The organism is Streptomyces sp. NPDC014006 (genome assembly GCF_043088925.1).
Lineage (GTDB): Bacteria > Actinomycetota > Actinomycetes > Streptomycetales > Streptomycetaceae > Streptomyces.
This window is the reverse complement of record NZ_JBICAJ010000010.1, coordinates 258249-315771: the sequence shown is the minus strand read 5'-3', so window position 1 is coordinate 315771 and position 57523 is coordinate 258249. Positions and strand designations below refer to the sequence as shown.

General features: G+C 71.5%; 46 protein-coding genes and 4 pseudogenes. 20 read left to right on the top strand and 30 right to left on the bottom strand.

Translation table 11 applies throughout. From position 1 onward, the window contains the following. Window positions 1-53: 53 nt before the first annotated feature. From ACF1GV_RS31155 to hypA, 8 genes are all read left to right on the top strand, one after another. Window positions 54-1559: a hypothetical protein gene (locus ACF1GV_RS31155; protein WP_391687183.1), complete on the top strand. Its 1506-nt coding sequence runs from the start codon at window positions 54-56 to the stop codon at window positions 1557-1559. A gap of 122 nt (window positions 1560-1681) precedes the next feature. Beyond that, window positions 1682-2770, top strand: a complete 1089-nt coding sequence (locus tag ACF1GV_RS31150; RefSeq protein ID WP_391687180.1) for a hydrogenase expression protein HypE — start codon at window positions 1682-1684, stop codon at window positions 2768-2770. 76 nt (window positions 2771-2846) lie between these two features. Then, window positions 2847-4640, top strand: coding sequence for a nickel-dependent hydrogenase large subunit (locus ACF1GV_RS31145; RefSeq protein ID WP_391687177.1), 1794 nt, complete (start codon window positions 2847-2849; stop codon window positions 4638-4640). Then, complete coding sequence (locus ACF1GV_RS31140) at window positions 4633-5187, top strand: NifU family protein (RefSeq protein ID WP_391687174.1); 555 nt, start codon at window positions 4633-4635, stop codon at window positions 5185-5187. The genes ACF1GV_RS31145 and ACF1GV_RS31140 overlap by 8 nt, the downstream gene beginning before the upstream one ends. Next, entirely contained in the window at window positions 5184-5780 is a 597-nt protein-coding gene (locus ACF1GV_RS31135) for a DUF5947 family protein (RefSeq protein ID WP_391687171.1), read from the top strand. Before ACF1GV_RS31140 ends, ACF1GV_RS31135 begins: the two co-directional genes overlap by 4 nt. Window positions 5781-5800: 20 nt before the next feature. Beyond that, the gene (locus tag ACF1GV_RS31130; protein WP_103781080.1) at window positions 5801-6007 is read left to right on the top strand and encodes a hypothetical protein; all 207 of its coding nucleotides are present in this window, start codon (window positions 5801-5803) and stop codon (window positions 6005-6007) included. Between the two features lie 18 nt (window positions 6008-6025). Continuing rightward, window positions 6026-6253 carry a hypothetical protein gene (locus tag ACF1GV_RS31125; protein WP_391687168.1) on the top strand — a complete coding sequence of 76 codons (228 nt, stop codon included), beginning with the start codon at window positions 6026-6028 and terminating at the stop codon, window positions 6251-6253. A 7-nt stretch (window positions 6254-6260) separates the two neighbouring features. Then, window positions 6261-6602, top strand: a complete 342-nt coding sequence (gene hypA / locus ACF1GV_RS31120; protein WP_363263035.1) for a hydrogenase maturation nickel metallochaperone HypA — start codon at window positions 6261-6263, stop codon at window positions 6600-6602. A gap of 58 nt (window positions 6603-6660) precedes the next feature. Here the strand turns inward: hypA and hypE are convergent, their stop codons facing one another. From hypE to ACF1GV_RS31070, 10 genes are all read right to left on the bottom strand, one after another. Then, entirely contained in the window at window positions 6661-7752 is a 1092-nt protein-coding gene (gene hypE, locus ACF1GV_RS31115) for a hydrogenase expression/formation protein HypE (protein ID WP_391687164.1), read from the bottom strand. Next, window positions 7745-8890, bottom strand: a complete 1146-nt coding sequence (hypD, locus tag ACF1GV_RS31110; RefSeq protein ID WP_391687161.1) for a hydrogenase formation protein HypD — start codon at window positions 8888-8890, stop codon at window positions 7745-7747. The genes hypE and hypD overlap by 8 nt, the downstream gene beginning before the upstream one ends. Next, window positions 8887-9177: a HypC/HybG/HupF family hydrogenase formation chaperone gene (locus ACF1GV_RS31105; RefSeq protein ID WP_391687158.1), complete on the bottom strand. Its 291-nt coding sequence runs from the start codon at window positions 9175-9177 to the stop codon at window positions 8887-8889. The genes hypD and ACF1GV_RS31105 overlap by 4 nt, the downstream gene beginning before the upstream one ends. Window positions 9178-9180: 3 nt before the next feature. Beyond that, window positions 9181-11535, bottom strand: a complete 2355-nt coding sequence (hypF, locus tag ACF1GV_RS31100; protein WP_391687156.1) for a carbamoyltransferase HypF — start codon at window positions 11533-11535, stop codon at window positions 9181-9183. After that, complete coding sequence (hypB, locus tag ACF1GV_RS31095) at window positions 11532-12257, bottom strand: hydrogenase nickel incorporation protein HypB (RefSeq protein ID WP_391687153.1); 726 nt, start codon at window positions 12255-12257, stop codon at window positions 11532-11534. The genes hypF and hypB overlap by 4 nt, the downstream gene beginning before the upstream one ends. Before the next feature lie 59 nt (window positions 12258-12316). Continuing rightward, window positions 12317-12895 carry a hydrogenase maturation protease gene (locus ACF1GV_RS31090; RefSeq protein ID WP_391687151.1) on the bottom strand — a complete coding sequence of 193 codons (579 nt, stop codon included), beginning with the start codon at window positions 12893-12895 and terminating at the stop codon, window positions 12317-12319. Beyond that, window positions 12892-14601, bottom strand: coding sequence for an enoyl-CoA hydratase-related protein (locus ACF1GV_RS31085; protein WP_391687149.1), 1710 nt, complete (start codon window positions 14599-14601; stop codon window positions 12892-12894). Before ACF1GV_RS31085 ends, ACF1GV_RS31090 begins: the two co-directional genes overlap by 4 nt. A 66-nt stretch (window positions 14602-14667) precedes the next feature. Continuing rightward, entirely contained in the window at window positions 14668-15036 is a 369-nt protein-coding gene (locus tag ACF1GV_RS31080; protein WP_391687146.1) for a hypothetical protein, read from the bottom strand. Between the two features lie 412 nt (window positions 15037-15448). Further along, the gene (locus tag ACF1GV_RS31075; protein WP_391687332.1) at window positions 15449-16453 is read right to left on the bottom strand and encodes an NADP-dependent oxidoreductase; all 1005 of its coding nucleotides are present in this window, start codon (window positions 16451-16453) and stop codon (window positions 15449-15451) included. A 178-nt stretch (window positions 16454-16631) separates the two neighbouring features. Next, window positions 16632-17318: an SDR family oxidoreductase gene (locus tag ACF1GV_RS31070; protein ID WP_391687143.1), complete on the bottom strand. Its 687-nt coding sequence runs from the start codon at window positions 17316-17318 to the stop codon at window positions 16632-16634. Between the two features lie 121 nt (window positions 17319-17439). On the opposite strand from ACF1GV_RS31070, the gene ACF1GV_RS31065 reads away from it, so the two are divergent. Further along, a complete protein-coding gene (locus ACF1GV_RS31065) occupies window positions 17440-17997 on the top strand; it encodes a TetR/AcrR family transcriptional regulator (protein ID WP_391687140.1) in 558 nt (185 codons plus the stop codon). A 603-nt stretch (window positions 17998-18600) separates the two neighbouring features. Here the strand turns inward: ACF1GV_RS31065 and ACF1GV_RS31060 are convergent. Next, complete coding sequence (locus tag ACF1GV_RS31060) at window positions 18601-19782, bottom strand: helix-turn-helix domain-containing protein (protein WP_391687137.1); 1182 nt, start codon at window positions 19780-19782, stop codon at window positions 18601-18603. Window positions 19783-19906: 124 nt separating this feature from the next. Between ACF1GV_RS31060 and ACF1GV_RS31055 the strand changes: the two genes are divergently transcribed. From ACF1GV_RS31055 to ACF1GV_RS31040, 4 genes are all read left to right on the top strand, one after another. After that, window positions 19907-20509, top strand: a complete 603-nt coding sequence (locus ACF1GV_RS31055) for a toll/interleukin-1 receptor domain-containing protein (protein ID WP_391687134.1) — start codon at window positions 19907-19909, stop codon at window positions 20507-20509. 142 nt (window positions 20510-20651) lie between these two features. Continuing rightward, entirely contained in the window at window positions 20652-22745 is a 2094-nt protein-coding gene (locus ACF1GV_RS31050; protein ID WP_391687131.1) for a PQQ-binding-like beta-propeller repeat protein, read from the top strand. Window positions 22746-22754: 9 nt separating this feature from the next. Further along, window positions 22755-23186 carry a hypothetical protein gene (locus tag ACF1GV_RS31045; protein WP_391687128.1) on the top strand — a complete coding sequence of 144 codons (432 nt, stop codon included), beginning with the start codon at window positions 22755-22757 and terminating at the stop codon, window positions 23184-23186. Next, a complete protein-coding gene (locus tag ACF1GV_RS31040) occupies window positions 23183-27076 on the top strand; it encodes a hypothetical protein (protein ID WP_391687125.1) in 3894 nt (1297 codons plus the stop codon). Before ACF1GV_RS31045 ends, ACF1GV_RS31040 begins: the two co-directional genes overlap by 4 nt. Window positions 27077-27121: 45 nt before the next feature. Here ACF1GV_RS31040 and ACF1GV_RS31035 read toward each other — a convergent pair. The 8 genes and pseudogenes from ACF1GV_RS31035 to ACF1GV_RS31000 all read right to left on the bottom strand — a co-directional run. Beyond that, a pseudogene (locus tag ACF1GV_RS31035) lies at window positions 27122-27319 on the bottom strand (helix-turn-helix domain-containing protein); the annotation flags it as partial. A 103-nt stretch (window positions 27320-27422) separates the two neighbouring features. Continuing rightward, window positions 27423-29168, bottom strand: coding sequence for a GAF domain-containing protein (locus tag ACF1GV_RS31030; protein ID WP_391687122.1), 1746 nt, complete (start codon window positions 29166-29168; stop codon window positions 27423-27425). 295 nt (window positions 29169-29463) lie between these two features. After that, window positions 29464-30156 carry a response regulator gene (locus ACF1GV_RS31025; RefSeq protein WP_391687119.1) on the bottom strand — a complete coding sequence of 231 codons (693 nt, stop codon included), beginning with the start codon at window positions 30154-30156 and terminating at the stop codon, window positions 29464-29466. A gap of 335 nt (window positions 30157-30491) precedes the next feature. Further along, the gene (locus tag ACF1GV_RS31020) at window positions 30492-31706 is read right to left on the bottom strand and encodes a globin domain-containing protein (protein ID WP_391687116.1); all 1215 of its coding nucleotides are present in this window, start codon (window positions 31704-31706) and stop codon (window positions 30492-30494) included. Window positions 31707-32226: 520 nt separating this feature from the next. Further along, window positions 32227-32733: a flavodoxin domain-containing protein gene (locus ACF1GV_RS31015; RefSeq protein WP_391687113.1), complete on the bottom strand. Its 507-nt coding sequence runs from the start codon at window positions 32731-32733 to the stop codon at window positions 32227-32229. Window positions 32734-33053: 320 nt separating this feature from the next. Beyond that, window positions 33054-33923, bottom strand: a complete 870-nt coding sequence (locus tag ACF1GV_RS31010; RefSeq protein ID WP_391687111.1) for a universal stress protein — start codon at window positions 33921-33923, stop codon at window positions 33054-33056. A 5-nt stretch (window positions 33924-33928) separates the two neighbouring features. Further along, window positions 33929-34793: pseudogene (locus ACF1GV_RS31005) on the bottom strand (alcohol dehydrogenase catalytic domain-containing protein). Window positions 34794-34818: 25 nt separating this feature from the next. Beyond that, window positions 34819-35724 carry a universal stress protein gene (locus ACF1GV_RS31000; protein WP_391687108.1) on the bottom strand — a complete coding sequence of 302 codons (906 nt, stop codon included), beginning with the start codon at window positions 35722-35724 and terminating at the stop codon, window positions 34819-34821. A gap of 470 nt (window positions 35725-36194) precedes the next feature. Between ACF1GV_RS31000 and ACF1GV_RS30995 the strand changes: the two genes are divergently transcribed. From ACF1GV_RS30995 to ACF1GV_RS30985, 3 genes are all read left to right on the top strand, one after another. Beyond that, window positions 36195-36659: a cyclic nucleotide-binding domain-containing protein gene (locus tag ACF1GV_RS30995; protein WP_391687105.1), complete on the top strand. Its 465-nt coding sequence runs from the start codon at window positions 36195-36197 to the stop codon at window positions 36657-36659. Beyond that, entirely contained in the window at window positions 36656-37324 is a 669-nt protein-coding gene (locus tag ACF1GV_RS30990) for a CBS domain-containing protein (RefSeq protein ID WP_391687102.1), read from the top strand. Before ACF1GV_RS30995 ends, ACF1GV_RS30990 begins: the two co-directional genes overlap by 4 nt. Before the next feature lie 355 nt (window positions 37325-37679). Then, on the top strand, window positions 37680-38345 hold the full coding sequence (locus tag ACF1GV_RS30985) for an alpha/beta hydrolase (RefSeq protein ID WP_391687099.1): 666 nt from the start codon (window positions 37680-37682) through the stop codon (window positions 38343-38345). 245 nt (window positions 38346-38590) lie between these two features. On the opposite strand, the pseudogene ACF1GV_RS30980 reads toward ACF1GV_RS30985, so the two are convergent. The 3 genes and pseudogenes from ACF1GV_RS30980 to ACF1GV_RS30970 form a co-directional block, all read right to left on the bottom strand. Then, a pseudogene (locus ACF1GV_RS30980) lies at window positions 38591-39002 on the bottom strand (pyridoxamine 5'-phosphate oxidase family protein). Between the two features lie 54 nt (window positions 39003-39056). Next, on the bottom strand, window positions 39057-39734 hold the full coding sequence (locus ACF1GV_RS30975; RefSeq protein WP_391687096.1) for a helix-turn-helix domain-containing protein: 678 nt from the start codon (window positions 39732-39734) through the stop codon (window positions 39057-39059). 18 nt (window positions 39735-39752) lie between these two features. Then, window positions 39753-40724: a zinc-binding dehydrogenase gene (locus tag ACF1GV_RS30970; protein WP_391687093.1), complete on the bottom strand. Its 972-nt coding sequence runs from the start codon at window positions 40722-40724 to the stop codon at window positions 39753-39755. 202 nt (window positions 40725-40926) lie between these two features. On the opposite strand from ACF1GV_RS30970, the gene ACF1GV_RS30965 reads away from it, so the two are divergent. Beyond that, window positions 40927-41325, top strand: coding sequence for an STAS domain-containing protein (locus tag ACF1GV_RS30965; RefSeq protein WP_391687090.1), 399 nt, complete (start codon window positions 40927-40929; stop codon window positions 41323-41325). A 342-nt stretch (window positions 41326-41667) separates the two neighbouring features. Here ACF1GV_RS30965 and ACF1GV_RS30960 read toward each other — a convergent pair whose 3' ends face one another. From ACF1GV_RS30960 to ACF1GV_RS30930, 7 genes are all read right to left on the bottom strand, one after another. Then, window positions 41668-44838, bottom strand: coding sequence for a family 43 glycosylhydrolase (locus tag ACF1GV_RS30960; protein WP_391687086.1), 3171 nt, complete (start codon window positions 44836-44838; stop codon window positions 41668-41670). A gap of 100 nt (window positions 44839-44938) precedes the next feature. Further along, on the bottom strand, window positions 44939-45994 hold the full coding sequence (locus tag ACF1GV_RS30955; RefSeq protein ID WP_391687083.1) for a glycoside hydrolase family 5 protein: 1056 nt from the start codon (window positions 45992-45994) through the stop codon (window positions 44939-44941). 110 nt (window positions 45995-46104) lie between these two features. Then, entirely contained in the window at window positions 46105-48147 is a 2043-nt protein-coding gene (locus tag ACF1GV_RS30950) for a glycoside hydrolase (protein ID WP_391687080.1), read from the bottom strand. Window positions 48148-48272: 125 nt separating this feature from the next. Beyond that, window positions 48273-50315 carry a beta-galactosidase gene (locus ACF1GV_RS30945; protein WP_391687077.1) on the bottom strand — a complete coding sequence of 681 codons (2043 nt, stop codon included), beginning with the start codon at window positions 50313-50315 and terminating at the stop codon, window positions 48273-48275. A 60-nt stretch (window positions 50316-50375) separates the two neighbouring features. Beyond that, the gene (locus ACF1GV_RS30940) at window positions 50376-51722 is read right to left on the bottom strand and encodes an extracellular solute-binding protein (protein WP_391687074.1); all 1347 of its coding nucleotides are present in this window, start codon (window positions 51720-51722) and stop codon (window positions 50376-50378) included. A 163-nt stretch (window positions 51723-51885) separates the two neighbouring features. After that, window positions 51886-52836: a carbohydrate ABC transporter permease gene (locus ACF1GV_RS30935; RefSeq protein ID WP_391687071.1), complete on the bottom strand. Its 951-nt coding sequence runs from the start codon at window positions 52834-52836 to the stop codon at window positions 51886-51888. Between the two features lie 7 nt (window positions 52837-52843). Beyond that, complete coding sequence (locus tag ACF1GV_RS30930) at window positions 52844-53770, bottom strand: carbohydrate ABC transporter permease (RefSeq protein ID WP_391687068.1); 927 nt, start codon at window positions 53768-53770, stop codon at window positions 52844-52846. 627 nt (window positions 53771-54397) lie between these two features. On the opposite strand from ACF1GV_RS30930, the gene ACF1GV_RS30925 reads away from it, so the two are divergent. The 3 genes and pseudogenes from ACF1GV_RS30925 to ACF1GV_RS30915 all read left to right on the top strand — a co-directional run bounded on the left by ACF1GV_RS30925 (window position 54398) and on the right by ACF1GV_RS30915 (window position 56406). Continuing rightward, window positions 54398-55423, top strand: coding sequence for a LacI family DNA-binding transcriptional regulator (locus ACF1GV_RS30925; RefSeq protein ID WP_391687065.1), 1026 nt, complete (start codon window positions 54398-54400; stop codon window positions 55421-55423). A gap of 455 nt (window positions 55424-55878) precedes the next feature. After that, window positions 55879-56043 (top strand): annotated as a pseudogene (locus ACF1GV_RS30920) (IS5/IS1182 family transposase); the annotation flags it as partial. Between the two features lie 39 nt (window positions 56044-56082). Further along, entirely contained in the window at window positions 56083-56406 is a 324-nt protein-coding gene (locus ACF1GV_RS30915; RefSeq protein WP_391687329.1) for a hypothetical protein, read from the top strand. A 131-nt stretch (window positions 56407-56537) separates the two neighbouring features. Here the strand turns inward: ACF1GV_RS30915 and ACF1GV_RS30910 are convergent, their stop codons facing one another. After that, window positions 56538-56831, bottom strand: a complete 294-nt coding sequence (locus ACF1GV_RS30910) for a hypothetical protein (protein WP_391687062.1) — start codon at window positions 56829-56831, stop codon at window positions 56538-56540. Window positions 56832-57523 lie beyond the last annotated feature (692 nt).

The following is a 57523-nucleotide window of genomic DNA, read 5'->3' as shown; positions in this document are numbered from 1 at the left end:
TGGCGGGTGTGACCGTGGGGAGGGAAGGGGACCACGAGTGGCGAGGAGCGAGCATGGTGAACGGAGTCGGCGAGGGCTGTGCGCCGCTGAGTGCCGTGGCGGACGCCGTGCTGTACGAGGGGTACCTGCTCTACCCGTACCGCCGGTCCTCGGCGAAGAACCGGGTCCGCTGGCAATTCGGCGTCCTGCTGCCCCGGAACTGGGTGGAGCGGGACGGCCCGGTCACGCCTGGACTCTCCGGCTCCGCCGATTCCTGGTACCAGCAGACCGAGTGCCTGGTCCGGGCGCGGCGCGAGGACGCCGCCGTACGGGTGCGGGTGCGGTACCTGCAGCTCCAGCACAAGCAGGTGGAGGCGGCCGACGGGGACGGGGGGCACCGCCCGGTCGAGTCGTTGCGGACGGCGGACGGCGTCACACACCTGTCCTTCGAGGAAGCGGTGCCCCGCGAGACCGAGGTGGTGCTCACCCTGGAGGAGCTTCTGCACGGCGGCCGGACCGTCACAGTGGGGGCGCCGGCCGGTGCGGAGTACGAGCCGTTGCCCGCCGGAGCGGGGCGGACGGCGCGGCGGCGCCGGGAGGTACGGGCCCGGGCGACGGTCGTGGCCGAGCCCCTGGCCCCGGACCTGTACCGGTTGCGTGTACGCACCGAGAACACCGACCAGGCGCCGGATCCGGCGGCCCCGCGCGGTGCGGTGCTGCGGCAGGCACTGCTCGCCACACACACCCTTCTCGTCGGCGACGGCGTCGAGTTCGTGTCGCTGATCGATCCGCCGGCCGGCCTCGCGGAACAGGTGCGCGGCTGCCGCAACGCCTTCACGTTCCCAGTGCTCGGCGGGGCGCCGCAGCAGCCCGGCGGCGAGGACGGGGCCACCGGCGCGTCCCTGCTCTCCGCACCGATCATCCTGCCGGACCATCCGCAGGTGGCGCCGGAGAGTCCCGGCGATCTGCACGACGCGGCGGAGATCGACGAGATCCTCACCCTGCGCACGATGCTGCTGACCGACGAGGAGAAGGCCGAGGCGCGGGCCACCGATCCGCGCGCCGCCAGGATCGTCGACCGTGTGGAGACCATGCCTCAGGAGGTCTTCGCCCGGCTGCACGGCACCATCCGCTCCCTGGCCCCGGCTCAGGCTTCGGCTCAGGCATCCGCTTCGGCCCGGCCGGCCTGGTGGCAGGAGGGCGGTGACGACGGCCTCTTCCCCACGACGGACACCGTGCTGGTGGACGGGGTGCCCGTGGGCGGCGGCAGCCGGGTGCGGCTGCGCCCGCGCGTCCGAGGCGCCGACGCCCAGGACATGTTCCTGGCCGGGCGGTCCGCGCGGGTCTCCGCGCTCTTCCACGACGTGGACGGCAGTGTCCACCTGGCCGTCACCGTGGACGACGACCCCGCCGCCGAACTGCACGGCTGGTACGGCCGGTTCCACTACTTCCGCCCCGACGAGGTAGAACCGCTCGCCGTCACGGACGCACCGGACCAGGGCGGCCCGGCCCAGCGGTCCCCGCGGCCCGCGCGCCTGGCCGACCGCCCCGAGAGTGGACGGTCCGATGCCCACGCCTGAGGGGCCGGCCGACCGCCACCGGCCGGCCGCCGCCCCCGGCGAATCCCCCCGCACCGATCCTCGCGGCCCGTCGGCCGCGGCCTGAACGGTTTTCGAGACCCGGCTGCAACGGAGGCCCAGAGATGACCACACAGAGCGGTACCACCGAAGTCGGCGGCGAGCCCGCCAGGGCCGAGGCCCGGGAGGGGTTCGACGAGATCACCATCCTCTGGATCTCGGAGGGCATGAGCTGCGACGGCGACACGGTGTCGCTGACCGCCGCTGGCCAGCCGTCCATCGAGGACGTGGTGCTCGGCCTCATCCCGGGGCTGCCGAAGGTGAACCTCGTCAACAAGGTGCTCTCGCCGAGCCTGGGCGGCGAGGACTTCCTCGCCCCCTACCGGGCGGCGGCGCGCGGTGAGCTGGAGCCGTTCATCCTCGTCATCGAGGGCTCGATCCCGAACCAGAACATCATCGAGGGCGACGGCTACTGGACATCGTTCGGCAACAACCCGGAGACGGGCGAGCCGCAGACACTCAACGAGTGGATCGACCAGCTGGCGCCCAGGGCATGGGCGGTGGTCGCGGCCGGTACCTGTGCGACGTTCGGCGGCATCCACGCCATGGCGGGCAACCCGACGGGTTGCATGGGTCTCGCGGACTACCTGGGGTGGGAGTTCAAGGCTCGCTCGGGACTGCCGGTGGTCAACGTGCCCGGCTGTCCGATCCAGCCGGAGAACTTCATGGAGACCCTGGTCTGGGTGCTCCAGCACGCGGCCGGCGCCGCTCCCCCGCCGCCGCTGGACCACATGCTGCGTCCGCAGTGGCTGTTCGGCAAGACCGTGCACGAGGGCTGCGACCGGGGCGCCTACTACGAGCAGGGTGACTTCGCGAGGGACTACAACTCCCCCAAGTGCCAGGTGAAGGTCGGCTGCTGGGGTCCGGTCGTCAACTGCAACGTGCCCAAGCGCGGCTGGATGGCCGGCATCGGCGGCTGCCCGAACGTCGGCGGCATCTGCATCGGCTGCACGATGCCGGGCTTCCCCGACGCCTTCATGCCGTTCATGGACGAGCCCCCGGGCGGCACGCTGTCGACGATGGTGATCAGGCCGTACGGGGCGGTCATCCGCCGACTGCGCGGCCTGACCAACGACATGGTGAACCACGAGCCCAAGTGGCGCCACAACAAGCGCAAGCTGACCAGCGGTTACGACCCGCACTGGCGCGCGTGACACCCGCGGCGCCCGGGCCCGTCCCGCATCCCGCCACCCACCAGTCCAACCCGAACAGCGAGGGGCAGTACCGCAGATGACCACCACCGAGTCCCGATCCGCAGGACGCAAACCCGCCCAGCTCGTGGACATGTCCTGGGATCCGATCACCCGGATCATCGGCAACCTGGGGATCTACACGAAGATCGACTTCGCCAACCGGGAAGTCGTGGAGTGCCACAGCACCTCGTCACTCTTCCGCGGCTACTCGGTGTTCATGAAGGGCAAGGACCCGCGAGACGCCGGCTTCATCACCTCGCGGATCTGCGGCATCTGCGGCGACAACCACACCACCTGCTCCAACTACGCCCAGCAGATGGCCTACGGCGTCAAGCCGCCGAAGCTGGCCGAGCACATCACCAACCTGGGCGAGGCGGCGGAGTACATCTTCGACCACACCATCTTCCAGGACAACCTGGTCTTCGTGGACTTCTGCGAGGCGATGGTCAAGGCCACCAACCCCGGTGTCCTGGCCCGCGCCGAGCGCACCGACGCGCCCCGCGGCGACATCCACGGCTACCGGACCATCGCCGACGTCATGAAGGCCTTCAACCCCTTCGAGGGCGAGGTCTACAAGGAGGCGCTGAAGGTCAGCCGGATCACCCGGGAGATGTTCTGCCTGATGGAGGGGCGGCACGTGCACCCCTCCACGCTGTACCCGGGCGGGGTCGGCACGATGCCGCAGCCGAGCGTCTTCACCGACTACCTCAGCCGTCTGATGCGGGTCATCGACTTCATCAAGAAGGCGGTGGCGATGAACGACGACGTCTTCGACTTCTTCTACGAGGCCCTGCCGGGCTACGAGGAGGTCGGCAGGCGCCGCATCATGCTGGGCTGCTGGGGCGCCTTCCAGAACCCGGACGTCGTCGACTACCGGTACGCGACGATGAACGAGTGGGGCAAGGCGATGTACGTCACCCCGGGCATCATCGTGGACGGCAAGCTGGTCACCAACAACCTCATCGACATCAACCTCGGCCTGCGCATCATGCTGGGCAGCTCGTTCTACGAGGACTGGGTCAACGAGGATCCTTTCGTCACCCACGACCCGCTCGGCAACCCGGTCGACATGCGCCACCCGTGGAACCAGACCACCGTGCCGGTGCCGCAGAAGCGGGACTTCGAGGGCAACTACAGCTGGGTGATGAGCCCCCGCTGGTACCACCCGGAGACCGGTGACCACCTCGCCCTGGACACCGGTGGCGGCCCCCTCGCCCGGCTCTGGTCGACCGCCCTGAGCGGCCTGGTCGACACGCCGTACGTCAAGGCGACCGGCGGCGGTATCCGCATCACCCTGCCCAAGGGGGAGAAGCTGCCGGAGACCACCCTGGAGTGGCGCATCCCGAAGTGGAGCAACACCCTGGAGCGGGACCGCGCCCGGCCGTACTTCATCGCCTATGCCGCGGCCATGGCCCTGCAGTTCCTGGAGGAGGCCATGGGCATGCTCAGGAGCGGTGACACGAAGGTGTACGAGAACTTCGAGGTGCCGGACGAGTCGATCGGCTGCGGCTTCCACGAGGCCGTACGCGGCGTCCTGTCGCACCACCTGGTGATCCGGGACAAGAAGATCGCCAACTACCACCCGTATCCGCCCACCCCGTGGAACGCCAGCCCCCGCGACATCTACGGCACCCCTGGCCCGTACGAGGACGCCGTCCAGGGCCAGCCGATCTTCGAGGAGAACGGGCCCGACGACTTCAAGGGCGTCGACATCATGCGCACGGTCCGCAGCTTCGACCCCTGTCTGCCGTGCGGCGTCCACATGTACATGGGCAAGGGCAAGACCCTGACGACCGTGCACTCGCCGACGTACGGAGCCGACCATGGCTGACACCGCCGTACGGCTGGCGGACCCGGCGGTGGAGGCGCGGCTCGCCCGCCTCGACGAGGTGCTCGCCGGACTTGAGTCCGCTCCCGGACCGGCCATGGAGGCGGTGCGGCTGCTGACCGAGGTCTACGGCGAGGCCCTCGCCCGGGTGCTGGACCACGCAGCGCAGCCGCTGCGGGAGATCCTGGCGGATGACGAGCTGCTCGGTCACCTGCTGGTGCTGCACGACATCCACCCCGAGCCGCCGGAGCGCCGGGCCGAACGCGCGGTCCAGAAGCTGCGGCCGGCGGTGCGTGAACGCGGCGGCGACCTGGTGTGGGCCGGCGTCGAGGGGCAGGTGGCCCGGGTCCGGCTGGACAGCGGCGGCGGCTGCGGTTCGGGATGCGGCGGCGGATCGGCGGGCGTCATCGACGCCGTGCGGGCCGCCGTCCTCGCCGTGGCCCCGGAACTGGAATCGGTCGAGGCGCTCACCGAGGAGCGCAGGGCGGCTCCGGCGTTCGTACCGCTGAGCACGATCAGGCGCCGGGCCCTGCCCGAGGAGGCGCGGTGAGCGTGGACGGGGCGTTCGCCCGGGTGATCCGCTCCACCGCCGGCGGTGCGGAGCGGGCTGCGACCGAGCGCTGCGAGCTGTGCGCCGCCCACGTGAGCGAGGAGCACCCCCACCTGTACGACACCGGTGCCGCCGAGGTGCGGTGCGTGTGCCGGCCCTGCTCGGTGCTGTTCGCCGACGACGGGGCGGGCGAGGGCCGCTACCGGCTCGTGCCCCGGCGCCGGCTGCGCCTGCCCCCGGTCGACACCGGGGTGCTGGGTGTGCCGGTGGGGCTGGTGTTCTTCGTGCCGCGCGCCGACGGCACGGTCACCGCGCAGGGACCGAGTCCGGCCGGGGCCATGCGCTGGGAGGTGGACGCGGCGGCCTGGCGGCGGCTGGCCGCCGCGGTACCGCAGCTGGCCGCCATGGCACCGGATGTGGAGGCGCTGCTGGTGAACACCGTACGCGGACTCGACGAACACTGGATCGTGCCGGTCGACGACTGCTTCCGGATGACCGCCCTGGTCCGCCGCGAGTGGCAGGGCCTCTCAGGTGGCGGTCGGGTCTGGCCGGCCGTAGAACAGTTCTTCAGGGAGCTGACCGAGCGGTCGTGAGGACCGAAAGGAGATCGGACATGGGAAGCATCCGGGTGGGCCGGCCCCAGGCCAGGCCCGATACCCCCTCCCACGTGCGCGGACTGCACCAGGGCAACAGGGGTCCGTACAAGCACCAGACCGGACATCACCAGGACGGCACCTCCGACGCGCGCCGCTCCACCGGTATCCACTGGAAGCGGCATGACGCGCTGGTGAAGGACATGCCGAACATCTCACCGGGATGAGAGAGCGGAAGTGACGCCATGAAGACCATGAAGGCCATGAAGGCCTTGAACGCGATGAACACAGCCGGGCGAAGAAGAAGGACCGCGCGGCGGGGTCTGTCGGGACGGCAGCTGCTCGCGGCGCAGGGCGCGCTGGCGGGCAGCGTGGTCGCGGTCCTGATCGTCAAGGAACTCCCGGGAATCGTCCGTGAGTTGCGGATCTACCGGATGACCGGGGGGCTGCGCGCCCGCCACCGGTACCCCTGAGGCCGGCGTGCACGAGTTGTCGATCGCGACCGCGATCGTGGAGCAGGCCGGGGAGATCGCGCGCGCGGACGGCGCCGACGGTGTCGCGTCGGTGACCGTCCGCGTCGGAGAGCTTGCGGGTGTGGTGCCGGACGCGCTGCACTTCGCCTTCGAGGTGGCCCGCGACGGTACGGCCCTCGCGGCGGCCCGGCTCGTGGTGGAGCAGGTGCCCGCGCACGCCTGGTGCGGGGAGTGTGCCGAGGAGTTCGCGGTCGGCATGCCCCCGTTCTTCTGGTGCCCGCGCTGCGACCGGCCCTCCCGGGAGCTGCGCAGGGGACGCGAGCTGGAGATCACCGGCGTCGAGACCTGAGCCGCAGACGCCATCGGCCCCGCCTTCACGGCGGGGCCGATGTCCGTCCGGGGACGGGTCAGCAGATGCGCGGCAGCTGCTCGCCCAGCGGGAGGTCGAGCACCCGGGTGCCGCCGAGTCCGGTGGCGACGACCACCATGCCCGGGTGTTCGGCCACGCACTCGCCGATCAGGGCGGCTCCGGCGCCCTGTGGGTGGGCGTGCATCGCCGCCAGCACGGCGTCGGCGTGCCCGGCGGGTACGAAGGCGACGAGCCGGCCCTCGTTGGCGACGTACAGCGGGTCCAGGCCGAGGAAGCCGCAGGCGTTCGCGACCTCGTCGGGGACCGGGAGGGCCCGCTCACGCAGCCGGACACCGGTACCGGAGGCGCGGGCGATCTCGTTGAGGGACGCGCCGAGGCCGCCGCGGGTGGGGTCGCGCAGGACGTGGATGTCCTTGGTGACCGCCAGCATGGTGGCCACGAGGTCCGCCAGGGGTGCGGTGTCGGAGGCGATCTCCACCCCGAACTCCAGACCTTCGCGCACGCTCATGACCGCCACTCCGTGCAGGCCGATGGGCCCGCTGACGATGACGGCGTCGCCCGGCCGGGCCCGCTGCGGGCGGATGTCGACGCCGTCGGGCACGAGACCGACGCCTGCGGTCGTGATGTAGACGCCGTCGCCGTGCCCGGACTCCACGACCTTGGTGTCGCCGGTGGCGACGGTGACGCCCGCCGCCTCGGCCGCAGCGCCGACGGCCCACGCGACGCGTTCCACGACGGCCAGTTCCACGCCCTCTTCGAGGATGAAGGCGGTGGAGAGGTACGCGGGCCGGGCGCCGCTCATCGCCAGGTCGTTGACGGTGCCGTTGACGGCCAGGTCGCCGACGCTGCCGCCGGGGAAGAACAGCGGCCGTACGACGTAGGAGTCGGTGGAGAAGGCCAGCCGGGTGCCGCCCAGGCCGAGGACGGCGGAGTCGGTGAGAGCGGCGAGAGTGGGGTTGCCGTAGGCGGGCGCGAAGACCTGCTCGATCAGTTCGGCGGACAGGGCGCCGCCGCCGCCGTGGCCCATGACGACGACCGGCTGGTCGCGCAGGGGGGCGGGGCAGGTCCAGTTCGCGGGGTCGACGACCGGTCCGGTCGCCTCCACGGCTTCGGTGGCGAGATCAGCCAACGGTGTTCATCTCCTCGCGGGGGACACGGGATCCCTGCCGGGCCGGGCCGTCGGTCATGCGCCGGTAGAGGTAGTAGGCGGCGCAGGCACCCTCGTTGGACACCATGGTGGCGCCGAGCGGGGTGCGCGGGGTGCAGGCCGTGCCGAACGCCTCGCACTCGGTCGGCTTGATCAGCCCCTGCAGGACCTCGCCGGCCCGGCACACGGCGGGCTCCTCGGTGCGGATGTCGGTGACGTCGAAGCGGTGTTCGGCGTCGTAGGCGCGGAAGGCGTCGGTCAGCCGCCAGCCGCTGGCCGGAATGGGTCCGATGCCGCGCCAGTTGCGGTCGGCGACCTCGAACACCTCCTCCAGCATGCGCAGGGCCGCCGGGTTGCCCTGGTCTCGTACGGCCCTGGGGTAGGCGTTCTCCACCCGGTGCTCGCCGCGTTCCAGCTGGTGGACGGCGCGGCGGATGCCCTCCAGGATGTCGAGCGGCTCGAAACCCGTCACCACGATCGGCACGCGATGCTTCGCGGCCAGGTCCGGGTACTCGGCGGTGCCCATCACGCTGCACACGTGACCGGCGGCGAGGAAGCCCTGCACCCGGCAGCGGGGGGCCGTCATGATGGCCTCGATCGCCGGGGGGACGCGGACGTGGGACACCAGCAGGCTGAAGTTGTCCAGGCCGAGGCGGCGGGCCTGGTGCACGGCCATGGCGTTGGCGGGCGCGGTCGTCTCGAAGCCGATCGCGAAGAACACGACCTGGCGGCCGGGGTTCCTGCGGGCGAGGTCGAGCGCGTCAAGCGGTGAGTACACCACGCGGACGTCGCCGCCCTCGCCCTTGACCCGGAACAGGTCGCGGTCGGTGCCCGGCACGCGCAGCATGTCACCGAAGGAGCAGAAGATCACGTCGGGGCGGGCGGCGATCTCCAGGGCCTTGTCGATGACCTCCAGCGGCGTCACGCACACCGGGCATCCGGGGCCGTGGATCAACTCCACCTGCTCCGGCAGGAGCTGGTCGATGCCGTGGCGGATGATGGAGTGCGTCTGGCCGCCGCAGACCTCCATCAGCGCCCAGGGCCGGGTGACGGTGGCCCGGATCTCGTCCAGCAGCCGGCGGGCCAGCGCTGGGTCGTTGAACTCGTCGATGTACTTCATCGGACGTCACTTCCGTTCTCCTGCCGGGCGGCCTGTTCCCAGGCGTCGCCGAACTCCTCCTCGAGCAGCCCCAATTGCTCGAACAGCCCCAGGGACGCCCTGGCCGACTCCTCGTCGAGGCGCTGCAGCGCGAATCCGACGTGGACGATGACGTACTCCCCCACCTGGACGTCGGGCAGGTACTCCAGGCACGCCTGTTTCTGCACTCCGCCGAAGTCGATCAGCCCGGTGAGGGGGTCGGCGCGCTGGTCGATGGACACGACCTTTCCGGGCACTGCCAGACACATGGGTCACTCCGTCTCGTGGTGGTGGGCTGTTCCGGCGACCATCAGCTGGCCGAGTGCCAGTCCCCCGTCGTTCGGGGGGACTTCGCCGTGCCGCAGGACCGTGAAGCCCGCCCGGGTGAGCCGGACGGCGCACTCCTGCTCCAGCAGGGCGTTGGCGAAGACGCCTCCGGTGAGGGCGACGGTGGCCAGGCCGGTCGCGGTGCGGGCGCGGTGGCAGATCTCCGTGACGGCCCGCGCGACTCCGCGGTGGAAGCGGGACGCGAGTACCGGGACGGGGGTGCCGCGGGCCTGGTCGTGCAGGAGGGCCGTCAGCATCGGCGCGGGGTCGCAGCCGAGGCTGTCCCCGCCGCCGAGGCCGAAGGGGTACGCCACGGTGTCCGAGCCGCCGGCCTCCAGCGCGGCCGCCTCCAGTTCCGCCGCGGCCTGCGCCTCGTAGCCCGCCCGGTGGCACACGCCCACGAGTGAGGACACCGCGTCGAAGAGCCGGCCCATGCTGGAGGTGGGCACACAGGCCACCTGGCGTTCCAGCTGCCGGCGCAGGACCGCGCGTTCGGTGTCCGAGCAGGCGGTGACGCTCGGCAGCCGCGGCGTCCAGGGCAGCCCCGCCGCCCACAGCCGGGCCAGGGCCAGCCGGCACGGGTTGGCCACGCCGGCGTCCCCGCCCGGCAGCGGGGCAGGGACCAGGTGGGCGAAGCGCCGGTACCGGCTGTAGTCGGCGAGCAGGACCTCCCCGCCCCACACCGTGCCGTCGTCGCCGTGACCGGTGCCGTCGAAAGCGACACCGATCACGGGTGTGGTGCCGTCGAGGCCGTGCTCGGCCATCGCTGAGGCGATGTGGGCGTGGTGGTGCTGGACGAGCACCGGTGCGGGCAGCCCCAGTCCGGCGGCCCGGGCGCGGGCGCGCCGTACCGAGTGGTAGCCGGGGTGCCGGTCGGCCGCCACCCGGCGCGGGATGACGCCGATGAGGCCGGCCAGGTGCCGTTCGGCCCGCTCGGCGGCCTCCAGAGTGGCCAGCTCGCCCATGTCGCCGATGTGCGGGCCGAGCCAGGCGTGCTCGCCCTCGCCCAGGCAGGGCACGTTCTTGAGGTCTCCGCCGACGGCGAGCGTGGGGCGCACCGGTCGCGGCAGGCGCAGTGGGCGGGGGACGTATCCGCGGGAGCGGCGCAGCACCTGTTCGGTGCCGTCGGGGCGGACCCGGAGCAGGGAGTCGTCGCAGAAGGCGGCGATGGGCCGGTCGTGGCCGAGCCAGGCGTCGGCGAGTCCGGCCAGCCGGGTCAGTGCCTCGGCGTCGTCGGTGACGATGGGCTCGCCGGAGCGGTTGCCGCTGGTCATGACCAGCGTCCGGGGGCCGGGGGGATCACCGGGAAGTCCGAACAGCAGGGTGTGTAGCGGGGTGTAGGGCAGCAGCAGGCCGATGTGCGGGCTGCCCGGACAGACCTGGTCGGCGAGGCGGAGGCCGTCCGGGGGTGTGCGGCGGCGCAGCAGGACGATGGGGCGGCGGGCGGCGGTGAGGGCGGCGCGTTCCGCGTCGGAGAGGAGGGCGATCCGCTCGGCTGTGGCCAGGTCGGCGCACATCACCGCGAATGCCTTGCCGCCCCGCTCCTTGCGGTCGCGCAGGGCGCTGACCGCCCGGGCGTCGGTGGCGTCGCAGGCCAGGTGGTAGCCGCCGACGCCCTTGACGGCGACGATCCGCCCGGCGGCGAGCAGCGTCCGTGCCGTCGCGAGCGCCTCCGCGTCCCGGGCCGGGCGGATCCCGATGCCCTCGGCCGGGGTGAGTACGAGGCGCGGACCGCAGTCGGGGCAGGCGACGGGCTGGGCGTGGAAGCGCCGGTCGGCCGGGTCGCCGTACTCGTGGGCGCAGGCGGGGCACATCGGGAAGCCGGCCATGGTGGTGGCCGCCCGGTCGTAGGGCATGCCGGTGGCGATGGTGAAGCGGGGGCCGCAGTGGGTGCAGGTGGCGAAGGGGTGACGGTGGCGGCGGTCGCCGGGGTCGGCCAGTTCGCGCAGGCAGTCGGCGCAGGTCGCGGTGTCGGGCGGGAGCTGGGTGCGCCCGGGGGCCCGCTCGGTGGAGCGGATGGTGAACGGGCCGGTCTCGCCGGTGGCGGGCAGGTGGACGCCGTCGACCGCGGTGACGGTGGCAAGGGGCGGCGGCTGAGCGGCCAGCAGCGCGCAGAAGCGGTCCACCTCGTCCGCCGGGCCCTCGATCTCGATGAGCACGCCGTCGCCGGTGTTGCCGACGAATCCGCTCAGGCCGATCGCGGCGGCGAGGCGGTGCACGTGCGGGCGGAAGCCGACGCCCTGGACGGTGCCGCGCACGGTGAGCCGACGGCGGACCAGTCCGGTTGCGGGGGCGGTCATGCTACGGGTGCGGCCGGGGCGTGGTGGTGGCCGTGCGGGTGCGGGGCGAGGGGCGGCCGGTGCGCCGGGGCGCCGTCGCGGGCGGCGAGGGAACGCTCCAGCAGGGTGCCGACGCCGGCGCCGGTGCGGGCGCAGGTACGTACGATCTCCACGCCCGGGTTGACCCGGCGCACGTTTTCGTGGAAGAGGCTCTCGTCGAAGCCGGCCGGTCCGGCGAGGTCGGTCTTGGTGATGACGACCAGATGGGCGGAGCCGAACGCGGTGGGGTACTTCAGCGGCTTGTCCTCGCCCTCGGTGACGGCCATCAGCACGATCCGCAGGGTCTCCCCGAGGTCGTAGGAGGCCGGACAGACCAGGTTGCCGACGTTCTCCACGAAGAGGACGGAGGTCTCCGGCGGCAGCCAGTCGTCGAGCCTGGCCCGGACCTGGCGGGCCTCCAGGTGGCACAGGCCATCGGTGAGCAGTTGCTGGACGGGGGCGCCGGAGCGGGCCAGCCGGGTGGCGTCGTTCTCGGTGGCCAGGTCGGCGGTGAGGGCGGCCACCGGGACGCCCTGCTCCACCGCGCGGGCCAGCACCCGGCCGAGCAGTTCGGTCTTGCCACTGCCGGGACTGGACAGCAGGTTGACCACGGTCACGCCCTGCCGGGCGAGCTCGCCGCGCAGGGTCGCGGCCAGGTCGTCGTTCTTTGCCAGGACGGCCTGTCTGACGTCGGACCCGCACATGGGCGCTGCTCCTCGGATAGGTGACGGAGCCCGGGCCGCCTTCCCTGCGGCCCGGGGTCTCATCGATCTTCGGCGCCGCCGGGCGCGGTGCCGGGCAGCGCAGCCGTGCGCGGGGTCCCGGATTCCCTCGGGCGGCCCAACGGGGGCAGCGGTGCGGCGGGGTCGTCGAGCAGGGCGGGCAGGAGCGCGTGCAGGGCGTCCACGGCCCGGCCGACTGCTTCGCGCACCGTCGCACTGAGTCCCGGCAGGAGGTCGTCATCGCTCGGCAGGACGGCGGGTTCGCAGGCCAGGACGAGGACCCGGGGCAGTGGCTCGTCGCCCAGGTGGGTGGCCAGGGCCAGCACCTTCGCCGGGTCCATGCCGTGGGCCTCGGGAGGGACGGTGCCGTCGGGGGGTTCGGCCTCGATCAGGGAGAGGGTGCCGGGGCGGTGGCCGCGCGGGGCCGCGTCGACCAGGACGGCGGTCGCGTAGCCGGACAGCAGGTCGTAGGCGAGGTCCATGCCGCGGATGCCGTAGTCGCGGACCCGTACCCCCGGCGGCAGGGGGCGGTTTTCGAGGGCGCGGATCACCTCGGGGCCGAAGGCGTCGTCGGCGAGAAAGATGTTCCCGACGCCGGCCACCAGCAGCCGCGGCGTCACCGTAGGTCTCCGCCGGCCGGGGCGAGGGGCCGGGGCGAGCCGCCCGGCGTCTTGCGGACGAAGGCGGAGCGCAGGGCGTGGTAAGGGGCCTCGGGGTCGAAGAACAGGGCGTGCATGCGGGCCAGTTCGTCCTCCCGGTAGCGGGCGAGGGGCCGCTGCCGTTCGTCGGCCGTGCGGGCCGCAGCCTTCTCGGCGAGGAGGCGGTCCAGGCCGGCGGTGGCGGCGAGGTCGGTGGCCAGCCGACCGACCTCGGCCGCGAAGTCCTGGGGTGTGGCGGGCACCAGCCGGTCCACGAGCCCGATCCGCCGGGCGGTCGCCGAACTGACCGGCAGCGCCTCGGCCGTCAGCCGGCCGGCCCGCTCCGCGCCGACGCGGCGCGGCAGGGTGTAGGTCCAGAACTCAGAGCCGTACAGGCCCATCCGGCGGTAGTGCGGATTGAGGACGACGCCGGTGCGGCACCACACCTGGTCGGCGGCGAGGGCGAGCATGGCGCCGCCGGCCGCGGCGTTGCCGGCGAGCGCGGCCACCACCAGCCGGTCGGTGGTGCGCAGCACGGCCTCGACCAGGTCGTCCATTGCGTTGAGGTTGGTCCAGGACTCCTGGGCCGGGTCGGGGGCCGCCTCGATGACGTTGAGGTGGATGCCGTTGGAGAAGAAGTCCCGCGGCCCGCCGAGGACGAGGACGCGGGTGGGCCGGCTGAGCGCCTCCCTGTAGGCGGCGAGCAGTCGGCGGCACTGGTCGGTGCTCATCGCGCCGCCCGGGAAGGAGAAGGCGAGGAAGCCGACGTCACCCTGCTGCCGGTAGCGGATGTCGGTCCAGGTGCGCCGCTCGGGCGGCAGTTCCAGCGGGGCGGGGTCCTCGGGAAGCCCGGGACCGGTTTGCCAGGAGGCGAGTACGCAGGCGGCCGGCCGGCGGAAGGGTGCAGGGTCGCCGGAGTTCTTGCGGGGGCGCAGTTCCGGGATCCAGACGGCGCCGTCGCGGGTGGCGCGGCAGACGGCGCCCGCGCGCTGGGCCAGCAGGGCGCCGGGGCGGCCGCGCAACCGGTCTTCGGGGTGGCCGCCGTGCAGGAACACCTCGTGACCGAGGAGTTCGTCCAGGACTCCGGGCTGGGAGTCGGCGCCGCGCAGCTTGCGCAGGACCGTCTCGGTGTCGTCCCTTTCCCAGTCGATCCGCCGCCGTTCCTGCCGGATGACGTCGCGCCGGACGACGGTGACCGACTCGTCGGTCTGCGCCAGCGGCTTATGGCCGCCTTCGGCGTAGCGCCGTACGGCCGTCAGGACGGCGGTGACGGCGGCGTCGGACGCCTCGTTGCGGTACAGGTCGCTCTTGCCGACGGGCGGGACGGGGAACGGCTCGGCCGCCCAGATCGCGCCCGCGTCCATGACCGCCTCGGCCTGGAGCACGGTCACGCCCCACCGCTCCGCCCGGCCGGAGACGGCCCAGTCCAGCGAGGAGGGGCCGCGGTCGCCCGGCGGGCCGGGGTGGACGATCAGACAGGTGTGTTCCCGCCACACGTCCTCGGGCAGCGCGGTCTTGAGCATCGGCGCGACGATCAGGTCCGGGCGCAGCTCGCGCACGGCTGCCCGGACCGGATCGGGGCCGTGCGCGGCCAGGACGACGTCCACTTGGTGCCCGTGGTCCGACAGTTCGGCGTACAGGCGCTGGGAGAGACTGTTGAACGCGCTCGCGACGAGCAAGATGTCCATGACACGGCATGCTCGTTCCTCTTCGGGGTGCAGTGAAGAACCGCGTCGGCGTTTCGCCGGCCTCGGTCAGGTCTCTTCCTCCATCCGGATCGCATTGCGCAGGTCCTCGAACGCCTGGCCCCGCTCCTCCCGGTGCGCCTCCAGCAGGGCCGCGGCGATCGCGTCGAGCTTGCGCTGGACGGCGTGCTCGGCGCGCATCTCGGCGTTCTTCAGCAGGGCCAGCAGCAGGAGTGTGACCGCCGTCATGGCCTCGCCCGCGAGCAGCAGCAGTTCGAGTGGCAGGTGGGCGGCGTGGGCGGCGACGAAGAAGCCGATGAGCAGCAGGCAGAAGAGGAAGAACGCCGGGGAGCTGGTGAAGTTCGAGGCGTACTCGGCGAACTGTTCGAACCGGCCGCGGTGGGAGCCGCCGCGGTGCACGGGGTTCTTGAAGGTCATGAACGAGCCTTTCCCCACGGCGGGCCCCCGGCGCACGGTCTGAGGGTGGGGGCTCCGGGGCGCGGCCGGAGGGTTGGGGGCTCCGGCGTGCGGCCTGGAGGGTCGGGGGCTGCGGCGCACGGCCGGAGGGGGGAGGACCGGCCCCGGGCCCCGGCGCCGGGGGCCCAGGCCGCGAGGGGCCGGCCGGGGGTGAGGCGGTCGGGAGCCGGCGGCGGTGCAGCTCGGTCACGGGGAGGCCGGCAGGTCGGGGTGGCGGAGCAGGGCCGCTGCGCGGCGGCGGTCGCCGTCGCCGGGGGCGAGCAGCCGGCCGGAACTCGGCCGCCGTCTCCGTGCCGTGGTCCGTGTCGGCGAGCGCCCGGGCAAGGAGATCGACCGGGACTCACCGGTTGTGGTTTTGGTGGGGGTCTGGCCCTCACTCCATCGCGACGACGACCTTGCCGGCCTTGGCGCGGCCCTTCTCGGTGTACTCCATCGCCTCGCGTGTCTGGTTGAAGGGGAAGACGCGGTCGACGACGGGGCGGATCCCCCCGGCGTCGATGAGCCGGGTGAGTTCGCGCAACTGGTCGCCGTCGGCCTTCATGAACAGAAAGGAGTAGGTGACGCCCTGGCGCTTGGCGTGGCGCCGGGTCTTCCAGCTCAGCGCGTTCATCGCCTGCCGCAGGACCGGGTTCGCACCGAGTTCGCGGGCGAAGTCCGCGTCAGGGGGTCCGGCGATGCTGATGACCTTCCCGCCGGGCTTGAGGACCCCAAGGGACTTCTCCAGGGTCTCGCCGCCGAGGGTGTCCAGGACGACGTCGTAGCCGTCCAGCACCTCCTCGAAGTCCTGTGTCCGGTAGTCGACGACGACGTCGGCACCGAGCTCCCTGACCAGGTCGGCCTTGGCCGCGCTCACGGTGGTGGCCACATGTGCGCCCAACTGCCTGGCCAGCTGGAGCGCTACGGTCCCGACGCCGCCGGAGCCCCCGTGGATCAGGACCTTCTGGCCGGGCTGGACCTGTGCCCTCTCGACCAGCGCCTGCCACGACGTCAGGGCGACCAGGGGAAGGGAGGCGGCCTCCACCATGGTGAGGCCGGCGGGCTTGGGCGCCAGGTCGTTCTGGTGGACGGCGATGAGTTCGGCGAAGGTGCCGATGCGGGCCTTGTCGGGCCGGGCGTAGACCTCGTCGCCCACGGCGAACCGGGTGACGTCCGGTCCCACTTCGGCCACCACCCCGGCGAGGTCGTTGCCCAGGACGAGAGGGAGACGGTACGGCAGAACCGCCTTGAAGCCGCCGTCGCGGATCTTGAAGTCCAGCGGGTTGACGCTCGCCGCGCGGACCCGGACCAGCACGTCGTCGGCGCCCAGCTGCGGGGCCGGGGTCTCGGTGAGGCGGCCACCGTCCTTGTCGCCGTACCGCTCGATCATGAAAGCCTTCACTGTCGTCTCCATTTCCCGTCCGCAGGGGACGTGACTGATGCGCGTCGGCTGTTGCGCGTCGGCCTTCTCCATATACGTCACCCTTTGCGGGGTTCGTTTCGGGACCTACTGGAGCCCCTCGCCAACGCGATGGACGGTCGCCGCCGGGCATCAAGGCCGCCGGCGGGGCGGTGTGCGCTCATGCCGCGTTCGGCGGTGCGGCCAGGCTCTGCTTCACATACCGGGTGATCTCGTCGGCGAGGATCTCGGGCAGACCCGCCTCGATGCCGGCCAGGGCCTGCGCGGCGACCTCGGCGGGGTCGGCCTTCTGGTCGGCGGGGACGCTCGCGGCCATGTCGGTGTCCATGTATCCGACGTGCAGGGCCGAGACGCTGATACCGCGGGGCGCCAGTTCTTCCCGGGCCGCGCCGGTCAGCGCCCACGCCGCGGCCTTGGCCGCCGCATACGCTCCGAGGCCGGCCGGGTGCAGCCAGGACAGGACCGACAAGACGTTGAGTACACATCCGCCGCCGTTGGCCTCGATCACGGGAGCGAAGGCCCGTGTCGCGGCGAGCGGACCGAAGAAGTTCACCTCCATCTCCAGCCGCACCGCGTCCGGGCTGCCCGTGATCAGCGGGGTGCCGGTGGAGATGCCGGCGTTGTTCACCAGCAGCGTCGCGTCGGACGCGACGCGGGCCGCGGCCCGGATCGACTCCTCGTCCGTCACGTCGAGCCGCAGCGGGGTGACCCCCGGCATGTCCACCGTCTCGGGGCGCCGGGCCGCCGCGTACACGCTCGCCCCGCGCTCCACGAGCTGGGCGGCCAGATGCCGACCAAGCCCCCGGTTGGCTCCGGTGACCACCACGACCGCGTCCTTCAGTTCCATGCCCACTCCCAGCGTCACGGCCGGCGTCGAGTGACCGAGCCGGATCCAAATTAGATTACAGGCACAATCTAAACACTGACCTAAGATAGATGCCAGTCGACATCCAATCGGGAGGTGGCCCATGGGCCGCGTATCGCAGGCGCAGGCAGAGGAGAACCGCCGACGGGTCGTGGAAACCGCGTCTCGCCTGCTCCGGGAACGGGGGACTCACGTCAGCGTGGCCGACCTCATGAAGGCGGCCGGTCTGACCCACGGCGGCTTCTACAAGCAGTTCGCCTCCAAGGAGGCGCTCATCGACGAAGCCACCGCCCATGCGTTCGGCGAACTCACCCGGCGCCACAAGGACGGACTCGAGCAGCATGGTGGACGGCGCGCCGCCGCCCAGCAGGCACTGATCGACACCTACCTCTCCCCCGAGCACCGCGACAGCCCGGCGGACGGGTGTCCCGTTGCCGCGCTCGCCACTGACATGGCGCGCGGGGGCGAAGATCATGAGGCCCGCCGGATTTACACCGAGGGCGTGGGTGACTTCGCCGAATGGCTCACCACGGAGGACCAGGACGGCATCACCCGGCTGTGCATCATGTTCGGCGCACTCGTCCTGGCCCGGGCCACCAGCGGTTCCCCGCTCTCCGAGGAGATCCTCACCACCGCGCGTGCGGCATTGGCAGCGGGCTGATCAGCGCCACGCTGCCGGGCGGCCCGTCTGGGCATTCCTGCCCGGCCGCCGACGGCACAGCAGGCTCTCCTTGAGGCGGGCCAGCAGGTAGCGGGCTACGTTGTCGCGCCGCAGCGTGTGGTAGGCCTGCTCGATGAGCTGCAGTTTCTTCCTCGAGGGTGCGCGGGTGCCCGCGAGCCAGGCAGCATGGTGCGGTCGGTGACGGTCAGGCCGGCCTCGCGGGCCCGCCGGCGGGCGTCGTCAGTACGGGTGAGCACAGAGCTCCTCCGTACCCGGCAGCATTCCTCGAAGGCAGCCACGACCTGCCGAGGATCGACGTTGTGCGTTGTGCGCGTGACGGAGGACGCTGCCGCCATGAGGAGGTTGCTGTTCTCAGTCCGGTGACCGGCGTGCGCCTCCCCGGTCGCGTAGAGGTACCAGCGCATCACCCGGTCCCCGAAGAGACGGCGCCGGCCCGATCCGCTGCCAGGTCACCCGCGAACTGCAGTTCCTCCTCGCGGCCTGGACCGGCGCCTGCCCCATCTGCCACCGCGACATGCCAGAGCCGTATCGACCCGACCAGGTTCTACTGGATCTCTCCGTACTGCCAACCGATCGCGACTGTCAGCCGATCGCAAGGTCGGCCGATGCGTCGATGAGGGCGAGTTGGCCCGGGCTGGCTCTCCGGGTCCGGGCCTCTTCCACGAAACGGCCCAGTTCCGCACGGACGGTGGCCGAGTCGATGCGCTGGATCACGGGCAGCGTGGCCTCGACGATCTGACAGGCGTCGTCGAGGCGGCCGACACCGGCCAGGGCCGTCGCCTGCCGAACCGCGAAGCGCGCCTGGGAGTTGCTGTCTCCCGGGACCGCCGGCGGCCGGCGCCGGCGCTCGGCGGCGAAAAGGTCGGCGGCCAGCTCGAAGCGACGGAGGCTGAGCATGCAGGATGCCTCGATGAGGCGAGGGTTGCCGTTCTCGATGCGCGGCCCCCAGTGAGGGGTCCGGTCGCCGATGACCTCCGCGGCGTGGTTTCTGAACCGCTCGAGTGCCTCTCGGCAGGCCCCCGCATCGCCACGGCGCGCATGCCCCTGAGCCGCGCGTCGCGCGGCGTGCGCGCGGATCACCGGATTGGCCGCCGGGTGCCCGGCCGCCTGGTCGGCGAATTCGATCGCCGCATGGGTGTCACCGCGGTGCTGGGCGATGAACGCCTTGCGGACCAGGGCATACGCGGCCACCGTTTCGTCTCCGCCGTGTGCGCCCCAGCGGACGGCGAGATTCGTCCAGCGCAACGCCTCCGCGGGATTTCCCGCTTCTTGTGCCATCCACCCCGTGTATTCGGCGAACTTCGAGGCCAGCAGCCAGATCTCGGCACGTTGCTCACCAACGGCGTGCGGCCCGGCGTCCGTCAGGATCCGCGTGATCGACTTCATCGAAGCGGTGACGAACCTCGGTCCGGTGGATCTGCCGATGTCCTTCAGCTCCCACAGGACCCGCTCGTATCCGGCGACCACGGGGCCGGCCTCCACGACGCCCTCGGCCCGGGCGCCGCGGCGGCCGGCCCCGGCCAGCTCGACGAGTTCCCCGCCGGTGCCGAAGGCCGCGTCGCATGCCGCCGCGACAGCGGGCGTCGGGTTGCGCAACCCGCTCTCGAGATTGCAGATCTGCCCTTCGGACACATTCGCACGCCGGGCGAACTCGCGCACACTCCACCCCCGACGTGCCCGGAGTGTGGCCAGGACGACGCCGAAGTCGCCCGGCGGCAGACGCGTGCCGGTCGATCTCCCTGCCGCGCTGTCCACCGGGTCCATACCGGCCAGCGTACGGAGCCTCACGGCCGCTATTCAATCCCCGGCGAATAGCCGCCGAGCGAATGCTCCGCCCCTAGAGTGAGCACGAATCCTGACGTCAAGGCTTGCCGGAGAGGGGGCAATTGTGCCGCGCATCTTCCTCAGCTTTCGCAAACCGGACTCCCGGTGGATGCGAGACCGGGTCTACCGGGCGCTGTCCGACCGCTTAGGTGCCAACGAGATCTTCAAGTCGGGCCAGTCGATACCGCCCGGGGCCGATTTCGCCGAGATCCTGCGGCGGCAGGCCGCCGAGTGCGAGCTCATGTGCGTACTGATCGGGCCAGGGTGGCTCGACGCGCGGGGCGAGGACGGTGTGCGGCTTCTGGACCGGGCCCACGACTGGGTCCGCCTGGAGATCGCGACAGCTCTGCGGGCGGGAAACCGCGTCGTGCCGGTCCTTCTGGGAGACACGACGATGCTGCCCGACACCTCGGCGCTGCCTGCCGAGATCGCGGAGCTGGCACGCCTGCAGTTCATTCGCGTTCCGGAGACCCATCTTCCGGACGGGCTGGAGCACTTGAGCGACGCGGTGTCCGCTCTCCTGTCCGATACCGACCCCGCTGTCGAACCCGGGCACGGCACGGCGCCGGCCGCCGCTCCGGAGCCGTCCATGACCATGACGGCCCATGTGTCCGGGGGTGGCAGCGCCTACCAGGCGGCCCGTGATCAGACGATCAGGTTGGCGTGAGGGGCGGACGATGGATCATCCCGGAGCAGACGGTGCCCATCGGGTCGGGCCGTATGCGCTGCTCGCAAGGCAGAGCACGGTCGGCGGGGGCGAAGTCTTCGCGGCCCGCACGGACGAGGGGCTACTCGTCACGGTCACGGTCGTGAGGCCCGAACTCGCCGCGGCCCCGGGGTTCCGGGACCGGTTCCGAGCCGCCGTCGAGGCGGCACGGACGCTGTCCGGTGCCTTCCTCGTACCAGTGGTGGATGCCGACGCCGACGCGCCGGTTCCTTGGCTGGCGACCGAGTTCACCGCCGGACTGCCGCTCCGGCAGGCGGTCGACCGGCACGGCCCGCTGTCCGAACCGGCCCTGCGGGTGCTCGCCGACGGCCTCGCCCGGGCGCTGGCCGCCCTCCACGCGGCCGGGACCGTCCACGGCGAGGTGAGCCCGGACTCGGTGCTGCTGACCATGGACGGGCCCCGCATCACCACCCTCGGGATCACGGGAGCCACCGCCAGTCCGGCACCCTCACCGACAGACGACATGTTCGACCTCGGGTCGACCGTGCTGTTCGCAGCCTCCGGAGGCGAGCCGGACACGGGCGCGCTCCCCGTGTCGCTGCGCGAGGTGATCGGCGGCTGCCTGTACCCCGAACCGTCGGACCGTCCCACCGCGGAGCAACTCGTCGACTACCTGAGGCGTCAGGACCTGCCGGCCCTGGCAGGCAGTTGGCTGCCGCAGGCGGTGACCGCCGACATGGCCGCCGCGACCGCGGCGGTGGGATCGGTGTCCGCCGGCGGCAGCGGCCGGGGCCCGTTCCCTCCGCCGCCGGCGATCGCTGTCGGCACGGGTGTCAGCCGCCGGAAGCTGATCATCGGTCTGGCCGGAGGCGCGGCCGTACTCGGCGGAGCCGCGGCGGCACTCGCCTTCTCCGGCGACTCGCCGCCGGCACCCGACGGCCGGGCCGGCGGGCCCGGGGCCACTGCGCGGCGGGCCTCTCCTTCAGGCGTGCCATCCACGTCGGCCTCCTCCGCGTCGCCGTCCTCGACGGACGGACCGGAATCGGTCGTTCTGGCCGGACCCGCCCCCGTCAAGGCATGGTCAGGCGCGGGAAAGCACGCCCCCACCTGCGTGGAAGCGTCCGACAAGGTGGTCATGGTGGTCACGGACACCGCCACGTCCTTCCTGGACGCCGCGACCGGAAAATCCGTGTTCCCCCAGCTGAACACGACCAACGACTTCGGCACGAGCATGGACAAGTACCCGACGGCGTACGCGGACGGAGTGTTCTACCTGCTCTGCGACACACCGAGCCAGTCAGGCCTGCTGGCGGCATTCGACGCCGCCAGCGGGAAGGTGAAGTGGGCGACCAGGATGGCTGAGGTCGATCCGGGCGGCGGCCCGCATCCGGCGATGTACCTGAGCCACTATGTGGCCGTCGCAGGGAACACGGTGTACGTATGCGGGCAGTTGCTTCAGACGTCCGGGTCGTTCTCGGCCGAGTCACCGAGCACCGGCTACATCCGTGCGTTCAACGCCGCGACCGGCAAGGGACTGTGGCGGGTCAAGGGCACGGACATCAACAACGTGCTCGTGCCACCCTCCGGTTCACACCTGCTGGCCACGTCGGCCGTCCCGGGCAGGAAGCCAGGCCGCGTCCAGATGATCGACGCCGGCAGGAGAGGTGCCCGCGGCTGGAACGTGTCCGTCCCGCACGCCGCGTACTACTTCACCACCGGCTGGCCGCTGACGTGCTACGCCGCCGGCCTGTTCCTGTTCGCCGGCGGCAACGGCGACACACTGTTCGCCGTCGACGCGGCCACGGGCACAGAGAAGTGGCACCAGCGCTTCGATGCGAAGAGCGGGGACCAGGTCCAGATCGGTGCCCCGTTCGCCGCTCTGGACGGCGCGACCGTCTACCTACCGGTCGGCGCCGACCTGGTCGCCCTGGCCTCGGCCGACGGCACTCCCCAGTGGGTCGCGACGCTCGACGGGGCCAACGACATGGGCGGTTCCAACATGTTCAACGCCTCCCTCAGGGTTTCCGGCAAGAGCGCGCAGTGTTCGGCCGACACCGTCTTCGTCACCGACGCTGCCAAGACACTGTGGGCCATCGACGCGGCCACCGGCAGGGCCCGGTGGAGATACAGCGACCCCGGGCAGCCGGACGTGGGGTTCCTGTGGACGGTGGGCGGCGACCACGTGTTCATCGCCTCCCACCTGACAATGACCGCGATCGCGGCCCACGGGGGGTGAGGAGAAGACATGGAGACGAGTGTGGAACTCGCCGGCCTGGCATCGGCGGCCGCGGCGCGCCTGATCGATCTGCTGGCGACGGACGGCTGGGCCGCGGTCAAGTCCTCCGTCCTGTCGCTGTGGCGGTCCGCGCACCCGGAGCGCGTCGAGGAGGAACTCGCCGATGTGCGCGGCGAGTTGCTTCAGGCACAGCAGACGGGCGACGGCCAGGAGCTCCAGGGGCTGCTGGTCGCCGAGTGGCAGGCCCGCATCATCCGGCTGATGGCCACGCGGCCGGGCGCCGTCGACGAGCTGCGCGCGCTGGTCGGCGAGGAACTGCGCGCTGCCGCAACCCCGGAACAGCAGATCTCGGGTTCGATGACGCTGGAGGCACACGTCTCCGGCGGCGACGCGTTTCTGGCCGGCCGGGACATGACCGTGACCAGGGGCGGACAAGCGTGACGGAACGCAGCACCGGTGCCCTGCCCCCCGACGGTCCGCCCCTGTGGCAGCCGAAGCGGCTGGAAGCGAGCGCGACCGGCGGCGGCAGCGTCTTCCAGGCCGGCCGGGACATCCACGTCCGCGTCGGCGACGAGGGGCGCAGAACCGTGCCCGGCCCGGGCGCCGACCAGTTGCTCTGTCCGTACCCGGGCTTGGCGCCCTTCGGCGCGCAGCACAAACAGTGGTTCTACGGCCGTGAGCGGATGGTTCACCTCGTGTGCGAGCGGATGGACGCCCGGATGCGTGAGGGCGGCCCGCTGGTGCTGATCGGCCCGTCGGGGGCCGGGAAGTCGTCCCTGCTCGCGGCCGGGGTACTGCCGGCCCTGGACGACGGACGGCTTCCGGTGGCGGGTTCGAGCACCTGGCCGCGGCTGCTGCTGACCCCGACGGCATCCCCGGCCCTGGCACTGGCGGCCGCCGCCGGGCTCGACGCCGATACCGCCCGGCGTACGGCGCCGGGCTGGCGGGCCGATCCCGCACGGTGCCTCGCCGAGCTGCGTGAGATCACCGGAGCCGGCGATCCGCCGCCCACCGGGGAGTCCTCCTCCGCTGGCCTGGTCGTCGTGGTCGACCAGTTCGAGGAGATCTTCACGGCCTGCGGCGACGAGACCGAACGGCAGTGGTTCATCGACGTGCTCGACCGTCTGGCCCGGTCCACGGGCGGTGCGGTCGTGGTGCTGGGAGTACGCGCGGACTTCTATGCCGCGTGCACGGCCCATCCGCAGCTCCGGGCGGCGCTCCAGGCCGGACCGGTCCTGCTGGAGCCGATGACGGAGGACGAACTCAAGGACGCCATCCGCCGCCCGGCCGGCAACGTGGGCCTCGACGTCGAAGACGGCCTGGTCGAAGTGCTGCTGGCGGACCTGGGCGCGGTCGGGGGGCCGGTCGGCGCGAGCACCACGGGCCGGCTGCCGCTGCTCGCACACGCGCTGCGGGCCACCTGGCAGCAGCGCCACGGCCACACGCTCACCGTGGACGGATACCGCGTGACCGGTGGCATCCAGGGCGCCATCGCCACCACGGCGAACAGGCTCTACGACACCCTGCCGCCGCCGTGTCACGAGGCCGCACGGTGGGTGTTCCTGCGGCTCGTCATCGTGGGACGCGACGCCGACGACAGCCGCCGGCGCGTCCGGTACGACGAGCTGCTGCGTCATGCGCCGGAGCGGGAAGCGGCCGTCAGAGTCCTGGACGACTTCACCCGTGGCCGGCTGCTGACCCGGGACCAGGAGACGGTGGTGATGACACATGAGGTGCTCATCCGCGCCTGGCCCCGGCTGCGGGACTGGATCGAGCACGACCGCAACGGGAACCTCGTACGACAGGATCTGGAAGAGGCGGCCGCGCTCTGGGAACAGGCCGGCCGGGAGGCAGCCGCGCTGTACCGCGGCAACCGCCTGGAGACCGCTCTCGCCTGGGCCGAAACGCACGGGCCGGAACTCAGCGGCGCCGCCAGGGCATTTCTGGCAGCCGCCCGCCACCACCAGCGGCGCGGGCAACGACTCCGGCGCGCTGCGGTCGCCACCATCACCACCCTGGCCGTGGTCGCCTCGCTGGCCGCGGTGTTCGCCTTCCGGCAGGAGTCCGAGGCCCGGACCGCCGCCGCTCAGGCCCTGCGCGCCCGCGACCAGGCCATCAACGCCGCCGTCACCTCCGCGTCCCTGCAACTGGCGCCGACCGATCCCTCGCTGTCCGCTCAACTCGCGCTGACCGCCTACCGCATGGACCCGACCTCGGAGGCGGCGTCCCGGCTCCTCTCGACCGAGAACACGCCGCTGGACACCCGGCTTCCCGGCCCGCGCGGCACGGTGTACACCGTGGCCTACAGCCCCGACGGGCACATGCTGGCGGCGGGGAACGTCTACCAGAACCTGGTCCGGCTGTGGGACGTCTCCGATCCCGGCCGTCCGGTGGCGCTGGGCCGACCCGTGCCCGTGGACCGTTCCGTCAACTCGATCCTGTCGCTCGCGTTCAGCCCGGACGGCCGGGTGCTGGCCGTCGGCGGCCACACCAGCCACAACGGCGACGCCGGTTCCGGCGGATTCGTCGACCTGTGGAGCCTGACCAGCCCCAGCCACCCCGTCCTGCTCGGCCGGCCGAAGAGTCCCGCCATTCAGGGCTGGGACGCCGCGGCCTCCATCGAATCGCTGGCGTTCAGTCCCGACGGCCGTACCCTGGCCGCCGGATGGCACGCCGGACTCGTCAGCGTGTGGAACGTCACCCACCCCGACGACGTCAAGCCCGCGGGAGCGCCCCTGAACCTCGACTGCCCCGACGTCTTCTCCAGTCGCATCGCGTTCAGCCCCACCGGCCACACCCTGGCCGCCGCATGCGATGACGACGCCGGCACCATCAGCCTGTGGAACACCACCGACCCGGCCCACCCCGGCCGCGGCCGTTCCCTGAAAGCCGGGCATCCCGTCATCTCCCTGGCGTTCAGCCCCGACAGCCGTACCCTGGCCGCCGGATCCAAAGACAACACGGTCCACCTGTGGAAGCTCGCGGACCCCGGCCACCCCGCCCCCCTGGGCAAGCCGCTGACGGGTCCCGCCCAGGCCGTCATGTCGGTGACGTTCAGCCCGGACGGTCACACCCTGGCGGCCGGCAGCGCCGACCACACCATCCATCTGTGGAACGTCAGCCGCCCCGCGGTCATCGTCCCTCTGGGCCGGCCGCTGACCGGACCCGGCGACACGGTGACCGACGTGGTGTTCAGCCCGGACAGTCGCACCCTCGCCGCGGGGAACGCCGACGGCAACGTCGATCTGTGGAACCTGCCGCCGACCCGGATCATCGGCGCCGGCGGCAATGTGGCATCCGTGGCGTTCAGCCCCGACGGGCGCACCCTGGCCGCGGGAAACCAGAACAACACCGTCTCGCTGTGGAACACCGCCGATCCCAACCACCCCGCGCCGCGCGGTGACCCGCTCACCGGCCCGAAGAAGCCGGTCGACGCCGTGGCGTTCAGCCAGGACGGGCGCACCCTGGCCGCAGGCGACGGCGGCGGCACCGTCACGTTGTGGAACACCGCCGACCTCAACCATCCCGTTCGCCTTCGTGAGCCCCTCACCGGGGCTGGCGGGACCGTCTTCGCGCTGGCGTTCAGCCCCGACGGCCACACACTGGCCGCGGCCGGCGACGACCCCTCGCGTGGCACCATCGCCCTGTGGGACGTCAGCGACCCCGTACACCCTGTCGCCAAGCCCGGCATCTCCAATGACCGCACGAAGTCCGTCCTGTCCCTGGCGTTCAGCCGCGACGGCACGACGCTGGCGGCCGGCGGCGACGGCAGCAACCGCGAGGTCGGACTGTGGAGTACGACGGACCCCGGGGTCCGCATCGGGGCGCCGATCGAGCAGCCGACCGGCACCAGCACCTGGGTGGCGTTCAGCCCGGACGGCCGCACGCTCGCCACCGGCAACAGCCGCGGCACCGTCACCCTGTGGAATGCCACCGACCCCAACCACCTCACGCGCAGAGGCAGTCCCCTGACCGTACCCGGCGGCAGCCTGTGGTCCGTGGCGTTCAGCCCGGACGGCCACACCCTCGCAGCGGCCGGCCACACCAGCAACGGCACCATCAACCTGTGGAACGTCACCGATCCCGACCACCCCACCCTCATCGGCCGGCCGCTGACCGTGGAGACCGGAGCCGTCGCCGTGCTGGCGTTCAGCCCCGACGGGCACACACTGGCCGCCACCACCGACGACGGCGTGGCCACGCTCTGGGACCTGAACATCGAGTCCGCCATCAGCCGTATCTGCGCCGGGAGCTCCGGCGCCCTGAACCGCCTGCAATGGAGCCGATACCTTCTCCAGCTGCCCTACGAGCCGCCCTGTGGGACCACCTAGTAGGGGCTGGCCAGGCGGATATCGGCTCTGGCATGTTGCGGTGGCAGGGGCATGGGGGGGCCGGCTGGAACGGTCGTGCAGGCCGGCTTCTCCCTCCTGCCTCCAGCGGCGCAGCCACTTGTGGGCGGTGGGCCGCGAGATGCCCATCTCGGCTGCGACGTGTGCGACGGGCCGGCCCGAGCAGACGCGCTCGATCAACAACCGCCTGCCGTGAACGGTCAGCCGGGCATTACGGTGGGTCACGAAGACCTCCGTGCGGTGCAGTCCTGGACAGCTCCACCACACCGGAGGTCTTCGCGCCATGATCAGGCCCCGGAGCTGTCAACAACGCTCGTGATCAATACACCTAGTTCCCGGACGGCGCCGTCGACTCCTTCAGGGGCACGTGCCAGACCAGCCTGGCTCCCCCGCCTTCCGGGCTGCTGATCTCCATGTCGCCGCCCAGATTCCGCGCCCGTTCCGCCATATTGCCCAGACCGCTGCGGCGGCCTTCGGGCGGAATACCGACGCCGTTGTCGGTGACCGTCAGCCGTACCTCGTCGCCGTCGGTCTCCAGCACCACTTCGGCGCGGTCGGCGGCAGCGTGCCGCGCGATGTTGGTCAGGGACTCGGAGAGGACGGCCACGACCTGATCGGCGGTCTCCGGCGGCACGTGGGTGTCGAGCAGGCCCTCCATCCGGACGCTGGGCGCGAAGCCCAGCACCGGTGTCGCCTCGCCGGCCACCCGGACCGCACGGGCCCGCAGCCCGGGTGCCGATTCGTCGTCGTGGGTCCGCAGGCCGAAGATGGTGGAGCGGATGATCTTGATGGTCTGGTCGAGGTCGTCGACGGCCCGCCGCACCCGCTCCGAGGCCTCCGCGTGCTGGATGAAGCGGCCGGTGCTCTGCAACGTCATGCCCGTCGCGAAGAGCCGCTGGATGGCCAGGTCGTGCAGGTCCCGGGCGATCCGGTCCCGGTCTTCCAGCAGGGTGATCTGCTCGGCGTCCCGGCGGCGCTCCGCGAGCTCCATCGCGACGGCGGCCTGCGCGGCGAAACCCTTCAGCAGCTCCGTCTCCCTGTCGGAGAAGTCACTCGCTCCCGTCTCCCGGGCGAGCAGGACCACACCGCGGACGCGGTCTTGCCGGCCGATCGGCACGGCGATGGCCGGGCCCAGGCCGGCGAAGCGCGGCGGACCCGTCGTGACCCGGTCGTCCCGCGAGACGTCCGGGCTGCTCACGGGTGCACCGAGGACGAAAGCCTGTCCGGTGAGGCTTCCCTCGACCGGCAGCACGAGCCCACGGTGTGCGTCGGCCTCCTGGCCGATGGCCAGCTCGACAGCGAGGGTGCCGGTGTCCTTCACAGGGGTCGCCATGGCGGCGAGCGCCGCGCCGGTGATCTCCCGCGCCCGCTCCGCGATCAGCCCGAGCACCTCGTGCTGGCCCGCCCCGGACATCAGGCCGGCACTGATCTCAGCGCTCGCCACCAGCCAGCGCTCGCGCAGCTTCGACTCCTCATACAGACGGGCGTTGTCGATCGCCACGCCCGCTGCCACGGCCAGCGTCGACAGCACCGACTCGTCGTCCTCGTCGAACTGCAGCCCGCCCCGCTTCTCGGTCAGGTACAGGTTGCCGAACACCTGGTCACGCACGCGGATGGGCACGCCCAGGAAACTGTTCATCGGCGGGTGGTTCGGCGGGAAGCCGTACGACGCCGCATGCTCGGAGAGCTTTCCCAGCCGCAGGGGCTCGGGATGGCGGATCAGTTCCCCGAGAATGCCGTGGCCCTCGGGAAAGGGGCCGATGCGGGCGATCTCCTCGTCACTGACCCCGTGGGTGATGAACGCCGAGAGCCGCTCGCCGCCCGAACCGATCACGCCCAGCGCCGCGTACTCGGCGTCGACCAGAACGGCCGCGGCCTCCACGATGCTGCGCAGCGCCTGTTCCAGCTCCAGTTCACGGCCGACCGAGAGCACCGCCTCCAGCAGGCTGTGCACCTTGTCCTGGGTGTCGCGGGCCGCCTCGAGGCGGGCCTGCAGTTCCTCCAGCAGCTCGTCCAGCCGCAACTGCGGCAGCCGCACGACTCGTCCCTCGCCGACACCCTCGGAGCTTCCCACCTGTGCCTCCCGCCCCCTTGCCCTGCGCAAAAGGCCCCGCCCAGCTTTCACGGTAACGGCCCCGACAAAGGGACGATACGGGATGGCGGCGAGCAACGCCTTGTGCCGACGCAGAGGACGGCCGACTCGACTCACGAGGCCGGCCCGGCCGGTCACGACGACACTCCAGCCGGAGCGGGCGACCGCGTCGAACTCGCGGAATGTTCGTACGGATCGAGTCGGACATGGTCACCGGGCACCTCCTGGCAGGGGCATGACGGACCTGCCTCCTGCCCCTCGGCGGCCGGTGGTGCGTTCAGCGCCCGTCGGCGCGCAGGCGGTCCTGGGCCTGGGTGGCGATCACGGCTGCCTGGATCCGGCGTTCGACACCGAGCTTGGCGAGCAGACGGGAGATGTGGTTCTTCACCGTCTTTTCCGCCAGGTACAGCCGCTGGCCGATCTGCCGGTTGGTGAGCCCCTCGCCGATGAGGGCCAGGATCTCCCGCTCTCGCTCGGTCAGTCCGGGCAGGGCATCCGGCTCGGCCTGCTGTTGCTGCCCGCCCCGCAATCTGGCCATGAGCTTGGTGGTCGCGCTCGGATCCAGCAGTGACTGGCCACGGGCGACCGTCCGCACGGCCGAGACCAGGTCCGACCCCTGGATCTGTTTGAGGACGTACCCGGACGCGCCGGCCATGATCGAGTCGAGCAGGGCCTCCTCGTCGTCGAACGACGTCAGCATCAGGCAGGCCAGGTCCGGCATGTTCGACCGCAGCTCCCGGCACACGGTCACGCCGTCGCCGTCCGGCAGCCGGACGTCGAGGACCGCGACGTCGGGGCGCAGGGCGGGGACGCGCACCAGGGCCTGCTCGGCGGTGGCCGCCTCGCCGACCACCGTGATGTCCGGCTCGTCGTTCAGCAGGTCGTGCACTCCCCGGCGTACGACCTCATGATCGTCGAGGAGGAAGACCCGGATCGGGTTGTCGGGGCCCGCCTGCTCTCGCTCCGCCATCGGTTGCTCCTTGTCACGTAGCCGGACCTCCTTGACGATCCTTACCCTCCCGGGGGCCGAAGACCAGGGCCGATCGGCCCTGCTTTCTCACGGCGCAAGGTCCACTCCGCAGAGGGTCCGCCCTCCCACCACCTCACGTCCGGTGACCAACTCGGTATCGATCCGGATAAACGCCCCGTCGGCCGACGGGGCCCGGGGCTGCGGACCGGTCCGGACCCGACGATCCCGCGCGGCGGGATCGTCGATGACGGTCGCCCGTCCGGTGACGACGACGCTCCACCCGGGCGTCACACGTGCCTGGCGACGCCCTCGGCCAACGCGTCCGCATCCGGTTCCTAAGCGTCCACCCGGTCCGCTTGGGCCTGCCACAGGTCCGGGCCGAAGGTCTCGTAGCGGATACGACGGGCGGGGACACCCATCCGGAGTAGCTGGCTGCGGACGGCCTGCATGAACGGCAGCGGGCCGCACAGGTAGACGTCGGCGTCGACGGGCAGACTCAGGCCGTCGAGGTTCATCAGGCCCTGACGCGAGCCGGGTTCTTGCGTTGCGTCCTGCTCGTACCAGAACACCGTGTGTGCCTGGGGCAGCTGTGCCACCAGGCGGCGGGTGTCGGCACGCAGGGCGTGATCGGCCGGAGTGCGGTCGGCGTGCAGGACCCACACCGGCCTGGTCGGGGCCGTGGCGGCGAGATGACCGAGCATGCCGACCATCGGGGTGCAGCCGATGCCGGCGGAGACCAGCACCAACGGGGTGTCCGCGGCATCCAGCACCACGTCTCCGAACGGGGCGGACAGGGTGAGTTCGTCACCCGCTCGTACCGTGCGGTAGAGCTGGTTGGACACCTCGCCCTCGGGAGCGCCGGCGAGGCTCGCCAGCCGCTTCACGGTGATACGCCGAACGTCTTCGCCGGGAGCGTTGGACAGGCTGTACTGACGGGTCTGGTGCGTCCCGTCGGGCATGACCACGCGGACGCTCACGTACTGGCCGGCTCCGGCTTCGGGCAGCGGGCCTGCGTCGGCTGGGCGCAGCAGGAAGGACGCCGCGTCCGGGGTTTCCTCCCGTCGCTCCACGACGGTCCACTGGCGCCAGGGCTTGCGCGGGTCGACCTGCGCCTGCTGGTACAGGCGGGCCTCTTGGGCTATGAGGGCGCCGGCCATCAGCCAGTACACCTCGTCCCAGGCGGCGGCCACCTCCGGCGTGACCGCATCGCCCAGGACGTCGCCGATGGCCCGGAAAAGGTATTTGTGCACGATGGTGTACTGGTCCTCGGTGACGCCCAGCGCGGCATGCTTGTGAGCGATGCGTGCGAGCAGCGCGTCCGGGCGGGCGTCGGGGTCGGCCAGCAGCGCCTGGGCGAAGCCGGCGATGGATCCGGCCAGCGCGCGGCGTTGTTCGCCGCTGGCCTGGTTGCCGCGGTTGAACAGCCCGTCCAGCAGCTCGGGCTGCTCGGCGAACATGGCGCCGTAGAAGCGCCGGGTGATCTCGTCCAGAGCTCCGCCGACGGCGGGCAGGGTGGCGCGGACGACAGCGGCCGACTCGGGCGTAAGCATGGGACTCCTCCGGGTGCGTGTACGTCAGGGGACGGCTCTCACCGTCGCGACGCGACCGCCGGACGGATCCGGCGGTCGCGTCGATCATTCCGGCGGGCTGTCGTGCGGAAGTAGGGCCGAACTACCCGGATCCCCGGGACCATCGGCCCGGCTGCGCGGGGCCGGTCTGTCACCCGGCAACGAGAAGAACGGTCCGGCACCTGCCGGCTTCTGGCACGCAGTTAACGTTCCGAGGGCGTCGTGGAGCTGCTGCACGACTGTGTCTCGCCGACGACCACGGCCGACAGTCCCCGCGGACAGGATCCGGACGGCCCGTGCGACATGGGCGCAAGAGAACGGAGCGGGCTCCCGGAGATCGTCATAGTCGTGTCCCGTGGCGCCGTGAAGTCTGCCCGGTCGTCCCTGAGTGGCTCCACCATCGATCCTTCTCGGTACCTGTGCGGCGGGGCAGTGCCGGCCCGAGAAGGGGGCCCGGCAGCCGCTCTACCGCTGCCGGAACCCCCTTGTGCGCGCCGCGGCGTCAGCCGACACGGACCCCTCTCATCTCCGCGGCGACCCGGGCCGCCCACTCCTCGATGCGGGCGAAGTCGCGGAAGTCACCGCCCTTTCCGCCGCGCAGGATCATCCCGGCGACGCGTCCTTTGGCACCCTCCTCCAGGCAGCCGCCGAAGGTGACGTGTTCCCGTGCGTCGAGCCGGTCCATGATCCGCCGTACGCCGGGCACGGGCGGAATGTCCCGCTCGGACGCGGACGGGTCCAGCGGGCCGCTGCTGAACAGCCACACGGGGCGTTCGGACAGGGCGCGCCGGTTTCGGCGCACGAACCGGCGGGCGTCCTTGTGCCAGCGTCCGGCGTACAGGGCACCGCCTGCGACCACGGCGTCATACGGTGTCACGTCCCGGACCGTCCCCGCCGGAGCGGTCTCGACCGTGAGTCCTTCCTTGCGCAGAACGTCGGCGACCGTATCGGCGATCCGTGCGGTGGATCCGTTCGTCGTCCCATAGGTGACGAGCACATTCGCGGCCATGGCGATCCGCCTCCTTTCCTGGTCCGGATTCCTGCACTTCGAGCGTCCGGCATGCCGGGACGCGGGCCCATGGGCTGTACGGCGGTGGCAGGGGGCCGGTCGGCCCTGCATGGGATGGTGGCCAGGCCCGGGAAGGCGGACGGGCATGGCCAACCGGACCCACAAGTACTTCGCCGGGAGCGACGACGATCGGCGGGCCCTGCGGAACATGATCGACACCTGCTCGACTCGGTGCCCGGCCCCCAACCACCGGATACGAGCCGCCGCCGCCCGCGTCACGAACGTACGTCGCCGAGCACGCGGCGCGCCTGCGAACCGTCTCAGGCGTGCCGGACGACGGCCACGGCGCAGGCGGATTGGTGCAGCACGGCGTGCGCGACCCGGCCCAGCTGCAGCCCGCCCTCGCCATGGCGGCGCCGGGAGCCGACCACGAGCAGGTCGGCGTTCCCGGACGCGGCCTCCAGGACACGCCGGGCATGGCCCTCGGCCGTGCGGCAGTGCACTCGGACCTCCGGCGGGACAGCGGCCAGCGCCGCCTCCACTACGTCCGCGGCACGTTGTTCGTGCACCCTGGCGGGCTCACCGGCAGGCAAGGGGAGATCGGTGGTCTCGTGGGCAGGGCACCGCCAGGCCCGCACGGCCTCGAGCGGCACTCCCCTCAGCCGGGCTTCCTCAGCGGCGAACCTGACCACGGCCGCCGCCTCGTGGCCCTCCCCCACGCCCACCACGACCCGCCCGCGGACCGCCGTACGGGCCTGGTTGTCATGGCTGCCGCGCAGCACCACCACCGGGCAGTCGGCGTGACCGGCGACGCTCAGGCTGACCGACCCGAGCAGGAACGTGGTCAAGCCGCCCCGGCCGCGTGCGCCGACGACAACCAGCGCCGCGTTGCGGCCCTCGCGCACGAGGGCGTACTCCGCCTCCTCCGGCAACACGTCAGTGGTCACCTTCAGGTCGGGCTGCCGCTGCCGGGCGCGCCGTGCGGCCGCGTCCACGACATCCTCGGCCAGTGCCTCCTCCGGGGGCTTGCCGACATCATCGGCGATGCCCGCTCCCTCGTAGCGCTCCCACAGAGAGGCGTACACCACCCGCAGCGGCAAGGCGTGCAGCACGGCCTCGTCCGCCGCCCACTCGGCGGCGCGCAGACTCGCCTCTGACCCGTCCACTCCGACGACGACAGGAAGTTCCACGACCCTCACCCTCCGGCACCCGGATCGAAGACGATCCGGGCCTTGACCTGGCCCCGCAGCACCTCGTCGATGCAGTCATCGACGGCGGTCAGCGGGCGGGTCTCGTAGATGACATCGGTGCGGCCCGCGGCGTGCAGCCGGAACACCTCCGCGAGGTCCTGACGTGTGCCGACGATCGAGCCGATCACCGACGTGCCGTTCAGGACGTGTCGAAGATCGGGACCGGAACGGTGCCATGTGCGGGCAGCGCCACCATCACCAGTTTGCCACCGCGCCGCAGGCCGGCGTCGGCGGCGGCGACCGTGGCGCCGGCGATCTTCGCGTACTGCACGGCGAGGTGGCCGAACCCGCCGACGCCGGAAATCGCCACCAGCTGCGCGGGGCGACGCCGGCGACTTTCAGGGCCTTGTAGGTGGTGACGCCGGCGCACGTCAACGGAGCGGCGTCGAAGGCGCTGACTCCGTCAGGCACCGGTTGCGCGAAGTCCGCCCATGCCGGCATCGTCTCGGCATACCCGCCGTCGCAGCCGTATCCCGTGTTGATCTGCTGCTCACGCAGCGTCTCCCAGCCGGACAGGCAGTGCTCGCAGCGCCCGCAGGCCCAGCCGAGCCGCGGGACGGCGACCCGTTGCCCGATCGTGAGGTGCGTGACACCGTCGCCCAGCTTCTCGACCAGGCCGACGCCCTCGTGGCCGGGAACGAACGGCGGGTTCGGCTTGACGGGCCAGTCACCATGGGCGGCGTGGATGTCGGTGTGGCACAGCCCCGATGCCTCCAGACGTACCCGGACCTGGCCGGGACCGGGCTCTGGGTCGGGGCGCTCCTCGATGACCAGGGGCCGGCCAAGCGTTCGGACGACTGCCGCCTTCACGGTGTGTTTCCTCGGAGGTGGTGGCTCAGTCGTGCGCGACGACGGCGACGGGGGCGGTGGCGTGGTGCAGGACGGCGTGCGTGACCGGGCCGATGTGGGCGCCGAAGGGCCGCCGCCGGACGTGGCGGCCCACGACGACGAGAGAGGCCCCACGGGCGGCGTCGACCAGGTGGTCCGCTGCACTGCCCAGGCGTGACTGTGCGACCACGTCCACGGAGGGATACTTGCGGCGCCACACGCTCAGCGCCTCCGTGAGCCGCGCGGCCTCCTGGCGCGAGATCTCGTCGTGCCACTCCGGGTCGGCGGCGAGGCCGTACACGTAGTACGGCGGGATGCTCCAGCCGTGGACGACCTCGAGGCCCGCGCCCCGGCGGTCGGCCTCCTCGAAAGCGAAGGCGAGCACGGCGTCCGCCGAGCCGCTGATGTCGATGCCGACGACGACCGGCTGGAAGCGGGTGGCGGCGGACGGGATCCCGGCCGGGTCCGGCTCGTGCTCGTCGGCGGCCTGTTCACCGGCCCGCACGAGGACGACGGGCGTCTCGGTGTGCGTGATCACCGCATGGCCGACCGATCCGACGAGGAAGCCGCCGGCGCCGCTCATGCCGCGCGAGCCGAGCACCAGCAGTTCGGCGTCCTCGGCCACCTCGGGCAGTACCTCGCCGGCCCGGCCGGAGATCTGCTGCATGGTGATCTCGACGCCGGGATGGCGCAGCTTGATGCCGTCGGCCGCCTCCCGGGGAACACGCTCCCGCCAGTGGGCCTCCGTCTCCTTGCCCAGCAGGTGTGCCTGCGCCAGGGGCTCGGGCATCGGCTCCCAGACGTGCACGATCTTCAGCGGCAGACCGCGCAGCTTCGCCTCACGCGCCGCCCATTCGGCCGCGGCGCGGCTCTCGTGCGAGCCGTCGAGTCCTGCGACAACACTGGGGACCATGATGGGTGCCTCCTGATCGGGGGTTGTGTTTCCAGGCTCCTCGCCCCTCCCCGGCTTCCGCAGGGGCCGCAGGTCCCCCGTGTGGGCCGACCGGCCCTACCGTCACGGCCCCTGGGGACCGGGAGCCGACGGATCGGTGGCGTCCCGCCGCCCCTGACGCGGTCGCGACCTGGGCAGGGGCAGGCCCAGGTCGGTGGGCGAGGCAGGGGTCTTGAGGCGAGAGAGCCGGCCGGGCGGACGAGGATCCCGGAGGCGGCCGTGTCGTACGGCGGCGTCCGGGACGCCCTTCACGGCTGGCGTGCCGTGCGTTCGACGAACCGGGACGCAGTGCCGCCCTCGGGCCCGTCTAGTCGGGCAGGCAGCCGCCGAAGCCGGGTGGCCCGGCCAAAGGGCCGGGTGGCCCATGGCCCAGCCGGCGCCGACGGCCCAACCTGGAGCTGACCGGTCCATCCGCTTCCCGGAGGCGCGCCATGAACGCTCCCCTCACCACGATGTTGCCGCGGGCGCTGCCTGCCGAGCACCGGCAGATGCTCATGGAGACCGCCCGCGAGGTGGCGTTCACGATGGGCACCCGCCTCTTCCAGGAGGGCGGTCACGCCGACCGCTTCTGGATCATCCGGACCGGCACGATCGACCTCGACATGCGGGTGCCGGGCCGCCGGGCGGCCGTCATCGACTCCCTCGGCCACAACGAACTCGTCGGCTGGTCCTGGCTGTTCGCCCCGCACGTCTGGCACCTGGGTGCGCAGGCCGCGACTCCGGTGCGGGCCCATGAGTTCGACGCGACGCTCGTCCACGCGATGTGCGCCGAAGACCCGGAGTTCGGCCGGAGCATCGCACAGTGGGTGGGCGAGGTCGTCGCGCACCGGCTGCGCACGGCCCGCACCAAGCTCCTCGACCTGTACGCGCCCTACGGCAGCGGAGGCATGCGATGACCGCGACAGACGCCCCGCACGTGGTCGGGGACGTGATGACCCGCGCCGTGGTTACCGTCGGCACCGGCACCGCGTTCAAGGACGTCGTGCGCACGCTGCAGGAGCGCAGGGTCAGCGCGCTACCCGTACTGGACGGCTCCGCACGGGTCCTCGGGATCGTCTCGGAGGCGGATCTGCTGCCGAAGGAGGAGTTCCGCGACAGTGACCCGGACCGCCACACCCAGCTGCGCCGGTTGTCCGACCTCGCCAAGGCCGGATCCGTGACCGCCGAGGAGCTGATGACCTCGCCCGCCCTGACCGTGACCGAGGACGCCACGCTCGCCCAGACCGCCCGCATCATGGCGCGAGCCCGCGTGAAGCGGCTGCCCGTCGTCGACGGCTCCGGCCGGCTCATCGGGATCGTCAGCCGATCCGACCTGCTGAAAGGGTTCCTGCGGAACGACGAAGACATCGCCGAGCAGATACGGCGTGAGGTCATCGCCTCTCTCCTGCCCTCTCCGGCGTCCGCGGTCCGCGTGACGGTGTGCGACGGCGTCGTAGTGCTCGCCGGACGGGTGCGCGACCGAACCCTGGTGCCGGTCGCCGCGCGCCTGGTGAGGGCCGTGGAAGGAGTCGTGGACGTGCGGTTCGAGTTGGAGGAGCCCGCCGCGTCCCGCCGGACCTGACAGCGTCTGGCCGCCGTTCCGGCTGGACCAGGGCGGCGACGAACCGGAGGCAACGGCATGATCACCGCTCTTGTGCGGATGGGCGTGTTACTCGACGCCGGTGTCCTCGCCGTCGTGCTCAGCAGCCGGCCGACGTCACTGTACCGATGGCGGCGCCGATACGCCTTTGGGGCCGGCAGAAGTCTGACGCCCTCCCTGACGGACGGGGTGAGCCGTGCGAGGCCGGTGCACGTGCACGCAGGCGCCGCGGAAAGAACGAGGAGGTGCCCGAATGCGTTCCCATGACAGTACGCGTCCGCGGTTGATCCGGACAGACCAACCGGACCGAGCCCAGTTCCCAGGCCCCGAGCAGGACTTGGGGGCACCGATCACGTCGGCCGATGAGGGCTCGGCCATCGAGGTGCTCGCCGGTCGGGTTCGGTTGGCCGCGCGGCTCAGTCTGGCCGACGCCGACCGGGCCGTGGTGGTTCTGGCTCCAGGGGGACCCGGCACTCCGGCCGACCGGTATCTCGCCCGAGCGCTGCGCCGGGCCGGGTTCGGCACCATGGTGACGGACTTGCTCACCGAGGACGAGGCGAGCTGCCGTCACGACGTCTTCGATGTGGCGCTGCTGGCCGGCCGTCTGCGCTCTGCCGCCCTGTGGCTGCACAGGCAGACCGGGCTTCCGTATGCGTATCTCGCCGCCGACACGGGAGCGGCGGCCGCGCTGGAGGCGGTGGCTCCGGGCCTGTTCGCGATCGTGTCACGTGGCGGGCGTCCCGACCTCGCCTCTCCGGCCGCGCTTGCCGGTGTGCGCGTGCCCGTCCTGTTCGTCGTGGGGTCGCTCGACACCCGTGTGCTCGGCCTGAGTCGACTCGCCGTCGACTGGATGCGCTGCGAGCACCGGATCGCCGTGGTCCCGGGCGCCACCCACCTGCTGACCGGGGTCCCGGCCCTGGCGGCGGTCGCCGACCTGGCCCTCGACTGGTTGTGGACGCGGTCACCGCAGGCGGCGAGCGGGGCAAGACCGAGCCCGGTCTGAAAGACACCACACCGCGGTGGCACCCGTCCCACCGCTCCGCCCCGTCACAGCAGGCACCGACCACACCGGTTGCTGCCCGGATCTCCGTCCTGCCGGCGGCTTCCGGACAGCAGACGTTCGACCCGGACCAGGACGCCGAGAGCACGACCACCCGGCGTCTCGGGGCACCGCCCTCTTCCGCGCGCCGGGTACCCGACAGGGCCGAGCAGGGCCGAACGGCCCCTAGGGCGGAGGGGAATCCGCCCTCACGTGCTGTCCAGGCCGTACATGGTGCGGCCGCCGACGAGCTCACGCGCCCGTCACCAGTTCCGACGAGACTTGGATGAAGACCTCCTGCCCCGAGGGCACCCAGGACCACGGGCCGGTGCGCACCAGGCGCTCGTGCTCGGCGGGATCCGTGACCACCGAGGCCGCTCCGGTGACGACCACGCTCCAGCCGCTCTGCCGGGCGACGTCGATCTCGTCGACCTCGAACGCGACCACGGTGCCGTCGACCGCGCGCACGAGTTCCGACGCGGCGGAGGTGGGCAACACGACCGTCCCGTCGGCGTCCAGACAGAAGTCGACCGGGAGGACGGCGGGCAGCGCGCCCCGGGTGTGGACGATGCGGCCGACGGGCACCTTCGCCGTCAGCCGGAGACATTCCTGCCGGTCCAGTTCACGAAATTCGTCGGTACATGCGGTGTCCGTCTCTGACCTGGCGGCCGTCCGTCAGACCGTGATCCGGCGTCCGCTGATGCCGGTCGCGTCGATGCGCAGCCACAGCGGGCGGTCTCCGCCGGCCCAGGGCTCGCCGTGAGCCCGCTCGGCCAGCCGGCGCACCTCGTCGGGGTCGGTGACCGCCCGAGCCGTACCCCGCACGAGGACGCTCCAGCCGCGGCTGAACGCCTCGTCGATGCGGTCGACCTCGAAGGCGACCCGGCGGCCCGCCGCCCGGGCGGGTGTCGCGTGCGGGCCGGTACGGAAGACGACGGTGCCATCCACGACGCTGTAGTTGACCGGCACGATGGCCGGTCCCTCGACCGTGGGCACCGCGATCCGGCCCACCCCGTGGGTGCCGAGCAGCGCCCAGCACTCCTCGGCGTCCAGCCGACGGAGGTCGGCGCCGCGGACGGCCCTGCCGGGCCCCGGCGGCCGCTCGGCGTTGCCTCCGGCCAGCTCGGTCACCGTGGTCTCCAGCACTCCGGCCAGCCGAAGCAGCGTGCCGGCGCTGGGTACCGCGTCGGGGTGCTCCTCGAGGTGGCGCAGGTAACCCGTGGCCATGCCCGCGCGGGCGGCCGTCTCCTCCCGGGTCAGTCCGAGCTGGGTACGGCGCAGTGCGAGGCGCCGTCCGAGGTCGCTCAACGGGATTTCACGCACCGGGCCCGGCACGATGTGCTGCTCGCCCATGGTGCTCACTTCCTTTCCTCAGGCCGCGCGGACAGCCAGTTCCGTGGGCGGTTGCCCGCCGAGTACCACCTTGAGCGCGCCGCTCTGCGCCGCCCGGCCGAAAACGTCGTACGCCTCCTCCATGCGCTCCAGCTGGAAGGTGTGGGTGACCAGCTCCGATGTGGGCAGCCGGCCCGCCGCCGCCATGCGCAGCAGGGTGGGCGTGGAGTGGGTGTCGACCAGGCCGGTGGTGATGGTCACGTTCTTGATCCACAGGTCTTCGAGGTGCAGCGTGGCGGGCTTGCCGTGCACGCCCACGTTGGCCACGCATCCGCCCGGTCGGACCATGCGGGTGCACAGCTCGAAGGTCTCCGGTATGCCGACGGCCTCGACGACGACATCGGCGCCGAGTCCGTCCGTCAGGTGTGCGGTGAGCTCTTCGGGGGCCTCCGCCGGGTCCGCGACCGCGTCGCCCAGACGCCGGGCGGCCTCGCGGCGGGCGGCGGACGGATCCACGGCAATGATGCGCTCGGGTGAGCAGAGCCGCGCGGTGGCGATCGCGGCGAGGCCGATGGGGCCGGCACCCACGACGGCGACGGCGTCGCCGGGCCGTACGCGCCCGTTGAGAACGCCCACCTCGTAGGCGGTCGGGAAGATGTCAGCGAGCAGTACCGCGTCCCGGTCGGTGAGCGTCTCGGGCAACGGGTGCACGGAGAGGTCGGCGAAGGGCACGACGTATTCGGCCTGAGTCCCGTCGATCAGATGGCCGAGGATCCAGCCCCCACCGCCCCGGCACTGGCCGTACATCGCCCTGCGGCAGTAGAGGCACCGGCCACAAACGGTGATGCAGGAGACGAGGACCCGGTCACCCGGCCGTACGGTGCGCAGGTCGGTGCCGCAGATGGTGACACAGTCCACCCGTACGACCGCATCGGCCGGCTCCTTCACGACCGGGTCCGGCACATCCTGCCAGGAGGACTGGCCGGGGGCGTGGAAGACGTAACCCTTCATGACGATCCTTCTCCTCCGCGATGCGGAAGTTGCCCCGTGCCTCCAGCCTCCACGGGCCGTGGGCGTGCCGCTTGGGCCGGTCGGCCCTGGTCCCAGGCCGACGGACCCCAGCGCCGGGTAGGCGCCCTCCATGCCCTGATGGCCCAGCAGTAGGGCCGACCGGCCCTTTCGGGGGACCTGTGCTACCCGGTTGTCTCTGCTTATGGACGAAACCCATCCCACGGGCGCACCAGAGCGCGGTCTCGGCATCGTCGGTGGCACGACGCTGGTGGAACTCCGTGGCGAGCTCGACGTGCTCGCGGCCCCCTCCCTGGCCGCGCGTCTGGACAAGCTGACAGGGAGCTGCCGGCCCGACGTCGTGCTCGACCTGCGCGGGGTGTCCTTCATCGACTGCTCCGGGCTGGGCGTGCTGTGCCGGGCGAGGAACCGTGTTCTCGCCCGCTGGGGCAGGCTGCGGCTGATCTCCGACGATCCGGAGTTCCTGCGGATCTTGCGGTACGCACGCCTCGCGGACGTCTTCGAAGTCCATGCCGGTCCGCCGGTGACACTGCGCCTTGGCCCGTCGCCGGCTGTGACGGTGCGACACGGGTGCTCAACGTGAGCCGCGGCACGACGACGTCCTGGAGGCGTGGCTCGTGCGCCAGGGGTGCGGTGTCCTTGCCCCCCTGGGGTCAGCAGCCACCGCTTGTCGTGTACTCGGTGATCGACGAATCACCGTCAGTGGGCTGGGGTTGATCTACTACGAAGTCGACAGGGCGGAACGAACCCGCGACGTCGCCTGGTCGACGACACCGGCTGGGCTGCTCCCCTGCCCCGCTGGTACCGCCGCCCGTTGGGCTCTTCGCCAGCCGCACGACGCCGTCCGGGCGCCCTGTGCCGTACTGCGCGACGGGTGGGCCGGCTTCCCCTACCCGGTGAGGCCGGTCCGCCCGTCGCGCAGGGTCTACCGGACCGGGGCCGTGGTCGTCCTGGGTGTGATCGGTTCGATGCCGGTCAGGGTGGGGACGACCTTCCGGATGAGGCCGTCCGGGGCGTAGCGCAGCCGGTCGATGGTGACCTCCCGGTGGGTGCCGTCGCCGCCCGGGATCGCGAAGCGGTGGTAGGCGATGTACCAGTCGTCCGTGCCGGGGATCTGGATCACCGAGTGGTGACCGGTGCCCAGGATGCCGCGCGTGGGGTCCTTGGAGAGGATCACGCCGTGGTTGCGCAGACCGTCCATGAGTGGGCTGGTGCCGGTGGCGTACCCGACGCGGTAGTCGTCGCTGCGGGTGTCGTCGATGGACCAGCTCAGGTAGTAGACGCCGTCGCGCTTGTGCATGAACAGGCCCTCGCGGAAGCCCTCCAGGCCCGTCAGGCGCTTGATCTTCGCCGGATCGTAAGAGGTCATGTCGGGGTTGAGGGGTACGACGTAGGCGTTGCCGTTGCCCCAGTAGAGGTAGGACTGCCCGTCGTCGTCGGTGAAGACGGCGGGGTCGATGGCCTGGCCGCCGTCGGGGTTCGCGGCGACGAGGGGCTTGCCGGAGTCGGTGAAGGGTCCTGTCGGCTTGTCCGAGACGGCCACGCCGATCTTGGCGTCGGCGCAGAAGTAGAGGTAGTACTTGCCGTTCTTCTCGGTCGCGGCGGGGGCCCAGGCCCTGCTGTCCGCCCACGCGACGTCGGGCCCCAGGTCGAGGATCACCGGGTGCTCGGTCCAGTGGACGAGGTCCTTGCTGGACCAGGTTTTGAACGTGGAGCCGCTCCAGCCTGGGTAGCCGTCGCTGGTCGCGTAGATGTAGTAGGTGTCGCCGAAGCGCACGATGTTCGGGTCGGCGTTGTAGCCGGGCAGGGACGGGCTGCCCATCACCTCGGCGCGTACGGTCCAGGTGCGCACGGTGTGGTCGGCCGCGCGGACCCGGTAGGTCACGGGGGACGTGAAGTCGTGGACGCTGCCGTTGGCCGGCTCCACCCGGCTGGTGCCCGCCACGCCGAACCGCGGCGCGAGACGGCGTACGTCGGTCCCGGGCTTGACCGGCAGCAGCACCGTGGAGGCGGCCGAGTCGATCACGGCGGGGACCTTCAGTGCGGCCAGGTCGACCGAGGTGATCTCCGTGCGGTTGCCGGGCAGTTCGCGCACCTCGTCGGCGTTCAGGGCCCGGTTCCAGAGGGAGAAGCCGCGCATCGACCCCTTGAAGTACTTGTCGCTCGCGTACAGCGAGCGGCCGAGCTGGTTGGCGGTGGTCCGGCCGCCGCCGATGTCGCCGGGGCGGAGGGTGACGGCGTCGTTGCGCGCCACCTCGGTGCCGTCGAGGTAGAGGCGTGCCGTTGTGCCGCCGAGGGTGTAGGTGAGGGTGTGCCAGCTGCCGCGCGGCAGGTTCCGGGTGCCCGCGGTCTGTTCCGTGCTCCAGTTGCCGGTCGTCAGGGAGGTCCGGTAGCCGTCGCCGGTCGTGAAGAGGTAGCCGTTCCCGCTTCCGTCGGCGGAGTTGCCCAGCCCCCACAGCCAGTAGGGCGTTGCCTGGTCGGGGTCGATGTTCACCTCGGTGGAGACCGTGAGGGCGTCCAGGCCGTTCATCAGGTTGTCCGGCAGGGCGACATAGCCGTTGGTGCCGCCGAAGTCGGCGGCGTCCGCGGTGCGGCTGATGTCACCGTGCACGACGGCGTCGTAGCCGTGGCCGGTGTCGTCCGGCACGCGCGTGCCGCTGCCGCCGAGGCGGTACGACGCGACGAGTCCGTGCTCGTCCGCGGTGAGGGGCTGCGGCACGCCGCGCAGCCGGTCCATCTCGGCCTGGGTGACGGGCAGGACGGTGCCGTGGCGGGGGCTGGCGGGCAGTTGGTACCCGGTGGACATCGTCCACTTCCCGGAGGCCAGGTCGGTGGTCTCGAAGGGGACGTAGCCGCGGCCGCCGAACTCGTCGATGAACAAGTACCACTTGTTCTCGGTGTTCGACTTGAAGACGGTCGGTCCCTCGCCCTGACTGATGCCGGGGTGGGTGGCGTCGCCCTTGCCGATGCACTCCGAGACGAAGTCCCAGTCGGTGTTCAGCAGACGGGTGGACTTCTCCTCGATGACGAACTTGCTGCAGGGGGTGGAGGAGGTGTTGTTCCGTTCGTCCTTGGTCAGCCGGTAGTAGGTGTCGCCGTCCTTGATGACGGTGGAGTCGATCACCGAGTAGCCGGGGTCCTTCCACACGCGGGGCGCGGAGAACGTGCGGAAGTCGCGTGTGGTGGCGTACATCATGCGGTTGTAGCTGTTGCCGGTGTGGGCGGTGTCGGCCGGGTCGTACAGCTTGGACGCCCAGAAGACGACGTAGGAACCGCGGTTGTCGTCCCAGTACGCCTCGGGCGCCCAGGTGTTCCCGGCGCTGTCGTCCGAGACCTTGACGTGGCGCTGGTCGGACCAGTGGATCAGGTCGGTGGACTCCCACACCTCCAGGTACTTGCTTCCGGTGCGCTGGGCGGCGTCCCAGTTGCCGTTGCCGTAGATCCTCAGGTCGGTGGCGATGAGGTAGAACCTGTCGCCCTCGGGGGAACGGATGACGAAGGGGTCGCGCACGCCCTTGTCGCCGAGGGTGGAGGTGAGCACGGGCTTGCCGCCGTTGAGCTCGTCCCAGTGCAGGGGGTCGTTGCCGCGGCTGACCGCGGAGTGGATCTGCTCGCCGTCGGAGCGGCCCTCGCCGGTGAAGTACTCGAAGAGATAGCCCTCGTACGGCTCCTTCTTCGGCAGGGGGCGCACGGTCAGGTCGAAGGCCCGCTTGGCCTGGGCCTCGCCGAGGCGCACGGTCGCGGTCAGCCGCACGGCGCGGGTGGGCTCCCCGTAGGCGGGGCGGTGGACTTCGCCCGTGGGGGTGACGGTCCTCGGGTCGGTCGACTTCCAGGCGATGCGGGTGCCGTGGCGCCCGGTGGTGGGCAGGGGGAGGTTGCCGCGGACGTCGTCGGCGTCCCGGACGGTGAGGGCGGCGGCGGCCTCCGTGACCTTCGCGCGGTCTGCGGCGGTCTCGCCGTTCTGCGCTGCCGCCGGCGGGCCGTCGGCGGTCCCGGCCTTGGCCGGTGCGGCTGTGAGCGCAAGGGCGAGCAGGCACATCAGCACCCCCGGGACCGCTCGCGCGGTCCAGGTGAGGCGGGGGTATGGATGGGGCATGGGCGGTTCCTTCCGGTGAGGGTCGTGGCACGCGTCCCGCCACGGGGGCGGCGGCGGGACGCGGCTGGTGCTCCATGCGGTGGCGGGTGAGGCCGGCGACTCAGCGCGTGACGGGCTTGGCGCGGCCCCAGGCCCAGGCGAGCCGGTCGGCTCCGGACTGGTTGGTCGTGGCGAGCCAGGGCCGTTCGGGATCTCCGACGAGCTTTTGCAGCGTGTACGTGTCGTCGGTGCGCAGGCCCGGCCAGTAGACGGCACCCATGCCGAGCTCGCGGAAGGTGTCGGTGACGGCCTGCACGTAGTTGACGAAGTTGTCGGAAGGGTCGGCCTTGTTGTAGTCCAGGCCGGTCGTCATGGGGGCGCCGAACTCGTCGGCGACGGTCCGGCCGGCACAGTCGCCGATGCGTTCCTTGAGGTCGGCGACCCACTGGTCGTAGGTGGCGTAACTCTTCCAGAACCCGTAGTGGTGCAGTGACAGGTGGGTTCCGCGCAGACGCGGGTCGGCGCACACGGTGGTGACGTGGTCGTTGTAGCCCGCTCCGCTGACGAAGACCCGCCCGCGCGGGACGTCGGGGTAGGTCGCCAGCCAGTTCGCGGCGATGTCGGCCCATTCGGTGTCGGTGTAGCCGTGGGGCTCGTTCATCGGCTCGAAGTAGACGCGTGCGTTGTCGGCGTAGGCGTGGACGACGGTGTCCCACATGGCCCGGTAGGTCCGGATGTCGTCGATCAGGCCGTCCTTGCGGGCGCCGGTTCCCTCCCAGTAGGAGACGATGACCTTGAAACCCTGTCGGGTGGCGGCGTCGATGACGCCTCGGTACGCGTCCCAGTAGGGGCCGTTGACGGTGTACGGGTTGATCGGCAGTCGTACGGTGTTGGCACCCAGGTTGGCGCGGAAGGCCGTGATCACGCGGGTGGCCTTGGCGTAGGTGTGGGCGTAGTCGTCCGACGTCGACAGGCCGGAGAGGACGACGGGGTCGTCGGCGAAGTTGTCCCGGGGGTCGGCCCAGTTGACGCCCCGGAACTCGGCGGTGTTCTGCTGCGGGGCCGCGGCGGCGGGGGCGCCGGTCGCGGTCGCGCCGACGGTGGCGACCAGAGCGGCGGCCGTCACCAGGGGCGCCCATCGGCCGGCGGCACGGCGACGGGTCTTGGGCAGGCGCATGTCAGTCCCTTTCGGTCGGTGTCGAGGCACCCGTCCCGCACATTGCGGGAGGGGCGGCCCAGCCGCCGCGCGGCGGCACGGACGGCCGGGCCTGTCGTGGCACACACGGTCTAGCTGCCGGAAGCTGTCAGAGGTGTGACCCTCCATCGCTGGTTGGAGCCGGAGTTGGGCGGCCAGGTGGTGACCGCGGCGCCCTCGCCGGTCGCCTGTCCCCCGACTTCCAGCAGGCGTCCGTCGGCGGCGTTGACCAGCGTCCAGGAGCCGTCGCCGGTGGTCGAGGCGATCCATTCGGTCGCCGCGTCGCGCCGGCCGGTGTCGGGTTCGGCGACCGGGACGTTGTCGCGGACCGCGAGGCGCTTGCCGTCCACGGCGCTGGTGAGGACGTACCGGGCGTCGCTCGCGCTGCCGGGGCGTACCTGGCTCAGCCGCCACTGCTGGGCGGTGGAGCCGCTGGGCGTGCCGATGACGAGGCTGGTGCCGTTGCCCGCGACGGTGACCGCCTTGCCGCTCTGCACCCCGGTGAGGGTGTAGGTGTGGCCCTTGCGCAGCAGCGGCGCGTCCTGCGCCACCCCGGAGACGCCCTTGACGACGAAGGAGGTCACGGACTGGGCGGGCACGGTGAAGGTGGCCCGGCCGTCCTCGACCCTGACTGCGCCCCGTACGGCGAGCTTGCCGTCGGCGCTGGTGACGACCGGCGTGACGGTGGCACCGCGGCCGATGCTGCGGAACTTCGTCAGGTCGAGGGTGACGCTGCGTGCGCTGGTGGTGCTGTTGACGTGCACCAGCGAGGCGCCCCTGCCGTCCTTGGTCACGGCGGCCGCGCTGGAGGTGTCGTCGACCTTGATCAGACGGTCACCGGGCTTGATGAAGTGGGTGAAGTTGCGTGCCGTGTCGAACTTGGTGTTGGTGCGGATCGGGCAGGTGCCGAGGGTGTCCGCGGAGGTGCAGCTGAACGGGAGCTGGATCTCGCCCCAGTTGCCGCCGGTGGCGGACTCGCCGCCGGGCTTCATGTTGTCGTAGTCCTCGACGGGCTGCCAGAACACCCAGGCCTGCGGCTCCAGTTCGCGCAGGTCGTCGACGATGTGCTGGGCGAGGCCGAGTCCGGGGCCCATGTCCGTGAAGCTCTGCCCGTCGCCCCAGTCGCCCTCGACCTCGCTCATCCAGAGCTTCTTGTCCGCCGCCTTGGCCAGGTCGCGGACGGTGGTGCGTTGCCCGGTGCCGTAGGTGTGGACGTTCATCTGGCCGACGAGGTCGCGGTCCTGGGTGGTGTAGGCGCTCCAGTTCTGCGCGAAGGTCGAGGGGTTGGTCTCATCCATGGCGGAGATCCGGGCGTGGGTCTTCGCCGCGCGCAGTGCCGGGGCCAGCGCCTGCAGCACCTTGCGCTGCATCGCGGGGCTCATGTGGGCGCCCTCCTGGCGGCCGCCGACGGGTCGGCCGTCCGTGCCGAGGCGGGTGCTCCAGTAGGGAGTGTTGGGCTCGTTGAACGGGTCGACGGTCTTGACCTTGATGCCGTGCGCCTTCTCCAGCCGCTCGGTGGCGCCGGCCAGGTAGGCGGCGTAGTCGTCGACCGACTCGGTCCTGAGCTGGTCGGCGGTGGCGTCGAAACCGCCGGAGACGTAGCCGGAGACCGTCATGAACCAGGGTGGGGAGTTGCTGAAGGTCTCCCAGTGGGTGATGTCGTTCTTGATGCGATCGACCCACCAGCGCTGCGTGGAGTCGGCGTCGTCGTTCCAGTCGGCCGGGTCGTCGGCGTTCCACCAGTTCGTGTCCGCGCGGGTGGTGCCGTCGGGTGCCTTCCACCAGCCCTGGACGGCGCCTCCGGCCCGCAGGTAGTCCTTGACGTCGGGGGCGTTGCCGCCGCCGACGTTGTAGCGGGCGATGTTCAGGCCGAGGCCGTCGTCGTCGAAGAGGAGGGCGGCGAGCCTGTCCCGTATCTCCGGCGGGTAGCCGCCGGTCACGTTGGCGAACCAGGCCAGGCTGGTGCCCCAGCCCTCGAACGGCTGCTGCTGGTAGGAGGGGTCGGGCCGGAGCGTGACGGAGGGGATGTCCGCGGCCTGTGCGGGGCTCGGGACCGAGACCAGGGCGGCCCCGGTGGCCAGGGCGGTGAGGCCGGCGGCGGTGAGCAGCCGTCTGCTGCGGGTGCGGCGTGCCATCGGTGTGCTCCCAACTGAAGGATGGTCGCGCTGACGTGGGCCCTCCCGCCCGCATCGGGGCAGGAGGGAACGGCCCGTGAGGAAGGCCTGTGCTGCCGTCCTCGAGGGGTTGAGCGAGAGAGGGTTCAGGCGAGCGGCTGGCGCAGTACGGCGACGGCCCGGGGCGCGAGCGTGAGGGTGCCGTCGTCGGAAAGGGTGCCGAGCAGCGCGTCACCGCCGAGACCGGGCACGGTGACCGTGGTGTCGGTGCGGTTGACGAGGAAGCGGAAGCGGGCGTCGGCGCCGCGGCGCACGGTCGTCTCGACGCGTCCGCGTGCCGCGGGAGGCAGGTCGCTGTGCACGCCGGCCGGTTCCAGCAGGCGCGGCAGGAGCGACGTGAGGCCGTCGGCGCCGAGCCGGGTGGAGACGTAGGTGGCCGAGCCGTTGCCCGTCGGGCGCCGTGTGACGGCGGGGCGCCCCTCGTACGCGCCGGAGCGGTAGTGGGCCAGGACCTCGGTGTCGGGGGCGGTGGTGGTGATCCGGTCGGTCCACAGCGTGCCGGTCACCGGACCGTCGAGGGCGACGTCGTCCCCGGTGAGGAGGGGACCGAACTCGTCGATGCGGATGCCGAGCAGGTCGCGCAGGGCGCCGGGGTAGCCGCCGAGCCACACGTGGTCGTTCTCGTCGACGATGCCCGAGAAGTAGGTGGTGACGAGGTGGCCACCCTGTTCGGTGTAGCGGGTGAGGGCCTTGGCGAGATCGGCCGGGACCAGGTGCAGCACCGGGGCGATCAGCACTTGGTGCCGGTGCAGGTCGCCGCCCGGGGTGACGAGGTCGGTGCGGACGCCGAGGGCGAGGAGGGCGGAGTACCAGTCGAGGGCCTCCTGCCGGTAGTCGAGCAGGGAGGTGGGGTGGGAGTCCTGCTCGCTCGCCCACCACGACTCCCAGTCGTAGAGGATGCCGACGGGGGCGGGCTCGCGTTCGCTGCCGGCGATCGGCGCGAGCGCCTTCAGGGTGGCGCCGAGTTCGCGGACCGCGCGGAACAGGTCGCTGTCCTCGCCGGCGTGCGGCACCATCGCGGAGTGGTACTTCTCCGCGCCGGCAGCGGACTGACGCCACTGGAAGAAGCACACCGCGTCGGCCCCGTGCGCAACGTGCAGCAGCGAGTCGCGGGCCAGGTCGCCGGGCTTCTTGGCCAGGTTGACGGGCTGCCAGTTGACCGCGCTGGTGGAGTGCTCCATCAGGAACCAGGGCCGGCCGCCGCTGATGCCGCTGGTGAGGTTGGCGGAGAAGGACAGCTCGTCGCGGTCCTGGGGCCCCGGGTGGACGTAGTGGTCGTTGGAGACGAAGTCGATCTCCGCGGCCCAGTCCGGGTAGTTCATGCCCTTGGTGCCGCCCATCACCATGAAGTTGGTGGTGACGGGGACGTCGGGGGTGATCTCCCGCAGGATCTCCCGCTCGGCGCGCAGATGGTCCTTGAGCGCGTCGGAGGAGAAGCGCTTGAAATCCAGCTGCTGGGTGGGGTTGGGGTGCGAGGCGGCCAGGCGCGGCGGGAGGATCTGCTCCCAGTCGGTGTAGCGCTGCGACCAGAACGCGGTGCCCCAGGCGTGGTTGAGCGCGTCCAGGGTGCCGTAGCGGGCACGCAGCCATTCGCGGAAGGTGCGGGCGGCGTCGTCGGAGTAGTCGTAGACGTTGTGGCAGCCCAGCTCGTTGTTGACGTGCCAGGCGACCAGCGCCGGATGGCCTGCGTACCGGGTCGCCAGCCGGCGCACCAGGTGCAGGGCGTGCCGGCGGAAGACGGGTGAGGTGGGACGCCAGTGCTGGCGCGCTCCCGGCCACAGGGTCTCGCCGGTGGCCGTCACCGGCAGGACTTCGGGGTGTGCGGTGGTGAGCCAGGGCGGCGGGGAGGCGGTGGCCGTGGCCAGGTCGACCCCGATCCCGCCCTTGTGCAGGAGGTCCATGACCTCGTCGAGCCAGCCGAAGTCCCAGGTGTCCGCGCCGGGTTGGAGGCGGGCCCAGGAGAAGATCCCCACGGAGACGAGGTTGACGCCGGCCTCGCGCATGAGGCGTACGTCGTCCCGCCAGACGGAGCGGGGCCACTGTTCGGGGTTGTAGTCGGCGCCGTAGAGGAGGCGTGGGATGCGGTCACCGTCCGTCCCGCGCGTTCGGGACAGGAGGGTGGAGATCATGGTGGTCCTTCCGGGAGGGGCCGCGGGCGGCCCGGAGAGCCGGGCACGCCGCGCCGGCGGTCACTTCTCGACGGTGAATCCCTGTTCGCTGCCGTACTTGACGGAGGCGTCCTGCCAGGTCTTCAGACCGTCGGCCAGCTTGGTGTTCGACACATAGGCCTTGCCGACGGTGTCGTTGAAGATCGAGTTGGCGTACACCTGGTACGGCAGGTACGACCAGTCGTCTGCGACGTTCGCGGCGGACTCGGCGAAGATCTTGTTGGCCTGCTGCCCGCCGAAGTAGGGGAAGGCGGTGTTCTGGAAGGCCGGGGAGTTGAGCTGCGCGACGGTCGCCGGGAAGGCTCCGCCCTTGACGCGGGTGTCGACGCCCTTGCCGGCGTTGGCGTACTCGACGAACGCGTAGGCCAGCGCCTCGTTCTTGCCGAGCTCGGGCAGGGTGAGGGCGCTGCCGCCGTTCTCCGCAGAGGCGTGGGCGCCGGCCGTCCACTGCGGCAGCGGGGCGACGCGCCAGTCGCCGGCGGCGTTCTTGACACCGGAGGCGAGGTTGGCGGGCATCCAGGCACCGATGGCCAGGGTCGCGATGGAGCCGTCGCCGAGACCCTTGTACCACTCGTCGGACCAGCTGGTGACGGGCGCGAGGAGCTTGTCGTCGAGGAGCTTCTGCCAGGTGCCGGTGTACTTCTTGGCACCCGCGTCCGCGAAGTCGATCTTCACCTTGGTGCCGTCGACCTTGTAGGGACGCGAACCGGCCTGCCACAGCATGCTGGTGGTGAAGCCGGCGTCGCCGGTGTCGTTCGTGATGTACGCCTTCGGGTCCGCCGCGTGCAGGGCGCGCGCCGCCGCCACGTACTCGTCCCAGGTCGTGGGTACCTTGATCTTGTACTTGTCGAAGACCTTCTTGTTGTAGAACAGCGCCATCGGGCCGGAGTCCATCGGCAGGCCGTAGATGCCCTCGCCGCCGGCCTTCACCCCGTTCCAGGGTCCCGGGGAGAAGGAGGTGGCGAGCTTGTCGGCGCCGAAGCCCTTGAGGTCGGTGAGCTGCTTGGTCAGCGCGTACTGGCCCATGGCGTAGTACTCGACCTGGGCGACGTCGGGGACGCCCTTCTTGGCGGACATGGCGTTCTGCAACGCCTTGTACTGGTCGTTGCCGGTGCCCGCGTTGACCAGGTTGACCTTGACGCCGGGATGGTCCTTCTCGAAGTCGCCGGCCACCTGCTTGAGGGTGGGCTCCCACGCCCAGACCGTGAGGGTGCCGCCCTTCTTCAGCGCGGCCTGGACGTCGGCCTCGGAGACGGACTTCTTCGCGTCCGAACCGCCGTCGCCGGAGCCACCGCACGCGGTGGCGCCGAGAGCGAGGGCGCAGAGGAGGCCGATGCCGCGCAGCAGGCGGCGGGAGTGCTTGTGCATGGACGTACTTCCACTTCTTGCCGAAACACCGACGGATGAGGGTTGAAAGACCGAGGCAGAGGCGAAGGGCGTGCGCCGGCTCGCTGCCGTAAGGAGCGGGACGTGCACCGGGTGCCGGCTCGCTGCCGGGAGCGGCGGGGCGGTCCGCCGGGGCGGGGGCGGCTCATTCCTTGACGCTTCCTGCCGCGAGCCCCGACTGCCAGTACTTCTGCAGCATCAGGAACGCGGCGATCAGCGGGACGATGGTGATGAGTGAGCCGGTGACCACCAGGTTGAACACGGGCTGGCCGCCGGCGGTCGCGGCCTGCGCGTTCCAGCTGTTGAGGCCGAGGGTCAGCGGGTACCAGTCCGGATCCTTGATCATGATCAGCGGAAGGAAGTAGTTGTTCCAGGTGGCGACCATGGTGAACAGCGAGACCGTGACGATGCCCGGCGCCAGCAGCGGCAGGGCCACCTGGAAGAAGATGCGGATCTCGCTCGCGCCGTCCATGCGGGCCGCCTCCAGCAGCTCCGTCGGGATGGCCTCACCGGCGAACACCCACATCAGGTACAAGCCGAACGGAGAGATCAGCGAGGGGATGATCACTGCCCACGGGGTGTTGGTGAGTCCCATGTTGCTGAACATCAGGAAGGTCGGCACCGCCAGCGCGGTCCCCGGCACGGCGACGGCGCCGATGACGACGGCGAAGACGGCGCGGCGCCCGGGGAAGGCGAACTTGGCCAGCGCGTAACCGCCGAGCACCGCGAGGAAGGTGGCGCCCCCCGCGCCCACCACGACGTAGAGCACGGTGTTGAGCAGCCAGCGGGTGAAGACACCGTCGTTGTAGGTGAACGTCTCCGTGATGTTGTCCCACAGGGCGAAGTCGCCGTCGAACCACAGGCCGGACGAACGGGACAGCCCCTCCTGCGTCTTGGTCGCGCTGATGACCAACCAGAGCAGCGGGACCAGGGTGTACAGCAGCACCAGGGCGGTGAGCACGGTCAGCAGGACGCTGCGCCGGGGCCGGCCGGCGGCGGGACGGCGCCGGGTCGAGCGAAGGCGGGGCACGGCTCCGGCCGGGCGCGGCCGCTGGGTCACGGAGCCGGACGAGGCGGCGGTGGTCGTGACAGTCATCGCTGCCTCACGCTCCCTTGCGCATGCCGCGCAGCTGCACGACATAGGCGATGACCATGGTGATCAGGCCCATGACGATGGCGACCGTCGCGGAGTAGTTCTGCTGCTGGCCCGAGAACGACAGCGAGTACGTGTAGAAGTTCGGGGTGTAGTCCGTGGTGATCGCGTTGGGGGCGAGCTTCTGCAGCACACTCGGCTCGTTGAAGAGCTGGAAGCTGCCGATGATGGAGAAGATCGTCGCGATGACGAGGGCTCCGCGGATCGCGGGCAGCTTGATGGCGGTGATGACACGGATCTGCCCGGCTCCGTCGATCTCGGCCGCTTCGTAGAGGGAGTGCGGGACGACACGCAGCGCCGAGTAGAAGATCAGCATGTTGTAGCCGACGAACTCCCAGGTCACGATGTTGCCGATGGAGGCGAGGACCAGGTCCGGGGAGAGTGGATCGGGCAGCGTCAGGCCGAAGGCGTCGTTGATGTCGCCGACGAGGCCGAAGCGGGTGCCGTACATGAAGCCCCACATGAGCGTGGCGACCACGGCCGGTACCGCGTAGGGCAGGAAGATCGAGATACGGAAGAAGTTCTTGCCGTAGAGGCGTCCGCTGTCGAGGGCGAGCGCCACGAGCAGGGCGATGCCGAGCATGACCGGCACCTGGACGCACAGGAAGAGGGAGACCCGGCCGAGCGCGGCCCAGAAGTTCTTGTCCTGCAGCGCCGCGGTGTAGTTGTCGAGGCCGACGAACGTGGTGCCGCCGATGAGCTGGTCACGGAAGAGGCTGAGGTAGAGCGAGTAGGCGATCGGCGCGAGGAAGACGAGGGCGAAGACGACCACGAACGGGGCGATGAAGCCCCAGCCCGCCCAGGAGCGACGGTCCCGTCTGGTCGGGGGTGGCGCTGGCTGCGGCGCGGCAGCCGCCGCCGGTTGCAGCGTTGTCATGTCGTTCCTCGCACTTTCGGGATGTGGAACAAACGGCGGTGAATCGGCCTGGGCCCGGGGCCGGGCACGGGGCCCGCGTGGTGCACGTGGAGTACGTAAACGTGGCGTCGCGGCGTGACCCCGCACTGTTATGTTTACGTAAACATCCGACGGCGGCATGTCTACCGTGCCGGCTGATGCCGGTCAATAGTCCCGTCGCGAGCGAGAGGCGGGAGCCCGCTCCCCCGCCGCGGGATCCGGCGGCCGCCGACGCTGCCAACTCCCGGGCCGGGGAGGGTCGTACGAGCGGGAAGCCTCACGCCAGGCTTGTCCCGAGGGACCGATCGAATGTTATGTTTACGTAAACACCCCTGATGGCTGCGAGACTGCGGCGTCAGTGGCGGTCGAGTGGTTCGAGTGGTCTGCCACGGTGAACCGTCACTCGAACCACGACGGGAAGGCGGCTGACGGCCCGTGGACATGGCTACGACACGTCCGGCGCACACGGACGGCTCCGAGGCCGCCGCAGCCTCAGGCGACGCGGAGGGCACGGCTGGGGCCGGGGGCACCGCTGCGGCCGGGGGCACGGACAGTGCCGCTACGGCCGGCGGCCGCAGGCGGGCGCGGCGCGGCCCCCGCACCGCCTCCATGGCGGATGTCGCCCGTCTCGCCGGCGTCTCCTCCCAGACGGTCTCCCGGGTGTCCAACGGCTATGCCGGTGTCAACGAGGAGACCCGCCGCGCGGTGCTCGACGCGATGAAGGAACTCGGATATCGCCCCAACAGCGCGGCCCGCGCGCTCAAGCGGGGCGAGTTCCGCACCATCGGCGTCATCACGTTCACGCTCGCCACCACCGGCAATGTGCGCACGCTCGAGGCGATCGCCACCTCCGCGGCGCAGGAAGGGTACGCGGTCACGCTGCTGCCGGTCGCCGTGCCCACCCAGGACGAGGTGCGCGGGGCGTTCTCCCGGCTGGAGGAACTCGCCGTCGACGCCGTGATCGTCATCATGGAGGTCCACCTCCTGGACGCGGCGACGATCACCCTGCCCCCGCACGTGCAGGTGGTGGTCGTCGACTCCGACGCCGGTGACCGCTACACCGTGGTCGACACCGACCAGGCCGGCGGCACCCGCGCGGCGGTGCGGCACCTCCTCGGCCTCGGGCACGAGACCGTCTGGCACCTCGCGGGCCCCGAGGGCTCCTTCGCCGCCCAGCGCCGCACCGACGCCTGGCGCGCGGTCCTCACCGAGTCCGGACGCGTCCCGCCGCCGCCGGTCCAGGGCGACTGGTCGACGGAGTCCGGCTACCATGCGGGACGGGAACTCGCGCGGCGGGAGGACTGTACGGCGGTCTTCGTGGCCAACGACCAGATGGCGCTCGGCCTGCAGCGCGCCCTGCACGAACACGGCCGGCGTGTCCCCGAGGACGTCAGCGTCGTCGGTTTCGACGACATCCCCGAGGCCGCGCACTTCCTGCCCCCGCTGACGACCGTCCACCAGGACTTCGCGGAGGTGGGACGGCTCTGCGTGGAGGCCGCCTTGCGCAAGGTGCGCGGCGAGGGCGCGGACCGCGGCACCACGCTGGTGCCGACCCGGCTGGTGGTGCGCGACAGCACGGCACCGCCGCCGATGCGGGAGACCGGGTCGAAGGGCATGCCCGGGACCGGGAAATAGGTGTTGATGAAGGGGCACCTGCGGTGGCTGCGCCCGCTGCACACCCTCCGCGGCCGACACGCCGGCCGAGTCCTGCGCGCGACGGTGGCCGACCATCTGCCGGGCCCGTCCGCAGACGCCGCCGGACTTCCTGCAGGAACTGGTCAACAACCGCCACGCGGACGGTCGGCCGGCCCCGGACGACCTACTCGTGAGCCAGGCACTCGGGCTGGTGCAGGCGGGGTTCATGGCGACCGGGGTCCGGCTCGCCTGGGCGACTGGCTGACCCGGGGACGCGTCCCGAACACCAGACCGCGATCCGGGTGAACGCGACGGGCTCACGCGGAAGGTCCCCCTCACCATCCAAGGTCTGGCCTTTGGTGCCAGGCAGTGCCGGGCAGGGAATCACCGGGTGGGAACGAAGCAGTGCTCGGATCATCCGGCATGGGGCGCGCCGCCAACCCCGTTGCCCGCACGGCATCGAGTCTTCCGTCCGCCTCGGCCCGCACCGCTGGATCGTCGAGCGCACGGTCGGCTGGCTTCGCGGATTCCGCCGTCTGCTCCGCCGCCACGAGCGCAAGGCTGAGCACTTCCTCGCCTTGACCGGCATCCCCGCAACTTTGATCGGCCACCGCCGACTCCCTGCCAGACCGGGCGGGGCGGGAAGCGCGCGAAGGAGAATGGCCCCCGTGAGCAGAGAGAACGAGCACCGAGCCGTCGTAGCCCGGCTGTGGCAGGAGCACCTGGACGCGAAGTTCCCCGCCGGATTGCGCGGTGCGGAACTGATGGGCATCGACATGGTGATGCTGGACGCGGACGTCGCCGGATGCGTGTCGGCATGGCGGGCCAACAGCAGCGCTCTCGACCCAAACCGCCGCCGGATTCTGCACAACTGCATCGCCGACCTGGACATGGTCTTGCCCGTGCTCACCACTGCGGAAGACTTCCGGTACTACCAGCGCCTGCGTCACCTCGCTGTGCTCACATCAGAGGCCGGCTCATAGCTCGCCACATGCAACGACCACGGCCTATTGCGCAGCTGGCTGTGGCCGGTGACGGTGATGCCGCCGGCGTGCGCGTACAGCCACCGCCCTTGCAGCAGCGCGGCGCCAATTCGGGGTGCGCCCGGCAGGGATCAGGGGAGCATCACGCAGTGGTTCTCGATGAACCGGCCGCTGCGGTCGAGGCCGCCGCAGACGGCAAGCCTCGGGTAGGCCCTGATCTCCCGGTTGACGACGAACCGCCAGCGCGAGACGTTCGCCTTGCTCCCTCGGTAGTCGCCGACGAAGGCGCGCAGTGTCCCTGGCAGGCCGTCCTTGGTGGTGACGGTGATGTCCTGGACGTAGTCGCGGCCCTGATATGCGGTAGCGACGCAGATGTAGCTGCCGCAGGTGGACTTCACCTCGGCGCCTGCCGGTGGTGCGGTCACCAACAGCAGCGTGCCGACGGCAGCCAGGCCGGCGCCGACCGTTGTAAGCCTGCGCCATGTGGACGATGCGCGCCGGGCTGCACTGCGGCTGTAGAGCATTGATCCTCCTCGTGTGCCTGCGTTGCGAGATCACCTGACTCCGAACTGTGGCGAAGCGGCGCGGATCGGGCAAGGGGGCATCGGTTCGTCCAGGAGCACGAGGGGGGCGCAACGGGGGTATTGGTCGGGCGCCAGAACCGCCACTCCGCATGGCGTCGATCCATCCTCGGCGGGCCAGCGCCGCTGGCCGACGACCTGTTCGTCGTCCCGGTCCTCCCCCGGCACGTTCCGCGGCGGAAGCCGCGGGCAGCCGTTCGTCCTCGCTCTCCTCAACGACCAGGGAGCGGATCGGGCGCCTGCACGGCTTGCACGAGTGGCGCGGCAGCGCCTTCACCGGCAATTGCCGGCTGCCCAGCGGCGGCGCGAACAAGCCGGTATGGCTGTGGTGGTCAGGCACCGGTAACACCAAGGCGCGTGTCAACCGCTGCCGGCACGCCCGCACCGGAGACATCGCGAGCGACGACAGCGCACCCGCAGCCGGGCACAGTCGGCCCATCGCGTGGCGACGACGGCGACCGAAAGAACCTCCCGGCCTGATCCCGGCACCGGACCTCAAGGAGGGATGCCTCTCCGGCCCCTGAGCCTGACGACCA

Coding starts and splice junctions, on each gene's coding strand:
- ACF1GV_RS30930 (WP_391687068.1), bottom strand. CDS start 53,770: ATGACAACGCTGCAACCGGCGGCGGCTGCCGCGCCGCAGCCAGCGCCA.
- hypD (WP_391687161.1), bottom strand. CDS start 8,890: ATGAAGTACATCGACGAGTTCAACGACCCAGCGCTGGCCCGCCGGCTG.
- ACF1GV_RS31085 (WP_391687149.1), bottom strand. CDS start 14,601: ATGGACATCTTGCTCGTCGCGAGCGCGTTCAACAGTCTCTCCCAGCGC.
- ACF1GV_RS30925 (WP_391687065.1), top strand. CDS start 54,398: ATGGCGGATGTCGCCCGTCTCGCCGGCGTCTCCTCCCAGACGGTCTCC.
- ACF1GV_RS30990 (WP_391687102.1), top strand. CDS start 36,656: ATGACCGCGACAGACGCCCCGCACGTGGTCGGGGACGTGATGACCCGC.
- ACF1GV_RS31015 (WP_391687113.1), bottom strand. CDS start 32,733: ATGGCCGCGAATGTGCTCGTCACCTATGGGACGACGAACGGATCCACC.
- ACF1GV_RS31130 (WP_103781080.1), top strand. CDS start 5,801: ATGGGAAGCATCCGGGTGGGCCGGCCCCAGGCCAGGCCCGATACCCCC.
- ACF1GV_RS31020 (WP_391687116.1), bottom strand. CDS start 31,706: ATGCTTACGCCCGAGTCGGCCGCTGTCGTCCGCGCCACCCTGCCCGCC.
- ACF1GV_RS31125 (WP_391687168.1), top strand. CDS start 6,026: ATGAAGACCATGAAGGCCATGAAGGCCTTGAACGCGATGAACACAGCC.
- ACF1GV_RS31140 (WP_391687174.1), top strand. CDS start 4,633: ATGGCTGACACCGCCGTACGGCTGGCGGACCCGGCGGTGGAGGCGCGG.
- hypF (WP_391687156.1), bottom strand. CDS start 11,535: ATGACCGCCCCCGCAACCGGACTGGTCCGCCGTCGGCTCACCGTGCGC.
- ACF1GV_RS31080 (WP_391687146.1), bottom strand. CDS start 15,036: ATGACCTTCAAGAACCCCGTGCACCGCGGCGGCTCCCACCGCGGCCGG.
- ACF1GV_RS31150 (WP_391687180.1), top strand. CDS start 1,682: ATGACCACACAGAGCGGTACCACCGAAGTCGGCGGCGAGCCCGCCAGG.
- ACF1GV_RS30955 (WP_391687083.1), bottom strand. CDS start 45,994: ATGCGCCTGCCCAAGACCCGTCGCCGTGCCGCCGGCCGATGGGCGCCC.
- ACF1GV_RS31070 (WP_391687143.1), bottom strand. CDS start 17,318: ATGGAACTGAAGGACGCGGTCGTGGTGGTCACCGGAGCCAACCGGGGG.
- ACF1GV_RS30915 (WP_391687329.1), top strand. CDS start 56,083: ATGGCCCCCGTGAGCAGAGAGAACGAGCACCGAGCCGTCGTAGCCCGG.
- ACF1GV_RS31145 (WP_391687177.1), top strand. CDS start 2,847: ATGACCACCACCGAGTCCCGATCCGCAGGACGCAAACCCGCCCAGCTC.
- ACF1GV_RS30965 (WP_391687090.1), top strand. CDS start 40,927: ATGGACGAAACCCATCCCACGGGCGCACCAGAGCGCGGTCTCGGCATC.
- ACF1GV_RS30970 (WP_391687093.1), bottom strand. CDS start 40,724: ATGAAGGGTTACGTCTTCCACGCCCCCGGCCAGTCCTCCTGGCAGGAT.
- ACF1GV_RS31045 (WP_391687128.1), top strand. CDS start 22,755: ATGGAGACGAGTGTGGAACTCGCCGGCCTGGCATCGGCGGCCGCGGCG.
- ACF1GV_RS30960 (WP_391687086.1), bottom strand. CDS start 44,838: ATGCCCCATCCATACCCCCGCCTCACCTGGACCGCGCGAGCGGTCCCG.
- ACF1GV_RS30995 (WP_391687105.1), top strand. CDS start 36,195: ATGAACGCTCCCCTCACCACGATGTTGCCGCGGGCGCTGCCTGCCGAG.
- ACF1GV_RS30945 (WP_391687077.1), bottom strand. CDS start 50,315: ATGATCTCCACCCTCCTGTCCCGAACGCGCGGGACGGACGGTGACCGC.
- ACF1GV_RS31105 (WP_391687158.1), bottom strand. CDS start 9,177: ATGTGTCTGGCAGTGCCCGGAAAGGTCGTGTCCATCGACCAGCGCGCC.
- ACF1GV_RS31060 (WP_391687137.1), bottom strand. CDS start 19,782: ATGGACCCGGTGGACAGCGCGGCAGGGAGATCGACCGGCACGCGTCTG.
- ACF1GV_RS31065 (WP_391687140.1), top strand. CDS start 17,440: ATGGGCCGCGTATCGCAGGCGCAGGCAGAGGAGAACCGCCGACGGGTC.
- ACF1GV_RS30975 (WP_391687096.1), bottom strand. CDS start 39,734: ATGGGCGAGCAGCACATCGTGCCGGGCCCGGTGCGTGAAATCCCGTTG.
- ACF1GV_RS31025 (WP_391687119.1), bottom strand. CDS start 30,156: ATGGCGGAGCGAGAGCAGGCGGGCCCCGACAACCCGATCCGGGTCTTC.
- ACF1GV_RS30940 (WP_391687074.1), bottom strand. CDS start 51,722: ATGCACAAGCACTCCCGCCGCCTGCTGCGCGGCATCGGCCTCCTCTGC.
- hypB (WP_391687153.1), bottom strand. CDS start 12,257: ATGTGCGGGTCCGACGTCAGACAGGCCGTCCTGGCAAAGAACGACGAC.
- ACF1GV_RS31155 (WP_391687183.1), top strand. CDS start 54: ATGGTGAACGGAGTCGGCGAGGGCTGTGCGCCGCTGAGTGCCGTGGCG.
- ACF1GV_RS30935 (WP_391687071.1), bottom strand. CDS start 52,836: ATGACTGTCACGACCACCGCCGCCTCGTCCGGCTCCGTGACCCAGCGG.
- ACF1GV_RS30950 (WP_391687080.1), bottom strand. CDS start 48,147: ATGGCACGCCGCACCCGCAGCAGACGGCTGCTCACCGCCGCCGGCCTC.
- ACF1GV_RS31000 (WP_391687108.1), bottom strand. CDS start 35,724: ATGGTCCCCAGTGTTGTCGCAGGACTCGACGGCTCGCACGAGAGCCGC.